The sequence below is a fragment of the Streptomyces sp. NPDC020884 genome, assembly GCF_044333935.1.
In the GTDB taxonomy this organism is placed as follows: domain Bacteria; phylum Actinomycetota; class Actinomycetes; order Streptomycetales; family Streptomycetaceae; genus Streptomyces.
In genome coordinates, this window is record NZ_JBIRRY010000007.1 from 55,852 (window position 1) to 113,522 (window position 57,671).

The 57,671-nt window shown below is 71.8% G+C and carries 46 protein-coding genes and 1 pseudogene (2 of these 47 only partly in view); 29 read left to right on the forward strand and 18 right to left on the reverse strand.

What is annotated here, in order from left to right; translation table 11 throughout:
• Together ACH4UK_RS21840 and ACH4UK_RS21845 are read left to right on the forward strand one after the other, a co-directional pair.
• Positions 1-845: the 3' portion of an acyltransferase domain-containing protein gene (locus tag ACH4UK_RS21840; RefSeq protein ID WP_398358628.1), read on the forward strand. 172 nt of this gene lie to the left of the window's left edge; only the last 845 of its 1,017 coding nucleotides appear in the window; the start codon falls outside the window, past its left edge; its stop codon occupies positions 843-845.
• A gap of 128 nt (positions 846-973) precedes the next feature.
• Positions 974-1,756, forward strand: a complete 783-nt coding sequence (locus ACH4UK_RS21845) for an SAM-dependent methyltransferase (RefSeq protein ID WP_398358630.1) — start codon at positions 974-976, stop codon at positions 1,754-1,756.
• A 74-nt stretch (positions 1,757-1,830) separates the two neighbouring features.
• Here ACH4UK_RS21845 and ACH4UK_RS21850 read toward each other — a convergent pair whose 3' ends face one another.
• From ACH4UK_RS21850 to ACH4UK_RS21860, 3 genes are all read right to left on the reverse strand, one after another.
• Complete coding sequence (locus ACH4UK_RS21850; RefSeq protein WP_398358632.1) at positions 1,831-3,300, reverse strand: SulP family inorganic anion transporter; 1,470 nt, start codon at positions 3,298-3,300, stop codon at positions 1,831-1,833.
• Between the two features lie 72 nt (positions 3,301-3,372).
• Entirely contained in the window at positions 3,373-3,969 is a 597-nt protein-coding gene (locus ACH4UK_RS21855) for a carbonic anhydrase (RefSeq protein WP_398358633.1), read from the reverse strand.
• A 318-nt stretch (positions 3,970-4,287) separates the two neighbouring features.
• A complete protein-coding gene (locus ACH4UK_RS21860) occupies positions 4,288-4,983 on the reverse strand; it encodes a class I SAM-dependent methyltransferase (protein ID WP_398358635.1) in 696 nt (231 codons plus the stop codon).
• A 151-nt stretch (positions 4,984-5,134) separates the two neighbouring features.
• Here ACH4UK_RS21860 and ACH4UK_RS21865 point away from each other — a divergent pair, with 151 nt between their 5' ends.
• The gene (locus ACH4UK_RS21865; RefSeq protein WP_398358637.1) at positions 5,135-5,404 is read left to right on the forward strand and encodes a hypothetical protein; all 270 of its coding nucleotides are present in this window, start codon (positions 5,135-5,137) and stop codon (positions 5,402-5,404) included.
• A 53-nt stretch (positions 5,405-5,457) separates the two neighbouring features.
• Here ACH4UK_RS21865 and ACH4UK_RS21870 read toward each other — a convergent pair whose 3' ends face one another.
• A complete protein-coding gene (locus ACH4UK_RS21870) occupies positions 5,458-7,356 on the reverse strand; it encodes an ABC transporter ATP-binding protein (RefSeq protein ID WP_398358639.1) in 1,899 nt (632 codons plus the stop codon).
• Between the two features lie 210 nt (positions 7,357-7,566).
• Here ACH4UK_RS21870 and ACH4UK_RS21875 point away from each other — a divergent pair, with 210 nt between their 5' ends.
• Positions 7,567-8,361 (forward strand): SDR family NAD(P)-dependent oxidoreductase, encoded by a 795-nt coding sequence (locus ACH4UK_RS21875; protein WP_398358641.1) that lies wholly within the window; start codon positions 7,567-7,569, stop codon positions 8,359-8,361.
• A gap of 65 nt (positions 8,362-8,426) precedes the next feature.
• On the forward strand, positions 8,427-9,140 hold the full coding sequence (locus tag ACH4UK_RS21880) for a ribonuclease H (protein WP_398358642.1): 714 nt from the start codon (positions 8,427-8,429) through the stop codon (positions 9,138-9,140).
• Positions 9,141-9,255: 115 nt separating this feature from the next.
• On the opposite strand, the gene ACH4UK_RS21885 is transcribed toward ACH4UK_RS21880, so the two are convergent.
• Positions 9,256-9,666, reverse strand: coding sequence for an ATP-binding protein (locus ACH4UK_RS21885; RefSeq protein ID WP_398358644.1), 411 nt, complete (start codon positions 9,664-9,666; stop codon positions 9,256-9,258).
• A 176-nt stretch (positions 9,667-9,842) separates the two neighbouring features.
• Between ACH4UK_RS21885 and ACH4UK_RS21890 the strand changes: the two genes are divergently transcribed.
• The 4 genes from ACH4UK_RS21890 (at position 9,843) to ACH4UK_RS21905 (ending at position 12,670) form a co-directional block, all read left to right on the forward strand.
• Complete coding sequence (locus ACH4UK_RS21890; protein WP_398358646.1) at positions 9,843-10,676, forward strand: Scr1 family TA system antitoxin-like transcriptional regulator; 834 nt, start codon at positions 9,843-9,845, stop codon at positions 10,674-10,676.
• Positions 10,677-10,746: 70 nt separating this feature from the next.
• Positions 10,747-11,850, forward strand: a complete 1,104-nt coding sequence (locus ACH4UK_RS21895; protein ID WP_398358648.1) for a PP2C family protein-serine/threonine phosphatase — start codon at positions 10,747-10,749, stop codon at positions 11,848-11,850.
• A gap of 139 nt (positions 11,851-11,989) precedes the next feature.
• On the forward strand, positions 11,990-12,256 hold the full coding sequence (locus ACH4UK_RS21900; RefSeq protein ID WP_398358650.1) for a WhiB family transcriptional regulator: 267 nt from the start codon (positions 11,990-11,992) through the stop codon (positions 12,254-12,256).
• Positions 12,257-12,343: 87 nt separating this feature from the next.
• On the forward strand, positions 12,344-12,670 hold the full coding sequence (locus ACH4UK_RS21905; RefSeq protein ID WP_398358652.1) for a YkvA family protein: 327 nt from the start codon (positions 12,344-12,346) through the stop codon (positions 12,668-12,670).
• Positions 12,671-12,692: 22 nt separating this feature from the next.
• On the opposite strand, the gene ACH4UK_RS21910 is transcribed toward ACH4UK_RS21905, so the two are convergent.
• Entirely contained in the window at positions 12,693-14,087 is a 1,395-nt protein-coding gene (locus ACH4UK_RS21910) for a DUF6777 domain-containing protein (protein WP_398358654.1), read from the reverse strand.
• Positions 14,088-14,278: 191 nt separating this feature from the next.
• Here ACH4UK_RS21910 and ACH4UK_RS21915 point away from each other — a divergent pair, with 191 nt between their 5' ends.
• On the forward strand, positions 14,279-15,565 hold the full coding sequence (locus ACH4UK_RS21915; RefSeq protein WP_398358656.1) for a streptophobe family protein: 1,287 nt from the start codon (positions 14,279-14,281) through the stop codon (positions 15,563-15,565).
• Positions 15,566-15,587: 22 nt separating this feature from the next.
• Here ACH4UK_RS21915 and ACH4UK_RS21920 read toward each other — a convergent pair whose 3' ends face one another.
• The 5 genes from ACH4UK_RS21920 to ACH4UK_RS21940 all read right to left on the reverse strand — a co-directional run bounded on the left by ACH4UK_RS21920 (position 15,588) and on the right by ACH4UK_RS21940 (position 21,262).
• Complete coding sequence (locus ACH4UK_RS21920) at positions 15,588-16,604, reverse strand: serine/threonine-protein kinase (RefSeq protein ID WP_398358658.1); 1,017 nt, start codon at positions 16,602-16,604, stop codon at positions 15,588-15,590.
• Positions 16,605-16,610: 6 nt separating this feature from the next.
• The gene (locus ACH4UK_RS21925; protein ID WP_398358660.1) at positions 16,611-17,585 is read right to left on the reverse strand and encodes a hypothetical protein; all 975 of its coding nucleotides are present in this window, start codon (positions 17,583-17,585) and stop codon (positions 16,611-16,613) included.
• Between the two features lie 9 nt (positions 17,586-17,594).
• Positions 17,595-19,970, reverse strand: a complete 2,376-nt coding sequence (locus tag ACH4UK_RS21930) for an FHA domain-containing protein (RefSeq protein ID WP_398358662.1) — start codon at positions 19,968-19,970, stop codon at positions 17,595-17,597.
• A gap of 167 nt (positions 19,971-20,137) precedes the next feature.
• On the reverse strand, positions 20,138-20,554 hold the full coding sequence (locus ACH4UK_RS21935; RefSeq protein ID WP_398358664.1) for an ATP-binding protein: 417 nt from the start codon (positions 20,552-20,554) through the stop codon (positions 20,138-20,140).
• A gap of 105 nt (positions 20,555-20,659) precedes the next feature.
• On the reverse strand, positions 20,660-21,262 hold the full coding sequence (locus ACH4UK_RS21940) for a sigma-70 family RNA polymerase sigma factor (RefSeq protein ID WP_398358666.1): 603 nt from the start codon (positions 21,260-21,262) through the stop codon (positions 20,660-20,662).
• A 281-nt stretch (positions 21,263-21,543) separates the two neighbouring features.
• On the opposite strand from ACH4UK_RS21940, the gene ACH4UK_RS21945 reads away from it, so the two are divergent.
• Together ACH4UK_RS21945 and ACH4UK_RS21950 are read left to right on the forward strand one after the other, a co-directional pair.
• Positions 21,544-24,894: a LamG-like jellyroll fold domain-containing protein gene (locus tag ACH4UK_RS21945; RefSeq protein WP_398358667.1), complete on the forward strand. Its 3,351-nt coding sequence runs from the start codon at positions 21,544-21,546 to the stop codon at positions 24,892-24,894.
• Positions 24,895-25,122: 228 nt separating this feature from the next.
• Positions 25,123-26,748, forward strand: a complete 1,626-nt coding sequence (locus ACH4UK_RS21950; protein ID WP_398358668.1) for an alpha/beta hydrolase — start codon at positions 25,123-25,125, stop codon at positions 26,746-26,748.
• A 148-nt stretch (positions 26,749-26,896) separates the two neighbouring features.
• Here the strand turns inward: ACH4UK_RS21950 and ACH4UK_RS21955 are convergent, their stop codons facing one another.
• Both ACH4UK_RS21955 and ACH4UK_RS21960 read right to left on the reverse strand, forming a co-directional pair.
• Positions 26,897-29,248, reverse strand: a complete 2,352-nt coding sequence (locus tag ACH4UK_RS21955; protein WP_398358669.1) for an AbfB domain-containing protein — start codon at positions 29,246-29,248, stop codon at positions 26,897-26,899.
• An 89-nt stretch (positions 29,249-29,337) separates the two neighbouring features.
• Complete coding sequence (locus ACH4UK_RS21960) at positions 29,338-31,782, reverse strand: RICIN domain-containing protein (protein WP_398358671.1); 2,445 nt, start codon at positions 31,780-31,782, stop codon at positions 29,338-29,340.
• A 615-nt stretch (positions 31,783-32,397) separates the two neighbouring features.
• Here ACH4UK_RS21960 and ACH4UK_RS21965 point away from each other — a divergent pair.
• The 7 genes from ACH4UK_RS21965 (at position 32,398) to ACH4UK_RS21995 (ending at position 41,508) form a co-directional block, all read left to right on the forward strand.
• The gene (locus ACH4UK_RS21965) at positions 32,398-33,480 is read left to right on the forward strand and encodes an ABC transporter substrate-binding protein (RefSeq protein ID WP_398358673.1); all 1,083 of its coding nucleotides are present in this window, start codon (positions 32,398-32,400) and stop codon (positions 33,478-33,480) included.
• Between the two features lie 86 nt (positions 33,481-33,566).
• Positions 33,567-35,183 carry a sugar ABC transporter ATP-binding protein gene (locus tag ACH4UK_RS21970; protein WP_398358675.1) on the forward strand — a complete coding sequence of 539 codons (1,617 nt, stop codon included), beginning with the start codon at positions 33,567-33,569 and terminating at the stop codon, positions 35,181-35,183.
• The gene (locus ACH4UK_RS21975) at positions 35,180-36,154 is read left to right on the forward strand and encodes an ABC transporter permease (RefSeq protein WP_398358677.1); all 975 of its coding nucleotides are present in this window, start codon (positions 35,180-35,182) and stop codon (positions 36,152-36,154) included. Before ACH4UK_RS21970 ends, ACH4UK_RS21975 begins: the two co-directional genes overlap by 4 nt.
• Positions 36,151-37,197 carry an ABC transporter permease gene (locus ACH4UK_RS21980; protein ID WP_398358679.1) on the forward strand — a complete coding sequence of 349 codons (1,047 nt, stop codon included), beginning with the start codon at positions 36,151-36,153 and terminating at the stop codon, positions 37,195-37,197. The genes ACH4UK_RS21975 and ACH4UK_RS21980 overlap by 4 nt, the downstream gene beginning before the upstream one ends.
• A gap of 43 nt (positions 37,198-37,240) precedes the next feature.
• Entirely contained in the window at positions 37,241-38,272 is a 1,032-nt protein-coding gene (locus tag ACH4UK_RS21985) for a LacI family DNA-binding transcriptional regulator (protein WP_398358681.1), read from the forward strand.
• A gap of 31 nt (positions 38,273-38,303) precedes the next feature.
• Positions 38,304-39,398 (forward strand): aldose epimerase family protein, encoded by a 1,095-nt coding sequence (locus tag ACH4UK_RS21990; RefSeq protein WP_398358683.1) that lies wholly within the window; start codon positions 38,304-38,306, stop codon positions 39,396-39,398.
• 106 nt (positions 39,399-39,504) lie between these two features.
• Entirely contained in the window at positions 39,505-41,508 is a 2,004-nt protein-coding gene (locus ACH4UK_RS21995) for a GTP-binding protein (RefSeq protein ID WP_398358685.1), read from the forward strand.
• Positions 41,509-41,516: 8 nt separating this feature from the next.
• Here ACH4UK_RS21995 and ACH4UK_RS22000 read toward each other — a convergent pair whose 3' ends face one another.
• Positions 41,517-44,549 carry a carbohydrate binding domain-containing protein gene (locus tag ACH4UK_RS22000; RefSeq protein ID WP_398358687.1) on the reverse strand — a complete coding sequence of 1,011 codons (3,033 nt, stop codon included), beginning with the start codon at positions 44,547-44,549 and terminating at the stop codon, positions 41,517-41,519.
• A gap of 217 nt (positions 44,550-44,766) precedes the next feature.
• Here ACH4UK_RS22000 and ACH4UK_RS22005 point away from each other — a divergent pair, with 217 nt between their 5' ends.
• On the forward strand, positions 44,767-45,183 hold the full coding sequence (locus tag ACH4UK_RS22005) for an acyl-CoA thioesterase (RefSeq protein WP_398358689.1): 417 nt from the start codon (positions 44,767-44,769) through the stop codon (positions 45,181-45,183).
• A 13-nt stretch (positions 45,184-45,196) separates the two neighbouring features.
• On the opposite strand, the gene ACH4UK_RS22010 is transcribed toward ACH4UK_RS22005, so the two are convergent.
• From ACH4UK_RS22010 to ACH4UK_RS22025, 4 genes are read right to left on the reverse strand one after another with little or no spacing between them, the layout of a single operon-like run.
• Positions 45,197-46,111 (reverse strand): SAM-dependent methyltransferase, encoded by a 915-nt coding sequence (locus tag ACH4UK_RS22010; RefSeq protein ID WP_398358691.1) that lies wholly within the window; start codon positions 46,109-46,111, stop codon positions 45,197-45,199.
• Entirely contained in the window at positions 46,060-46,725 is a 666-nt protein-coding gene (locus tag ACH4UK_RS22015) for a cysteine hydrolase family protein (protein WP_398358693.1), read from the reverse strand. Before ACH4UK_RS22015 ends, ACH4UK_RS22010 begins: the two co-directional genes overlap by 52 nt.
• Positions 46,722-47,828, reverse strand: coding sequence for an isocitrate/isopropylmalate family dehydrogenase (locus ACH4UK_RS22020; protein ID WP_398358695.1), 1,107 nt, complete (start codon positions 47,826-47,828; stop codon positions 46,722-46,724). The genes ACH4UK_RS22015 and ACH4UK_RS22020 overlap by 4 nt, the downstream gene beginning before the upstream one ends.
• A 29-nt stretch (positions 47,829-47,857) precedes the next feature.
• The gene (locus ACH4UK_RS22025) at positions 47,858-48,391 is read right to left on the reverse strand and encodes an EF-hand domain-containing protein (protein WP_398358697.1); all 534 of its coding nucleotides are present in this window, start codon (positions 48,389-48,391) and stop codon (positions 47,858-47,860) included.
• 265 nt (positions 48,392-48,656) lie between these two features.
• Here ACH4UK_RS22025 and ACH4UK_RS22030 point away from each other — a divergent pair, with 265 nt between their 5' ends.
• The 9 genes and pseudogenes from ACH4UK_RS22030 to ACH4UK_RS22070 form a co-directional block, all read left to right on the forward strand.
• Positions 48,657-49,430, forward strand: coding sequence for an AraC family transcriptional regulator (locus ACH4UK_RS22030; RefSeq protein ID WP_398358699.1), 774 nt, complete (start codon positions 48,657-48,659; stop codon positions 49,428-49,430).
• 201 nt (positions 49,431-49,631) lie between these two features.
• The gene (locus tag ACH4UK_RS22035) at positions 49,632-50,666 is read left to right on the forward strand and encodes an iron-siderophore ABC transporter substrate-binding protein (RefSeq protein ID WP_398358701.1); all 1,035 of its coding nucleotides are present in this window, start codon (positions 49,632-49,634) and stop codon (positions 50,664-50,666) included.
• On the forward strand, positions 50,663-51,703 hold the full coding sequence (locus ACH4UK_RS22040; protein WP_398358703.1) for a FecCD family ABC transporter permease: 1,041 nt from the start codon (positions 50,663-50,665) through the stop codon (positions 51,701-51,703). The genes ACH4UK_RS22035 and ACH4UK_RS22040 overlap by 4 nt, the downstream gene beginning before the upstream one ends.
• Positions 51,700-52,752, forward strand: a complete 1,053-nt coding sequence (locus ACH4UK_RS22045) for a FecCD family ABC transporter permease (protein WP_398358704.1) — start codon at positions 51,700-51,702, stop codon at positions 52,750-52,752. Before ACH4UK_RS22040 ends, ACH4UK_RS22045 begins: the two co-directional genes overlap by 4 nt.
• Positions 52,749-53,588, forward strand: a complete 840-nt coding sequence (locus tag ACH4UK_RS22050; protein WP_398358706.1) for an ABC transporter ATP-binding protein — start codon at positions 52,749-52,751, stop codon at positions 53,586-53,588. The genes ACH4UK_RS22045 and ACH4UK_RS22050 overlap by 4 nt, the downstream gene beginning before the upstream one ends.
• A gap of 147 nt (positions 53,589-53,735) precedes the next feature.
• Entirely contained in the window at positions 53,736-54,956 is a 1,221-nt protein-coding gene (locus ACH4UK_RS22055) for a cytochrome P450 (RefSeq protein WP_398358708.1), read from the forward strand.
• 22 nt (positions 54,957-54,978) lie between these two features.
• Positions 54,979-56,109, forward strand: a pseudogene (locus ACH4UK_RS22060) (type III polyketide synthase); the annotation flags it as partial.
• 99 nt (positions 56,110-56,208) lie between these two features.
• Entirely contained in the window at positions 56,209-57,399 is a 1,191-nt protein-coding gene (locus tag ACH4UK_RS22065) for a S8 family peptidase (protein ID WP_398358710.1), read from the forward strand.
• Positions 57,400-57,650: 251 nt separating this feature from the next.
• Positions 57,651-57,671, forward strand: the 5' portion of a protein-coding gene (locus tag ACH4UK_RS22070) for a discoidin domain-containing protein (RefSeq protein ID WP_398358712.1). Its footprint extends 4,269 nt past the window's final position; the window shows 21 of its 4,290 coding nt (coding positions 1-21); it begins with the start codon at positions 57,651-57,653; its stop codon lies beyond the right edge, outside the window.

Genomic DNA, 57,671 nt, shown 5'->3' on the forward strand with positions numbered 1-57,671 from the left:
GGGAGCAGGTGTGCGCCGGGCTGCCGGGACCCGGGCGCGACCCCGCCGTGTGGGAGGCGCTGATCCGCTGCCACCAGCAGCTCTTCGCCGACCCCGACCCCCGTGCGATCTCCGCCCCGCCCGACTGGCCCGCAGCACCCGCCGCCCTCGGCAGCACCGGCCGGTACTTCTACGTCCACCTCTTCGTCCTGGCCCTCCCGGCCGCCCTGGAGCGGCAGCGCCTTCTCGGTGTCGGGGACGACATCGTCGCCGCCACCTTCGCCGACCTGGGAGCGAAGCTGACCTCGTACCGGCTCGCCCACGGCACCGGCGGATTCGACCGCCAGCGATGGATCGTCCGCCACTTCCGCGGGACCCTGCACCGGCTCGGCCGCCTCCAGTTCGAGCAGGGCGTCCTCGACGCCGACGCCTGCGGCGGCGACGCGGCGGCCGGCGGCGGACCCGCCCACGGGGACCCGGTTCTCCAGGTGCACATCCCCGAGGACGGCCCGCTCTCCCGCAGTGGCTGCGAGGCGTCCTTCGCCGCCGCCCGCCGGTTCTCCGCCCAGCACTTCCCGGGCGTCCGCCACCGGCACGCCACGTGCAGCTCCTGGCTCCTGGACCGGCAGCTCGCCGATCACCTCCCGGCGGATTCCAACATCCTCGCGTTCCAGCGGCGGTTCGAGACGTTCGGCGCCCGGCCGGTCTGCGACGACGACGTACTGGAGTTCGTCTTCCACGCACCGCCCGGGACGGCCGACCTCCTCCGGCTGTCGCGGGAGACGACCCTGCAACGCGGCCTCGTCCGGCACCTGCGATCGGGAGGCCACTGGCGGATGGCCCACGGGTGGACCGCCGTCCCGTGACGCCGGGGCGACCGGAGCGGCCCGTCCCCGCTGCGTGCCGCCGGGCGGCGCGGTACGGTCACCGGCAGAGGCTTGACCGGCGGGAATGCGGTCAACCTCCTTGTACGGAAAGTGAGTAGAGGAGAGACATGAGCGTCGACGATGAATTCCGCCGCAGCATCCGCTCGGACGTTCCCCACTCGGCGCGGGTCTGGAACGCGTGGCTGGGCGGCAAGGACCACTACCCGGTGGACCGGGAGCTGGCCGACGTGGTGAGCGCGGCCTATCCGCAGATGGTCGACATCGCCCGTGCCTCACGCGCGTTCCAGATCCGCGCGATCCACTACCTCGCCTCGGCGGGCGTCCGCCAGTTCCTGGACGTCGGGACCGGGCTGCCGGTGGCGAACAGCACCCATGAGGTGGCGCAGAGCATCGCGCCCGAATCGCGGATCGTGTACGTGGACAACGACCCGATCGTCCTCGCCCACGCCGAGGCGCTCCTGACCAGCGCCCCGGAGGGCCGCACGGCCTATGTGGACGCCGATCTGTCCGCGACGGACACGGTGGTGGACGAGGCACAGAAGACGCTCGACCTGTCCGAGCCCGTCGCCGTGCTCCTGCTCTCCACGCTCGGGCACCTCGCCCCGGCCGAGGGCATCGACGTCGTCCAGCGGTACATGGCCCGGATGCCGTCGGGAAGCTATCTGGTCCTCTGCGACACGGTGAAGACACCGCAGACGCTGGCGGCCCAGGAGGCGTACGCGTCGGGCGACAACCCGCCCTACCTCGTCCGGGAACCGGAGGAGATCACCGACTGCGCCGAGGGCCTGGAGCCGGTCGAGCCGGGGTTCGTCTCGATCGACCGCTGGCGCGCCGAGGAGGACGACGCGGTGCCGGTCGACCAGTGGGGGCTCGTCGCCCGCAAGCCGTAACCCGTTCGGCGGGACGTCGGGCGCTTGCGTGAAGCGCCCGGCGTCCCTTGCTGTCCGATCCCCGAAGGCCCGCGCTACCGGCGGATGGTCACCGGTTCGATCTCGGCGTTGTTGTGCCGGCGCGCCCAGTTCTCCAGGGCGACCCGGCAGGCGTGGTCGAGATGGCGCAGTCCGGTCAGGTCCAGCTCTATGGGCTGGTCCTGCGGGAGCTTCTCCAACTGCTCCAGGATGCGGGGCAGCCGCAGGAAGGTGGCGTTCCCGGTGAGGGTCACCACGACCCGGCCGCCGGTGAGCTGGTGAGTGGTGAGCTGGACGTGGGAGGTCTCCCAGGCCGACTTGACCACCGCCAGGAGCAGGCCGAGCACGACCCCCTCGAAGAGGTTGGTCACCACGATGGCGATCGCGGTGATCGCCAGCAGCACCGCCTCGCCGCGGTGCTCGCGCCACAGCGGGCCGAACTCCTTGGTGGGCACCAGCTTGCAGCCGGCGTGCACGAGGATGCCGGCGAGCGCGGCCAGCGGGATGATCCCGACGGCGGCCGGCAGCAGCGCGGCGAAGAGCAGCAGCCACAGACCGTGGGCGATCCGGGAGAGCGCGGTGGTCGCCCCGGCCTGGACGTTGGCGGCGCTGCGGACGATGACCGCGGTCATCGGCAGCGCGCCGAGCGCCCCGCAGATGGTGTTGCCGACCCCCTGGGCCACCAGCTCCTTGTCGTAGTCGGTGCGGGGTCCGTCGTGCATGCGGTCGACGGCCGCCGCGCTGAACAGGCTCTCGGCCGAGGCGATGAGGGCGAAGGCCAGGACGGTGCCGATGACCGCCACATCGGCGAGCCGGGCGAACTCCGTTCCGCCGGGCAGGTCGATGGCGTGCAGCAGCCCGTTCACGTCGGCCACGGCGGGCCGCAGGCCGGCCAGGGCGGCGACGGCGGTGGCCAGCGCGACCGCGGCGAGGGGGGCCGGGACGAGGCGTACGGTGGCGGGGAGCTTCGGCCAGAGCAGCAGCACGGCGACCGTGCCGGCGCCGAGGCCGAAGGCGGTCAGGGCCTCCTGGTTCGTGACGATCTCGACGGCGAGGCCGGGAAGCCCGGCCAGCTTCGCGAGACCGCTGCCCGGCTGTTCGGTGTCGGCCATCGCATACACCTGGCCGAGCACGATGATCAGGCCGATCCCGCCGAGCATGCCCTGCACCACGGAGACGGAGATGGCGCGGAACCAGCGGCCGAAGCGCGCCAGGCCCAGCACCACCTGGAGCAGCCCGGCCGCCAGCACGATCGGGCCGAGCGTGCTGAGGCCGAACTCCCTGACCGCCTCGTAGACGAGCACGGTGAGTCCGGCGGCGGGCCCGCTGACCTGGAGTTTGCTGCCCGGCAGAAAGCCGACGACGAGCCCGCCGACGATGCCGGTGACCAGGCCCAGCTCGGCCGGCACTCCGGAGGCGACGGCGACGCCGACGCACAGCGGCAGCGCGACCAGGAAGACGACGAGTGACGCCAGCAGGTCACGTCGTACGACGTGGGGGTTCTTGAGTTCCTTCGCGGAGATCACGGTGGGCTTCCCTTGTCGGTGCGGTCGTGCCCGGCCGGGGCCGGGCACGTGAGGGTGGGGGGAGGGAAGCCGTCAGAGGCGGGCGAACTCGGTCCCGCGCTCCGGTCGGTGCACGCTGACGGAGCCGGTGTGCACTTCGTAGTACCAGGCGTGCAGGCCGAGGGAGCCCTCGGCGAGCCGCTCGCGCACCGCCGGGTAGCCCCGCAGGGTGTCGAGCTGGGCGAGGGCGTGGGCCTGGATCGCCCCGGGAAGGTCGTCGGGGTCCGCCGCCGGATCTCTGCCGTCCGTGGCGTGCTCCAGCCAGTGGTGGACGGCGGGCATGGTGGAGAGGTCGTCGCCGCGGAACACGGCGCCCACCGCGCCGCAGTGGGAGTGCCCGCACACGATGATGTCGCGCACCTGGAGCATGCGCAGCGCGTACTCGATGGTCGCGGCCTCGCCGGTGGGCCGGTCCTGCGCGGGGTAGGGCGGCACGATGTTCCCGGCGGTGCGGAGCTCGAAGAGCTGTCCCGGGCGGGACCCGGTGAACAGTGAGGGGACGACGCGTGAATCCGAGCACGTGACGAAGAGTGCTTCGGGGGTCTGGCCGTCCGCGAGAAGGGCGAAATCCTTTGCGTTCGCGGCGACGTGCTCGGTGAATGTCCGGGCGTGGTCTACGAGGGACTGCATGGTGGCCTGCCTCCTGCATCCGGCGGTGCCGGGGAGCGGTGTGGTCGGGTCATATTGGCGAATGCGCTGTTTGTATCCGTATGAATGTTCGGAAGGGGAGAGGGTGTCTCACCTGATGGTTTGCCGGACGGCAGCCGTCGTGAGGCCCCACTCCGGTCGCTCCTCACGGATACGACTACAGCTGAGCATATAGACCAGAACTTTGCTATCGCATTACCTTCTCGTGAAGGAACGCGAATGCGCCACCCTTGTCATTCATTCGGCTTGTTCTTTGTGATAGCCAATGGGCAAGGCGTGCCCTGAGGGGAGGCTGCGCCGTTAGCTGCGGCGGCCATGCAGGAACAGGTGCGGCTCGGGTGCGGCCGTCGGGTGGTCCGGGGTGAACAGCGTGCTCAGCTCCCACTCCACCCGGACCCCCGCCCGCGCGGTCACAGCGGTGAACTCCTCGGCCCCGAAGCTGGAGACCCGGACCGGCCGGCCCATGAACACCGCGTCGACGCCCCTGACGTCCACCGGCACCGTCGCGATGACCAGCAGTCCGCCGGGCCGCAGCGACCGGGCCAGCCGCTCCAGCAGCTCGGTCTGCTCGCCGCGCTCCATCTGCAGCAGCGAGAAGTACACGCACGCCGCGTCGAACGCGCCCTCGGCCAGCGGGAGATCACGGATGTCCGCGCACCGGAACTCGGCCGCCGGCACCTGCCGGGCCGCGAGGGCGGTCATCACCGGCGACACGTCGATTCCCAGCACACGGTGCCCCGCGTCCGCCAGGGTCTGCGCCGTGGGCCGGCCCGTCCCGCTGCCCACGTCCAGCACCCGGCTCCCCGGGGCGAGGTCCGCCAGCAGCCTGTCCAGCGACTCCCGGTGAGCGGCCGAAGAGGCGAAGGCCCGTTCGTACTCCGCGCCCAGCGCGTCGAACACCGCCGCGGCCGCACTCCCGCGGTCCTCGCCCGCGTCCGGAAGCCCCCGGCCGTCGCGGGGTCGCGCGCTGTCACCGAGTCCCTGGCTGTCACCCATCGAGGCTCTTCCCTCCGTGCTCCGGCGGCGGCCGGGACCCGTGCGCCCGGCCGCTGTGAGCGTCCCCCCGCGAGGGCCTGAGTATGCAGGTCCCGCACCCCTGAGTACGGGGCCCGATGTCCCGGAACCCGGGCCGCTGTTCGATGGCCGTATGACCTCCGAAGCAAGGCGCCGCCCCCGCATCCAGCACGTCACCACCGCCGGCTCCGCCCTGGCCGTCACGCTGCTCCCGCTGGTGGTCGGCGTGCTGCTGGCCAAGACCATGGCGGCGGACCCGATGACATCGGTGAACGCGCTCGTCACCAACGGCGGGCACCGGCCGCGGGTCTCGCCGAAGGAGTGGCGCCGGTGCGGCGGCCACGCGCTGCGCCGGCTGCGTACCGCCGAGCGGCCGTCGCTCACCCGCATCGGCACGCGCTGACGCCGCCCGGCCGGTGAGGTCCGGCCGAGCGGCGTAGGGGGAGGGAGCGCGGGTCAGCGGACCGGCTGGACCGGCCGCTCCCCGTCCGACGACGGCCGCTCGAACTGGGTGCGGTACAGCTCCTCGTACCTTCCGCCGGCCGCCAGCAGCTCGGTGTGCGTGCCGTTCTCGACGACCCGGCCCGCCTCCACCACCAGGATCCGGTCGGCCGCCCGCACGGTCGAGAGCCGGTGGGCGATCACCAGGGCCGTCCGGCCCGCCAGCGCTTCGGCCAGCGCCTCCTGGACGGCCGCCTCCGAGGTGGAGTCGAGGTGCGCGGTCGCCTCGTCGAGGATCACGACCCGCTGACGGGCCAGCAGCAGCCGGGCGATGGTGAGGCGCTGGCGCTCCCCGCCGGAGAGCCGGTAGCCGCGCTCGCCCACCACCGTGTCGAGCCCGTCGGGCAGCGAGGCGATCAGACCGTCGAGCCGGGAGCGGCGCAGGGCGTCCCAGATGTCGTCCTCGGCGGCGTCGGGCCGGGCGAGCAGCAGGTTGGCCCGCACCGACTCGTGGAAGAGGTGCCCGTCCTGGGTGACCATGCCGAGCGTGTCCCGGATCGAGTCCGCGCTCAGATCGCGTACGTCGACCCCGTTCAGCCGTACGGAGCCGGAGTCCGCGTCGTACAGCCGCGGCAGCAGTTGCGCGATCGTCGACTTCCCCGCGCCGGAGGAGCCCACCAGGGCGATCATCTGGCCCGGTTCGGCGCGGAAGGAGACCTCGTGCAGGACCGGTGTGCCGCCCCGGTCGTCGAGCGTGGCGACCTCCTCCAGCGAGGCGAGGGAGACCTTCTCGGCGGAGGGGTAGCCGAAGGACACCCGGTCGAACTCCACGGAGACCGGGCCCTCCGGCACCTGGCGGGCGTCCGGCTTCTGCTCGATCAGCGGCTTCAGGTCCAGGATCTCGAAGACCCGCTCGAAGCTGACGAGCGCGCTCATCACCTCGACCCGCGCCCCGGCGAGGGCGGTGAGCGGGGCGTACAGCCGGGTCAGCAGCAGCGCCAGCGCCACGACGGCCCCCGGCTCCAGGCTGCCGCGCAGGGCGTAGAAGCCGCCGAGCCCGTAGACCAGGGCCAGCGCCAGGGCGGAGACCAGGGTGAGGGCGGTGATGAACGCCGACTGGGCCATCGCCGTACGGATGCCGATGTCGCGCACCCGGTCGGCGCGGGCGGCGAACTCGGCCGACTCGTCGGAGGGGCGCCCGAAGAGCTTGACGAGCGTCGCGCCGGGGGCCGAGAACCGCTCGGTCATCTGGGTGCCCATCGCGGCGTTGTGGTCGGCCGCCTCCCGCTGGAGCCCGGCCATCCGGGCTCCCATCCGGCGGGCCGGCACGACGAACACCGGGAGCAGCACCAGCGAGAGCAGCGTGATCTGCCAGGAGATCGTGAGCATCACCGCGAGCGTCAGCAGCAGAGTGACGAGGTTGGAGGCGACGCCGGAGAGCGTGTTGCTGAACGCCCGCTGCGCGCCGATCACATCGTTGTTGAGCCGGCTGACCAGCGCGCCGGTCCGGGTCCGGGTGAAGAAGGCCACCGGCATCTTCTGCACATGGTCGAAGACGGCGGTGCGCAGGTCCAGGATCAGGCTCTCGCCCAGCGTCGAGGAGAGCCAGCGGATGAGCAGCCCGAGACCGGCCTCGACGACGGCGATGAGCGCGATGAGCAGGGCGAGCCGGGTGACCGTCCCGGTGTCCGCACCGTTGACGATTTCGTCGACGACCCTCCCTGCCAGGACCGGGGTGGCCACCGCGAGCAGCGCCGCCAGGACGCTCAGCACCAGGAACCGGTAGATCCGCCGCCGGTGGGGCCGGGCGAAGACCATGATGCGGCGCAAGCCCGCCCGGGAGAACGGCCGGCGGTCCTGCTGGGCGTTCATCGCGCTGTGCAGCGAATGCCACGCCGTGACTTCCATGTCCATGAGGCGCTCCGAAATCTGACGGCCCCCGGATCGCCCGACGGCCTGCGGATCCCGTCGGCCGTGCGGCCCCGGGTTCATTCGGAACGCTAAGACCTCAAGCTTGGTTCGGGTCAAGCGGTCGCGGTGCGGCGGTGCGAACCTGGGAGCCGAGAGGCCCTCGGTCATGGCCCGGCAGGGGCGAGGGGCGAACAGGCGAAGGGGAGAAGCGGCGTGCGCATCGATCTGACGGGCAAGAGGGCGGTGGTGACCGGTTCCTCGCAGGGTATCGGCCTCGCCATCGCGACCGGGCTGGCCGCGGCCGGCGCCGAGGTCGTACTGACCGGACGCAACCGGGACCGGCTCGACGAGGCGGCCGGGGTACTGCGCGCGACGGCGGCGGACGCGGCCGTGGCGACGGTGGCCTGCGACCTGACCGCCGATGAAGGCGCCGAGCGGCTGTACGCCGCCGTGCCCACCGCCGACGTGCTGGTCAACAACCTCGGCATCTTCGGATCCCGGCCGCCGCTGGAGATCACCGACGCGGAGTGGCGGACGTACTTCGACACGAACGTCCTCAGCGCCGTCCGGCTGATCCGGCACTACCTGCCGGGGATGACCGGGCAGGGCTGGGGGCGGGTGCTGAACATCGCCAGCGACTCCGCCCTCGTCATCCCGGCCGAGATGATCCACTACGGCATGTCGAAGACCGCGCTGCTCGCCGTCTCCCGTGGCTTCGCCAAGGAGGCGGCCGGGAGCGGCGTGACGGTGAACTCCGTGATCGCCGGCCCCACGCACACCGGCGGAGTGGAGGACTTCGTGTACGAGTTGGTCGACAGGGAGCTCCCGTGGGACGAGGCGCAGCGTGAGTTCATGCGGCTGCACCGCCCGCAGTCCCTGATCCGGCGGCTCATCGAGCCCGAGGAGATCGCGAACCTCGTGGTCTACCTCAGCTCCGCGCAGGCCTCGGCGACGACCGGGGCGGCCGTGCGCGTCGACGGCGGTTACGTGGACTCGATCGTGCCCTGAGCGCGGCGGCCGCGACGATCGCCCGGCCGGTCGGAACGGTCATGCGGGGCTGGCATGATCGAGGGATGAACGAGAGCATCATCGCCGCGTGTGACGGGGCGTCGAAGGGAAATCCGGGACCGGCCGCCTGGGCGTGGGTCGCCGCCGACGCGCAGGGGAATCCGGTGCGCTGGGAGGCCGGTCCGCTCGGCACCGCGACGAACAACGTCGCCGAGCTGACCGCCCTGGCGGAGCTGCTGGAGTCCACCGATCCGTGCGCGCGCGTCGAGGTGCGGATGGACTCGCAGTACGCCATGAACGCCGTGACCAAGTGGCTGCCGGGCTGGAAGCGCAACGGCTGGAAGACCTCCGGCGGCAAGCCCGTCGCCAACCGTGAACTGGTCACCCGCATCGACGCCCTGCTCGCCGACCGCTCGGTGACGTTCCGCTATGTGCCCGCGCACCAGGTGAACGGGGACCCGCTCAACGCGCTCGCCGACCAGGCCGCCAGCGAGGCCGCCGTGGCCCAGCGCCCGGCGGGTACGGCGCACGGCGCCACGGCTCTGCCGGTGCCCGCGCCCACGCGCGCCACGAAGGGGCGTACGGAGCCGTCCGGGGCGTCGGACGGCACGAAGGAGCGGAGCGCCGGAGGCGCGGCCCGGGGCGGGCGGTCCAGCGGCACGATCAAGGCGCGCTTCGCGGGCCGGTGCCACTGCGGAAAGCCGTACGCGGCGCAGGAGCCGATCGCGAAGAACCCGAACGGCTGGGGCCACCCGGAGTGCCGTACCGCTCCCGCCTGATCGCACGGGACGCCGCGGGCGAGGGTCGGAGGCCGGCCCGGACGGTCACGCGTCGACGTCGCGCGGAAGCGCGGAGGTCTGCCGGGGCGATCACGCGTCCGGGTGGCGCGGAAGCTCAGACATCGGCCCAGACGAGCCGGCCCGCCAGCGCGGCGCGGGTGCCCCAGCGGGCCGCCAGCGCGTCGACGAGCAGCAGGCCCCTGCCGTCCTCGGTCAGGCAGTCGAGCCCGTCGCCGTCCTCGTGGCCGCCGGCCGCCGGGACCCGGGCGACCGGCAGGCTCGCCGGGTCGGCCGGGGACGCCGGGGCCGGGATCCGGGCCCGGCCGCGGTTCCACACGCAGATGCGCACCCCGTCCGCGGACCGCAGCAGCCGGCAGCGGATCCGCCGGGTGCTGGTGTGCTGCACGGCGTTGGTGACCAGTTCGGTCACTATCAGAGCGGCCGCCTCGATCCGCTCGGCCGGCTCGCCCCAGGCCCGCATGGCCTCCTGGACCCGGTGCCGGGCCTCCGGCACGCCCCCGGGCAATCGGGGAACCCACCAGCTGTGTGCACCTCGGCCACCGCGGACACCTCCGTCGTCGGGGGCACGTTTCGCGCAACTGACTATTTCCGACATGTATGCACTCTCGACGCAAAGCGCATACTTTGCAAGCGACAGAGTGTGTAAAGCTCCGCCCCGGGGCTCGACGAGGAGGAAGACGCATGCGAGCCCGGTCCGGTCCCACGGTGGAACACCGCGTCCTCGCGGTCCGTCTTCGCATGCTGAGGGAACGCGCGGGAATCAGCCTGCGGGTCGCGGCCGAGGCGCTCGACGCGCACCCCGCGACCGTCCGGCGCATCGAACGCGCCGAGACCGGACTCGACGCCCGGCAGGTCGGCGAACTGCTGCGCTGCTACGGCGTTCCGCCCACCGTGGCCGAGCCGATCATGGCCGGGCTCGGAGCCGCGAACCTGCCCGGCTGGTGGCACCGGTGGCGGGACGCGATGGAGAGCTGGCAGCAGGACGTCATCGGCGTGGAATCCTCGGCGAGCCTCGTACGGACCTGGCACCCGGCGCTCGTGCCCGAACTGCTGCGCACCCCCGCGTACGCCGCCGCGCTCTTTCGCGCGCAGTACCCCGACGACAGCCGCACCCGCCGGGAGCGCCGCGTCGAGCTGCTGGAGGAGCGCCGCCGCCGCATGTGCGAGCGCGGGACCGCCCTGTGGGCCCTGTTCCCGGCAGCGGCCCTGCACACGCGGGTCGGCGACCGGGAGACCATGGACGGGCAGCGGGCCGCGCTGACCGAGGCGATGAAGGAGCAGCACGTCACCGTCCAGGTGGTGCCCCTGGACCACCCGCCCCACCCCCTGACCGGCGTACCGCCCCTGCACATCCTGCGGGTGTCCGCGCCCGAGATCGGGGACCAGGCGGTGCTGGAGACCCCGGGCGTCCGGGTCGACCTGATCGACGACCCCGAGGCCGTCATGGCCCACCGCATCCGGCTGGACGCCGCGTGCGCCGCCGCGCCCGGCCCCGGGACCCCGCTGCCGGAGTAACGGCCCCGGTTCGGTGCCGCCCGGACGCCGCCGGGATGCGGCGGGCCCCCGCGCCGTACAGCGTGGGGGAGTGGTGCAGCTGCGCAGGGCCAAGTGGATCCCGTTGGGGGTCGTCGTGCTGGCCGTCGTGCTGGACCTGGTGACCCCGACGGACGTCACCTCCGCCCCCCTGCTGATGGCCGCCCCGGTCGCCGCGGCACCGCTCCTGAGCCTGCGCGGCATCATCGCGATCGGCGCTCTCGCGATGACCGTCCACGCGGTCCTCGCCTGGGTCGACGACACCTTCGGCTGGCAGCGGGGCGTCGCCAACCAGCTCACCCTTCTGGCCGTAACCGTGCTGGCCGTCCTCATCAACCGCTCCCTGGAGGGCCGGGACGCCCGGACCCGGCGCGCCCGCCACATCGCCGCCGTGGCCCAGAGCGCCGTCCTGCCCAGGCCCCCCTCGCGCCTCGGCGAACTCACGATCGCCGCCCGGTACGTGCCCGCCGAGAACGAGGCGATGATCGGCGGCGACCTCTACGTCGTCCAGGACACCCCGCACGGGGTGCGCGTGATGGTCGGGGACGTCCGGGGCAAGGGCCTGGGCGCGGTGAGCGCGGTCTGCGCGGACCTGGGGGCGTTCCGGTACGCGGCGGACGAGGCGGAGGACCTGCCCGGCCTGGTGCGGGCACTGGAGCGGGCCCTCCTGCGGGAGGGCGGCCGGCGCGGCGGCCAGGAGCAGGACGAGGGGTTCACCACGGCGCTGATCGCCGAGTTCGCCGAAGGCCTCGGCGCCCTGCGGGTCGTCAACCGGGGGCATCCGCCGCCGGTGCTGCTGGACGCCCAGGGCCGGGCCACCGTCCTGGAGCCGTCCGAGGAGGCGCCCCCGCTCGGCATGAGCGCCCTGGGCACCTGGTCGTCCCCGGTCGACACGTTCCCCTTCCCGCCCGGCGCCACCCTCATCTGCTACACGGACGGGGTCACCGAGGCCCGCGACGAGTCCGGGGTCTTCTACGACGCGGCCGTCCGGCTGCCCCTCCTCGTCCACCACCGCGCACTGATCGGCTACCCGGCCACACCGGCGCAGATCCTGCACCTGCTGATCGAGGACGTCGGGCACCACACCGGCGGCCGGATCCAGGACGATCAGGCGCTGCTCGCCCTGCACCGCCCCCGGATTCCCCCGCACGCGTAGCGGTCGCTACGCGTTCCGATGGCGGACGGGCCCGCCCGATACGTGTTTGAGACGCCGATCGTCGGTCATTCGCACGGGAGACACGTACGGCAAGCGACGGACGACGTACCGACATCGGGAGTGAGCAGAGTTGAACAGCATGGAGAACTGGCGCCTGCACGCAGCCTGCCGGGAGGAGGACCCGGACCTGTTCTTCCCCATCGGGAGCACGGGCCCCGCCGTCGTGCAGACCGAGGAGGCCAAGGCCGTCTGCCGGGCCTGCCCCGTACAGGCCGCCTGCCTGGAGTGGGCCCTGGAGAACAGGCAGGACTCCGGCATCTGGGGCGGCCTGTCCGAGAACGAGCGACGCGCCCTGAAGCGCCGCACCCGCAGGCGGGCGGAGGCCCGGGGACGCGGTACGGCCTGACGCGCACCGCGGCCTTCCCCGGCCCCGGAGCGCCGACACCGCCGCCGCACGTTCGTCATCCGCGGACGAGTGGGTACACGATGAGCCATGGACACCACCGCTTGGCTCGTTCTCGGCGCCGTGGCCGCGCTGATCACCCTGGCCCTGGCCGGCGTGCTGCTGGTGCGCGTCTTCAAGGCCAGGAAGCTGCTGGCCGACGCCGGGATCCCGCTGCACAACAAGGCGCTCGTCTGGGCGGCCGTCATCTACACCGTCTCGCCGGTCGACCTGCTGCCCGACCCCGTCTACCTCGACGACATCGGCTTCCTGCTGGTCGCCCTGCGCTCCCTGCACTCGGCCGCCTCGGCCGCCGGAATGCGTACGGGAACGCGGGCGAAGCCTGCCGTGGAGAGCCGCCCCGACGCCGTGGGCTGAGGCGGCGCGGACTCCCCTCCGGTCAGCCGAACGCGGGCGCGCCCTGCGGGGCGGCCGACCCCGGCCCGGGATCCTGCGGCTCCGGTGAGTCCGGGGCGGGCGGCTGCGGGGCCGACTGCGAGTCCGGCGACCCCGGCGGGTCCTCCGGAGCGGGCTCGGTCCCCGGGTCGTCGGGCGGCGGTTCTTGGGTCGCCGGGTCGTCCGGCGGGGCCTCGGAGGTCGCCGGGTCGTCACCGGGCCGCGACGCCGGGTCCTCGGGCGAGGACTCCTCGGGCGAGGCCCCGGACGACGAGGGGCAGGGACGGCCGCCGTCGTTTCCCGGCGGGCAGGGGGACTCGGAGGCGTCCTTCGGCGGATCCGTCTTCTTGTCGCCGTCGCCCGTGTCGCCGGTCGGCCGCTTGAACCAGTCGCCGTTCTCCGGATCGACCATCACGAACTCCTTCACCGGCTTCGCCGACGGCTCCACCACGACCACGTCGGACGCCCGGTAGCCCGGCCAGGCCTTGCCCGTCTGTCGCGGAGCGTCCTTCTGGGCCACGGGCGGCAGCAGCGGGTTCCCGCAGGCACACCGGACCCTGGGCACGCCCCGGTCGTCGACGAGGACCGCCGTGCCCGCCTGGAGCACGGCCTGATAGGCGTTCGCCCCGCCGTCCCGGTAGCCGTGGTTGGTGACGCGGGTGTCCATGCGCAGGGTCACCGGAGTGAGGCCCCGCAGATAGCCGGGGACGGCGGACGGCTCGATGTCCTGGACCGAGGCGAACGCCCGGTTCTTGTCCGGGGCCGCCCCCAACACCTTGATCTGCTGCTCCACATCGCAGCTGGCGACCTTGCGGGTGCCGCCGTACAGGCCCGGGGCCGCGCCGTCCACGCCCCGCGTCACCCGCTCGCCGGTCTTCGAAGCGCTCGGCTCGACGGAGGGACTCGCGGTCCCGGGCTCGGGGGCGCTGTCGTCGGCCGTGGACCGGGTGAACGGATCCGGCCCGGAGCTGCCCGCCGCCTGGAGGAACACCTCGCCGCCCGCTTCCGACCCGCCGTCGGGCCGGGTCAGGACGACGACCAGCACCACCGCCGCGACCAGAGCCGTGGCGATCGCCGCGATCCGGGGCACCGAACGCCACCAGGGGCGGCCCGGCCCGGGACCGGAGGCGGCGCCGGAGCCGCTTCCGCCGCCTCCGGGGCCGCCCGGACCACCGCCGGACCCCCCTGCCCCGCCCGAACCGCTTCCGTCGCCGGAGCCGCCGGAGCCGCCGGAGCCGCCGGAGCCGTGCGGTCCGCCGTGGTCACCGCCGCTGGGCGGGCCGGGCGGCGGGCCGGAGACCGTGGGGGGCGGCGGTGGGGGGCCGGACTCCGAGGGGCCCGACAGCGGGCCGGACGGCGGTCCTGTGGGGCGGCCGGATGGCGGCGGTTGGACACTCACGGGCTCTGCTCCCCGACGTCGGTACCCGCCCCGGACGACCCTGCCCGGTCCCGTTTCCGTACCAGGACCACCAGCCGACATGCGGGGCATTTCGCACCATTGTCTGTCCCGTCCCGGCGGTCCCCGCAAGCGGAGGGACTGACCGGTTTCCCGGGGAGCGGAGCGTACGGTCCCTGCTTAGCGTGGCAAGCGTGAACGTCCGGGCGAACGAAGACGAGACCAGCGCACGCACCCCGCACGGCTGGCGCGACGCGCTCCTGGCGGTCCTCACCGGTGTGCTGGCCATGGTGGTGACCGCGGCCCTGGGCCTGTGGGCCGCCGGGGCCGCCGGGCTGCCCGGCGGAGCGTTCCCGGCCGTCGTCGCCGCGGTGGTGGTGATGGCGGCGGGCGGCTCGGTCGGGCTCTCCGGGGACGCCGGTTCCCTCGTGGGGACGCAGGCCGACCTCTCGGTCCTGCCGCTCTCGGTGTCCCTGATGGGCGCACTCCTGATCGCCCGGGGATTCCTGCGCCCCCTGCGCCACCGGGCCGTCGCCGGAGGCCGCGAACTGGCCGGCTGGGCGGGCCGCGTCGCCGCCCTGTGGATCGTCGCGCTGATCGTGCTCGCGCTGGTGGCCCGGCACACCTTCACCCTCTCGGCCGAGGACCTCACCGGCAGCGGAGCCGGGGACCTTCTCGGCGACGACCCGAAGGTCGGATTCCGGGCGGAGATCCCCCTCACCCTGGTCTTCGGGCTGCTGTGGCTGGCCGGGGTCCTGGTGCTCGCCCTGCTCGTCTCGCGCCGGGCACCGCTCCCGGCCCGGCTGGTGCGCTTCCAGGAAGCGGTGCGCCCGGCCGCGTTCGCCATGGTGGCGCTGCTGCTCGCCTCCGTCGCGCTCGGCGTCCTCGCCGGTCTCGTCGTGATGATCACGCGCGGGCACCCCGCCGAAACCGCCGCGGTGCTCCTTCTCGGGCTGCCCAACCTGGTCTGGCTCGCGCTCACCCTCGGCCTGGGCGCGTCCTGGGAGGGCAAGGTCGAGGGCCCCTTCGGCCTGCCCATGCCCCAGGTGCTCGACTCCGTCCTGCGCACCCCGGACCTCTCCACCCTCGATCTGGGCACCCTCGTCGAACAGGACGGGCGGGTCCGCTGGCTCGTGGTCGTCGTCGCGGTGCTGGTGCTCGCGGCCGCCTTCCTCATGGCGGTCCGCTCGCCCGCCCGGACGCGGCTGTGGCAGCACGCGGTCCACATGGCGGTGGCGCTCGCCCTGACCGTGCTGTTCATCTGCCTCACCGCCCGGATCTCCGCCCACTACGGACTGTCCCTCCTGGGCCTCGGAGACCTCGGCGGCGGTCTCGGCGGGGAGGTGTCGCTGCGCCCGAAGCTGTGGACGGCGCTCGGGTTCGCGGTGCTGTGGGGCCTGGTCGCCGGCTTCCTCGGCGGCCTCGCGGCCAGCCGGGTGCACCGGCGCGGCGAGGTCCCGGGCGCGGGGCCCGACGCCTGACCCGGCCTTACCCGCCGTCGGTTCAGCCGACGCCCGGGAACACCGGGGCGGCCCAGCGCGGCGGCGGGGGCGGCGGTTCGGGGGCCGCCGACCAGGAACCGGCCGGTGCGTCCACCCGGGTCGGCGCGTGCTCGCCGGGCCCGATGCCCGCCGCCGCGGCCCGCAGCGCGGCGACGAACCGCAGGCAGGTCTCGTAACGGTCCTCCGGAGACTTGGCGAGCGCCTTGGCCAGTACGCCGTCGACGGCGGCGGGAAGTCCGGGCCGCAGTCCGCTCGCAGGGGCCGGCGGGTCGTACTGGTGGGCCCACAGCAGCGCCATGTCGTCGTCCCGCTGGAAGGGCGGCGCACCGGTCAGGGTCTCCTGGACGACGCAGGCGAGGCTGTACACGTCGCACCGCCCGTCCACGGGCCGCCCCGAGATCTGTTCCGGCGCCACGTAGTCGAGGGTGCCGACGAACTGGCCGACCGTGGTGAACCCGGTCAGCGACAGCGACTTCTTCGTCAGCCCGAAGTCCGTCAGATACACGTGCTCCGGATGGTCGCTGTCGGTGCCCGCCGCCACCAGGATGTTGCCCGGCTTCACGTCCCGGTGCACCAGGTCGTGGTCATGGGCCGCGTCGAGCGCGGACGCGACCTGCGCGGCGATCCGGACCCCGGCCGTCAGGTCGAGCGGCCCGCGCCGGTCGATCAGGACCCGCAGATCGGCGCCCGCGACGAAGCGCATGGCGATGTAGAGCAGCCCCTCCGTCTCGCCCGCCTCGAACACCGGCACGATGTGGGGGTGGTCGATCGCGGCCGCCACGCGCGACTCGTGCGTGAACCGCTGCCGGAAGGTGTCGTTGCGGGCCAGCTCGGGCGCGAGCAGCTTCAGCGCGACGATCCGGTCCAGCCGCAGGTCCTTGGCGCGGTAGACGACCGCCATGCCGCCCCGGCCGATCTCGGCCTCCACCAGGTAGCTCGCGATCCGCTTGCCGACGAGCTCGTCGTCCCGCCCGGTGGGGAGCCCGGCGTCGTGCGACGGGGGAGGCGGCGGCGCCATCGGCCGTCACCGCCCGGCATCCCCCGACGCCCCGCCGCCGGGCGGTTCGTCGGGCCCGGCGACGGTGATCGCCCGGGTGGGTTCCGGTGGGTCGGCGGGGACGACGCGGGTCGGCTCGGGCGGGTCAGGGGTGACGACGCGGGTCGGCTCGGGGCCGGCGGGCGGACCGACGGGCGGGGGATCCGCATTGTCCGGGGGCACGACGCGGGTGGGTTCGGGGCCGTCCGGGGTGACCACGCGGGTGGGTTCCGGTGGGTCGGCGGGGACGACGCGGGTCGGCTCGGGCGGGTCTGCGGTGACGACGCGGGTCGGCTCGGGGCCGGCGGGCGGACCGACGGGCGGGGGATCCGCATCGTCCGGGGGCACGACGCGGGTCGGCTCCGGGCCGTCCGGGGGCACCACGCGGGTCGGCTCCGGCTCCTCGCCGGTGGTCCTCCGCGGGGGCTCGGGGGACGGGGTCGCCACGCCCGCCTCCCCGGATGCCGGGCCCGCCGCTCCCGGGCCCGCCTGGGCCGCGTACGTGCTCAGGTGGGTCCCGTCGCAGAAGACCCACCGCTCGTGCTCGGCGTCGTACAGCCACACCGACTCCCCGTCCACCACCATCCCCACCCGCAGCCCGCGCGTCTTCTGCCTGAAGCCCTCCCCGTCGCTGCGGCCCTCGGCCAGGTCCTGGGCCGCGCGGCGGTACCGGCTGAGTGACTCCTCGGCCCTGGCCAGCAGCGGTCGGGGGTCCGCGGTGCGGGCGAGCGGCGCCCCGGCGGCCGGAGGCGTCCCCGGTACGGAGACGAGGAGCCGCCCGTCGACCCAGGCCGACCAGCCGTTGGAGCAGGCCACATACGCCCAGTCCCCGCGCCGGTCCTGCAACTGCACCGGGAGCAGGGGGTCCAGCGGGTCGGTGGGCCGGGCGACGTCGGGGGACTCCCAGGCCGGCAGCCCGTCCGGCGGGACGACGTGCGTGGGACGGAATTCCGGGGTCGCCATGGAACCGCCTCACTTCCGCATGACCGCGGGCTCGTGCCGTCTCAGCAGTTTCACGACCACGTATCCGAAGACGAGCGAGAGGACGGCCATCATGCCCATGTTGAGCAGCCAGACCCCCGCCGAGTGCCCGAAGAGCGGATCGGAGGTCAGCTCGCCCGGCACGATCCGCGCCAGATCGATCGTCCCGGCCATTGCCCCGAGCGCCCACCGCGACGGCACCAGCCACGACAACTGCTCCACCCCGGGGATGCCGTTCAGCTTGAGCAGGGCGCCGCAGAAGACGACCTGGACGATGGCGAGGAGGACGAGCAACGGCATCGTCACCTCCTCCTTGCGCACCAGCGCGGAGACCAGGAGGCCGAGCATCATCGCGGTGAAGGACAACAGGGCCACGGCCAGCGTGATCTCCACGAGTGGTGGCAGGAACACCCCTTCGCCGCCGGGCGCGTTGAGATCCACGCCCACCAGACCGACCAGGGTCAGCACCACGGCCTGGAGGACGGTGACGGTCCCGAGCACCACGATCTTCGACATCAGGTACGCGGATCTGGAGAGCCCGACGGCCCGTTCCCGCTGGTAGATCACCCGTTCCTTGACCAACTCCCGTACCGCGTTGGCCGCTCCGGTCAGCACTCCGCCCACGCACAGGATCAGCAGGGCGTTCATCGCCGTCTCCTGGGTGAGCCGGCTGCCCGCCAGCGCGCGGGCCATGGCCCCCATGACGAAGGGCAGGGCGATCATGATGATGAGGAACGTCCGGTCCGCGCTCAGCGCGGAGGCGTACCGGCGCACGAGGGTGTGCAGCTGCGCACCCCAGTTGCGGGTCTTCGGCGGCGGCGCGACGAGCGCTCCGGGCGCGGCCGCCGGCAGGCGGGGCTGGGCGGAGGCGTTGACGATGTACTGCCGGTGGAAGGGCGAGTCGGCGTAGGTGGCCGCCCAGTCGCGGTTGCGGTCGTTCTCGAAGGCCTCGAACGCCTCCGGCCACTCCGCGAAGCCGAAGAAGGCGAGGGCGTCCTCCGGGGGGCCGTAGTAGGCGATCCGGCCGCCGGGCGCGAGGACGAGCAGCCGGTCGCAGACTTCCAGGCTCAGCACACTGTGGGTGACCACGATGACGGTGCGGCCGTCGTCGGCCAGCCCGCGCAGCATGTGCATGACCGAGCGGTCCATACCGGGGTCGAGCCCCGACGTCGGTTCGTCCAGGAAGAGCAGCGAGGGCTTGGTCAGCAGCTCCAGGGCCACGCTCACGCGCTTGCGCTGGCCGCCGGAGAGCGAGTGGATCGGCTGGTCGGCCCGCTGTTCGAGGCCGAGTTCCTGGATCACCTCGGCGACCCGCGCCTGCCGCTCGGCCTTTGCGGTGTCCTGCGGAAAGCGGAGCTCCGCGGCGTAACCGAGGGCCTTACGCACGGTCAGCTGGGAGTGCAGGATGTCGTCCTGCGGGACGAGGCCGATGCGCTGGCGCAGCTCGGCGAAGTCGCGGTAGAGGTCACGGCCGTCGTAGAGCACCGTGCCGCTGTCGGCCGGGCGCTGTCCGGTGAGGGCGTTGAGCAGCGTGGACTTCCCCGCGCCGCTGGGCCCCACCACGCCGAGCAGGCACTTCTCGCCGACCGGGAAGGAGACCCGGTCCAGCAGGGTCTTGCCGCCCTTTCCGGCCCGGCCGACCGTCACTTCCAGATCCTGGACGTCCAGCGACACCTCACCGGTGTCCACGAACTCCTGGAGGGCGTCGCCGACCAGGCAGAACGCCGAGTGGCCGATGCCGACGATGTCACCGGCGCCGACCGGCCCGCGGGCGACCGGCTGACCGTTGAGGAAGGTCCCGTTGTGGCTGCCGAGGTCGACGATCTCGTACGTGCCGTCGGCGAGCGCCCGCAGTTCGGCATGGCGGCGGGAGACCGCCAGGTCGTCGATGACGAGGTCGTTGCCGGTGTCGCGGCCGATGCGCACGGTTTTGGAGGGCAGCGGACGTACGGTCGTCGGCTGCCGGAACGTGCCGGTCGCCGCGGGCATCGACACGGCCGAGGGGCGGTCCGCGGCGGGGGCGGGTGAGGGAGTGGGGGCGGGCGGTTCCCGGCCCAGCAGGACGGCGCGCGGCCCGTCGCTCGGATTGCCGAAACGGATCTCGCTGCCCGCGCCGACGTCCGAGGCGTGGATGCGCCGGCCACCGGTGTAGGTGCCGTTGGTGCTGTCCTCGTCCTCGATGGTCCAGTGACCGGCCTCGGGATGCAGGACCGCGTGGTGCCAGGAGACCCGGATGTCATCGATGACGACATCGCTGTCGGGGTCGCGCCCGACGTGATAGTCCCGGCTCGGACTCATCACCGTGGAGCCCAGATCGGTCTCCAGTACGAGTTCGGGCGCAGTCGGCGTCGCGGGCCGCTCTCCCATGCCTGAATTCTACCGAGACGCACCGATCGGCGCCCGCCGTCGGGTGCGGTCACCCCCGCCGCAGGGGCGTGGAGGCGCTTCGAGGCGCTCGTCCTCGGCGCGCACGGTCGCCAGGTCTCAGCTCGCCGCACGGTCGCGAGGCTTCAGCGCGGCACGGTCGCCAGGCTTCAGCGCGGCACGGTCGCGAGGATGACCTTCCCGCCGCCCGCCGCCTGGTGGACCCGTACGTCCTGGGCCAGCCGCTGGACCATCGGCCAGCCGAATCCGCCGGTCAGGCCGGTCAGGTCGGGCGTCCGGTCCTGCGGGTGCGCCGGGCTCGGGTCCGTGACCCGGACATGGACGCCCCGGCGGTCCGCGGTCAGCCACAGCGCGGTGACGGCCCCCGCGTGCCGGACGGCGTTGGCGACCAGCTCCGACACGAGGAGCAGGAGGTTCTGGACGGTGTGCGAGGTCGGTGCGGGGTACAGCCGCGCGACAAAGGTACTGACCGCGTCCCGCGCGTCGGCGGCCTTCTCCGGCCGGCAGACGAAATCGGTACGGGTCTCGCCGTCCGGTGAAAACGTCATCAGAATACGGTCGTTCATAGCGTCCACCCCGTCATGTGAGCTTTCTGACTGGAGTCCGGGTACCCCCGAAACGGGATTTCATGGAAATCGGCGGGGGAAAGTGCGCAGGGTCCGTCGAACGGCTCAGTCCCCGCCCCCGAGCAGGTCCCGCTGGATCCGGTGCGCCAGGGTGCGCCGCACCGTGGCCGAGCCGGTGACGGCCGTCCGCGCGGGAACGTCGAGCCCCCGGCTGATCGTGTCGTACGCGCTCCGATGACTGCCGGGCAGTTCCGCCCGGCGCTCCGTCAGGTCCTCCTCGACGAGCCGGCGCAGCGCGTCGACGTTCTGCGGCGTGAACCGCTTCCCGCCCCGGCCGAGGGTGTCGGCGAGGCGTGTGCAGCGGGCGGTTCCGTGGAGGGCCTCGGAGATCTCCTCCGCCAGGCCCCACAGCCGCCCCTCGAGCCAGGGGGTGTCGTGCTGGTCGAGGGTGACCGCGGGCAGGAGGGCCGGCTCGCCCGGCCGGGCTTTCGCCACCTGCTTGGACACGGCGGGCTGGCTCAGGCCGGTGAGCCGGGCGATCCTGTCCTGGGTCCAGCCGAGGCCGGCGAACAGGGTGATCATTTCGCTGCGCAGTCGCCGGGCCTCCTCGCCCGCGCGAATCACCTCGTTCATACCGGCGAACATTCTGGAGGCCTGTTCCTCGGTCAGGAACGTGGGGCGGTGACGCGCATCCTCTTCGGCTGTCATAGCTCGGTTGTACCCGAAATCGGTGATTTCCATAACCCAGTTGTACAACCTGGTGATGACGATCGGGGGAGTTGTCGCCATGGTGTTGATTTCTGTCGCCGGGAGGGCCCGGACCGTCCGTCGCGCGGCCGGGGCGGGCCGCCCGTCGGGTGCTCCCCGCCGATCGGCGGCTCCGGCCGGTCCGTCCGGGCCGCGGTGGCCGCCCCGGCGCGAGGAAGTGCTTTCTATCGTTGAAAATTCTGTGTGCACGACCGTTGTGCAGTGTTTGGTGTTGTGGCTCAATGTTCGACTATGTGCAGTGCCTCTCAGGTTCGAGGCACCCCCGGCTCTTCGACGAGGACGACGCCTTGAGACGACAACATCCGCGCCCCCGTGCCCTGTTCAGGGCCCTGACCTGCGCTGCGGCGCTGCTCATACCGGTCGGTGCCACCCTGGTCCCGACGGCGGCCGCCGCACCCGCCGTACCCGCCGGAGCCCCCGCGAAGGCCTTCACGGCCGACGACCCGGTCACCGATGTCCACGGGCTGAAGGGCGAGTACTTCAGCATGTCCGCCCCGGGGGCCCGTGACTTCGCCGAACTCGGCGCCACGTCCCTGGACCCCGAGATCAACTTCCCCGGGCTCACCGGGACGTTCGAGTCGGCGACCGGCAAGACCGAGCACACGACGGCCCGCTGGACGGGGCAGCTCGAAGCCCCCGAGACCGGGGACTACACGTTCTCCGCCATCGGCGACAACGGCTTCCGGCTCTACCTCGACGGAAACGTTGTCATCGACCACTGGGAGCCGGACTGGGACAAGGAGCAGAACAGCGCTCCGATCTCTCTGAAGGCCGGGGAGAAGCACGACTTCAAGCTGGAGATGTTCCAGGACATCGGCGGCGCCAGCATGTTCCTGCGCTGGGGGACCGACACCCTCAAGAAGCAGATCGTGCCCGAGTCCGCGTTCACCCCGCCGGCCGACTTCGAGGTCTATCCGGTCGCCCTGAGCGTCGCGAAGAACGGCAAGCGCCTCCAGGCCACCTTCCGCGACCGGGTCTCGGACTACCGGAAGGTGAAGGAGCACCTCAAGATCGAGGTCGACACCTCGCCGATGCCGGTGAAGTCGGTGAACCGGGCCTCGGACAACCCCCGGGCGCTGATCATCGACCTCGCCGCGCCCGTCCAGAAGGACCAGCGCGTCAAGGTCGTCTACGACGGCCAGGGCGGCCTCAAGTCGGGGACCGAGACCGTCCCGGAGATCGGCCGCACCGCCAAGAACCTCTCCACGCACCGCCTCACCACCACCTGGGGCGACAAGCTGGACGTGAACAACCCGCTGCCCGAGTACCCCCGGCCGCAGCAGGTTCGCGACCAGTGGAAGAACCTCAACGGCCCCTGGGAGTTCGCCGGGGCCACCGAGGGCGAGAAGCCGGTCTTCGGCAAGAAGCTCGACGAGCGGATCATCGTGCCGTTCCCGGTCGAGTCCCAGCTCTCCGGCCTGGAGCGCGACGAGGACCACATGTTCTACCGCAAGCTCGTCACCGTGCCGAAGAACTGGTCGGTCGGGCGGGGCGCGTCCGGCAAGGACAAGCGGCTGAAGCTCAACTTCGACGCCGTCGACTACCGGTCCACCGTCTGGGTCAACGGCACCAAGGTCGCCGAACACACCGGCGGCTACACCGGGTTCACCGCCGACATCACCGACGCGCTCAAGGGCGGCGGTCCCCAGGAGATCGTCGTCGCGGTCACCGACAAGACCGGTCCGAACCAGCCCAAGGGCAAGCAGTCCACCAACCCCGGCGGCATCGTCTACACCCCGACCTCCGGTATCTGGCAGACCGTGTGGATGGAGCCGGTCGCCCCCGCAGCCATCGACTCGCTGACCACCACCCCGGACATCGACACCGGCCGCCTCGCGGTCACCGTCAACTCCGCGAAGGCCTCCGCCGACGCCCGGATCACCGCCGTGGCCCGCGACCGCAAGGGCAAGGTCGTCGGCACGGTCACCGGACCGGCCAACCGTGAGCTCAGCCTGACCGTCAAGAACCAGCGCCTCTGGTCCCCGGACGACCCCTACCTGTACGACCTCGACGTCTCCCTGGCCGACGGCCGCTCCAAGGACAGCGTCGAGAGCTACTTCGGGATGCGCCAGCTGAAGATCGACAAGGTGGGCGGCTACCAGAAGCTCGTCCTCAACGGGAAGCCGTTCTTCTCCCTCGCCATGCTCGACCAGGGCTTCTGGCCCGACGGCCTGTACACCCAGCCCAGCGACGCCGCCCTCACCTTCGACCTGAAGGCGCAGAAGGACCTCGGCTTCAACGCCGTACGCAAGCACATCAAGGTGGAGTCGCCGCGCTGGTACTACCACGCCGACCGGCTCGGACTGCTGGTGTGGCAGGACTTCGTCAACGCCGACATCGACAACGACGCCGGCAAGAACGCCTTCCTCACCCAGGGCAAGGAGTTGATGAAGCAGTTCCACAACTACCCCTCGATCAGCGGCTGGATCGTCTTCAACGAGGGCTGGGGCGAGTGGGACCGGACGGAGACGGGAAAGATCGCCGAGGACGTCAAGGCGCTGGACCCGTCCCGTGTGGTCAACGCGCACAGTGGAGTCAACTGCTGTGCGTCCAAGGGTGATTCCGGCAAGGGCGAGATCATCGACCACCACGACTACGTGAACAACGACGCGCCGTTCCCGGACCACCGTGCCGCGATGGACGGCGAGCACGGCGGCTTCACGCTGCGGACCCCCGGGCACATGTGGCCGGGCGCCCCCGCCAACATCTACAGCGGGGTCGCGGACAAGGCCGCCCTCACCGCCAAGTACGTCGACAACACCCGTACGTACTATCTCGCCGCCGCCGGGGCCGAGTTGTCCGGCTCTGTCTACACCCAGGTCAGCGACCTGGAGAACGAGCTCAACGGGCTCTGGACGTACGACCGCCGCGACATCAAGGTCGACCCGAAGAAGGTCCGGGAGATCAACCGTCAGGTCATCGCCGCCGGAGCCAACGCCGGTGAGCGCGACGAGCTGAAGGGCGGCGGCTCCTGGTCGCTCGACGAGAACAAGGGCGCGACCGCCCGCGACAGCGGCCCCAACAAGGCGCACCTCGCCCTGGAGGGCGGCGCCTCCTGGGCCCCGGGCGCACAGGGCTCGGCGCTGAAGTTCGACGGCGAGGGGCAGTACGCGCAGAGCGCCGGTCCGGTCGTGGACACCACGAAGGACTACACGGTCTCCGCGTGGGCCTCGCTGGACGCCGTGCCGGGCAACTTCGCCACCGTCGTCAGCCAGGACGGCCGGCGCACCGAGAACCCCTTCTACCTCCAGTACGGACAGGGCGGGTTCGCCTTCTCCACCCCGGGCGGCAAGCGCGCCCGCCTGGAGATCACCCCGGAGACCGGTCAGTGGTACCACCTCGTCGGGGTCCGCAAGGGTGACGAGATCACGCTGTACGTCGACGGGAAGCCCGTCGCCACCACCGCGGCCGGGCCGGCCGATGTGAGCACCGGCCCGCTCTCCGTCGGGCGGGCCCAGTACGACGGCGCCAAGGGCGACTTCTGGAACGGTTCCGTCGATCAGGTCGGGGTGTACGACAAGGCCCTGACCGCCGAGGAGGTGTCCGCGCTCCACGGCCGTCAGAAGCCGTGACGGGCTGAGCGAAGCCGTAACGAAAGGACCGGGGTCCGCTTCCGGCGCCGCAGGACCGGCGCCGGGAGCGGGCCCTTTCCGCTGCCCCGCCTACAACTCGCGGACCATGGAGCCCTGTTGCGTCATCCCCGGGGTGGAGGCAGGAGCGGCCCGGCGGGGGATTCGCACGCCTGACCGTTTCCTGAATGATCTTTCCTGTCCGAACCTGTGACCGGAAGGATCGATATCGTGCGCAGACGACGTCTCGTGCCCCTGCTGGCGGTAAGCATCACGGCAACGCTGGCCCCCGCGCTCGCCACCTCGACGGCCACCGCCGCTCCGGCGGCCGCCCCGTCGACCGCCGGCACGAACGTGCTGGACCGGTACGCGAAGCAGAAGCCGCAGTGGAAGAGGTGCGAAGCCGACGCCCCGGCGGAGTTGCGGTGCGCCACGATCCAGGTCCCGCTGGACTACCGGAAGCCCGGCGGCAAGCGGATCGACCTGGCCATATCCCGGATCAAGGCCACCACGCCCGGCAAGCGGCACGGTGTTCTGCTCTCCAACCCCGGCGGCCCGGGGGGAGAGGGGCTGTACATGCCGCTGGGGATGGCCCAGTCGCTCCCCGCGTCCGCGCGGCAGAAGTACGACCTCATCGGCTTCGACCCGCGCGGGGTGGGGCGCAGCACCCCGGTCTCCTGCGATCTGGAGCCCGAGGAGGAGAACTGGCTGCGACCGTACAAGGAGGAGACGTTCGACGACGACGTCGCCTGGGCGCGGGCGTTCGCGGACAAGTGCCGGGAGAAGGCGGGCGCCACCCTCCCGCACATCACCACGCGCAACACCGCGCGCGACATGGACCTGCTCCGGGCGGTCCTCGGTGAGAAGAAGATCAGTTACGTGGGCTACTCGTACGGCACCTACCTGGGCGCCGTCTACACCCAGCTCTTCCCGAAGCGCGCCGACCGGTTCGTGCTGGACAGCGCGGTCGACCCGGAACGCGCCTGGCGGGGGATGATCCAGTGGTGGGCGGAGGGCGCCGAGCCCGCGTTCGACCGGTGGACCGGATGGGCCGCCGAGCGTTCGGCGAAGTACGGCCTCGGCGACACCCCGAAGAAGGTCGAGGCGACCTTCTGGGACCTGGTCGCGCGGGCCGGGGAGAAGCCGATCGAGCTGGACGGGCAGCTGGTCACCGGCGACGACATCCGCAGCGGTATGCGGGGGGCCGTCTTCAGCCCGCAGTCCGCCACCGAGGCGTTCGTGGAGCTGAAGAAGGCGGCGGACGGCAAGCCCGTCGCGCCGGAGAAGCTCGGGGCGTTCACCCGGCCCGAAGGGCGCGGGGCGGCGGGCGCGGCCGTCGGGACGCCCGCCGACAACGGCTCGGCGAGCTTCTGGGCCGTGGTGTGCGGCGACAACTCCGCCGCGTGGTCCCGCGACCCGGAGAGCTACCGGCGGGACGCCATCGCGGACCGGGGCCGCTATCCGGTCTTCGGTGACTTCGCGTCCAGCATCAAGCCCTGCGCGTTCTGGGGCGATTCCGCGGAACCGGCGACCGAGGTGAACAACAAGGTCGGGTCCCTGGTCGTGCAGAACGAGTGGGACTCGCAGACGCCCCTGCCCAGCGGCCAGGCCCTGCACGCCCAGCTGAGGGGCTCGAAGATGGTCACCGTCCGCGGCGGCGAGGGCCACGGCGTCTACCCCAGCGGCAACGCCTGCACGGACGGTGCGGTCAACCGCTATCTGCTCACCGGCAAGCTGCCCGCGAAGGACGTGACCTGCAAGGCGACGGCCGAGTCGAACGCGGAGGCACGGCAGAACCGGAAGCGGGACGTGCTCCCCGGGTCCCCGCTCCCGGAGCGCGCCCCGGACCGCTTCTGATCCCGGGGTCGCACGGCTCGCCGCGGACGGACCGCGCGGGGGCCCCGGGCGGGCTCTGAGCCCCCACGGAGCCGGCCCGGCGGTGACGGAGGAACCCTTCTCCGTCGCCGCCGGGCCGGCCGGTCACCGGTTCACCTGCCCCCGGGGATCACGGGGCCCAGGGCGCGTCCACCGCCCAGGTGGTGTCCTCGGCGAACAGGGCCGGGTCGTCGAAGGCCCTGCCGCCCCCCGGAGTGGCCAGCCACACCTCGGAGTCGATGTGGCGCAGATAGCTGCCGGGCAGATTGGCGCTGGTGAACCGCACCCCGCCGTTCCCCGCGACCGCGCACCAGGTGGCATCCACCTTGAACAGCGCGGAGTTGTCGTTCGCGTCGCGGCGCACCCGGAACTCCCGGTGGCGGAGGAACTCGCCGGGGTAGTTCCGGGACTCGAAGGAGTAGCAGTTGCCGTTGGCGAGGCCGGTGACGATCTTCCAGGTGGCGTCCGCCTTCAGCACGTCCGGACTCCCGCTGTCGACCACCTCGGTGGAGGCCAGCGCGTCGTGGTGGCGCAGGTGCTTGGTGGTGTGTCCCGGCGTCGTGACCCGCAGCGACCGGTACTGCCCGGTGGGGAGGTCCACCGGGGGAGCGGGGTCGCGGGAGGCCTGGATCAGGGCCTGGTTGGCGGCCTTCACCCGGGCGGTGTCGACCTTCATCACCTGGCGGTCGTAGGTCAGCAGCCCGTTCGCCTCGTTCTCGACGTCCGTGATCTCCGTGTAGACCGAGGCGGAGAGCCCGGCCGGGAGCTGGCCGACCCGGATGCTGTCGAGGAGGCCGACGAAGCGGTTGTCGAGAGCCGCGATGCTCGGCTGGTCCTCGTAGCTGAAGCCGCCGCCCGGATACCACTCGTGCCCCGGCACCTTGTAGCCGAGCCCGCCGAACTCGCCCAGCACGGCGGCCCGGGTGGCGCTCGGCGCGGTGTTCCCGGGGCCGACGTAGATGTGGTTGTCCACCACGTCGCCGTTGCCGCCGTCGACCGAGCCGCAGCAGTTGACCCCGCTCATGTTGTTGACCAGCCGCGAGGGGTCCTGGGCCTTGACCTCGTCGGCGATCCGGGCCTGGTCGTACTGCCCCCAGCCCTCGTTCTGGTTGACCCACATGACCACCGACGGCGAGCTGCGGTGCTGGTCGATGATGGTGCGGTACTCCGTCTCCCACTGGGTGCGCGCGGGCCCGTCCGGCACCTTGCCGGTGTCCATCGACGGCATGTCCTGCCACACCAGCAGACCCAGCTTGTCCGCCCAGTAGAACCACCGCTGCGGCTCCACCTTGATGTGTTTGCGGACCATGTTGAAGCCGAGGTCCTTGTGCGCCTGGAGGTCGAACTTCAGCGCCTCGTCGCTCGGCGCGGTGTAGATGCCGTCCGGCCAGTACCCCTGGTCCAGGGTGCCGCTCTGGAAGACGAACTCCCCGTTGAGCACCGGCCGCAGGATGTTGTCGACCTTCGCGATCCCCACGGACCGCATGCCGGTGTAGCTGCCCACGGTGTCGGTGACGGCCGACCCGTCGAGCAGGTCCGCCCGCACGTCGTACAGGAAGGGATCCTCGGGGGTCCACAGCCGCGGATCCGGTACGGGTACGGAGATCTCCCCGTCCACCGCGCCGGTCGCCGTGCCCACCACCGTACCGCCGTCGGAGACGGTGATCCGGGCGTTCCTGCCCGCCGCGCCCGCCGTTTGGACCTTCACCCGCAGGGTGCTGTTCCCGAGGTCCGGCGTCATGTCGAGGCGGGTGATGTGGGCGGCGGCCACCGGTTCCAGCCAGACGGTCTGCCAGATGCCGGAGGCCGCGGTGTAGAAGATCCCGCCGCCCGGATGCGGCTTCACGTCGTTGATGCGCTGCTTGCCGACGGCCTGGCCGCCGGTCTGGCTCGGGTCGTACACGGAGACCACGACGGTGTTCGTACCCCCGTTGAGCTGCGGGGTGATGTCGTACGCGAACGAGTCGAAGCCGCCCTTGTGCGCGCCGACCTCGGTGCCGTTGACCCAGACCGTGGTCTGCCAGTCGGAGGCCCCGAAGTGCAGTGTGACCCGGCGGTCGTCCCAGTCCGCGGGGACGGTGAAGGTCCGCTTGTACCAGAGCTTGTCGTTCTCGGTGATCCGGCGCTGGATGCCCGAGAGCGCGGACTCGGCGACGAACGGGACCCGGATCTGCTCCGGGAAGGAGGCCGGCTGCCCGGCGTCACGGCCGGTGACCGCGAAGTCCCAGATGCCGTTGAGGTTGGTCCAGTCGGGGCGGGTCAGCTGCGGGCGCGGGTACTCCGGCAGCGGCTTGTCCACCGGGACCTGGTCGGTCCACGGCGTCGTCATGGGCGCCGGCTTCGGCTCCCAGGCGGCGGGCGCGGCGACGGCCGGGGACATACCGGTCCCCACGAGCGCGGTGGCCACCAGGGCGAGCAGGCCGGTGGCGGCCGTTAATCTCCGCCACCAGGTGCGTCGGCGCGGTGCGGGTGCTGGTCGCATGGTTGAACATCCCTTTCATGGTTGTACGGGGAGTAGCGGGCGGTAGGTGTACGGGAAGGGGGGAAGGGGGGCGGAACGTCAGGGGGTTCTCACAGCAGCCGCCACAGATGGTCGGCCGTCCCGTTGTCGTCGTACTGGACGACGTGCGCGCTGTCGGCCGTGGACATCCCGTCCACGCCGAGCACCTTGTCCGAGTTCCGGTTGCGGATCCGGTACCAGCCGTCTCCGTCCGGGACGAGCTGCCAGAGGTGGTCGGCGGTGTCGTTGTCGTCGAACTGCACGACGTGCGCGCTGTTCGCGGTGGACATCAGGTCGACGCCCAGCACCTTGCCGGAGTGCTGGTTGCGGATCCGGTACCAGCCGTCCCCGTTGGCCACCAGCCGCCAGAGGTGGTCCGCCGTCCCCGTGTCCCCGAACTGGACCACATGCGCGCTGTTGCCGGTCGACATGTCGTCGATGCCCAGCACCTTGCCCGAGTGCCGGTTCGCGATCCGGTACCAGCGGTCCGCCCGCCACGGTTCGCCGTCCGGGGCGGCCGTCGGGAAGGACGTGATCCGCAGCCGGGCCGCGCCCATGGGGACGAGGGTGACCTCCTCGACGGGCTCGGTCGAGCGCGCCGGGCTCGGCCGGAGGGGTGCGACCACCTGCTCGTCGTCCGCCGACCACTCCGGGATCCGGCGGGCGCGGGCGGTCATGGTGAGCGGAGTGCCCTCCAGCGTGAACGGGTTGTCGCCGGGGGCCCGGCCCGTGGAGCGGTGGCGCAGCGAGGCGGCGGGCCGGGCGGCGTCCAGGACGAGGCCGTAGTTCCACGGGCTCGTCGCGTGGACCGCGTACTCCGGGAAGCTGTCGCTGCCGCCGATCCGCTCGTACCGCTCCCCGATGCGCAGGGAGTACGTGAGCGGCCCGTGGTCCACGCTGACGGAGTCGTGGTTGTCCGCCCAGGTGCGTACGGCCGTCCGCTGCGGCAGCCGCAGGGTGACCCTGTCGCCGCTGGACCAGGTCCGCTCGATCCGGGTGAAGGCCGGTCCGGCGGGCGCGGCGACCCGCTGCCCGTTGACCTGGACCTCGGGGTCCGCGCACCAGGCCGGGACCCGCAGGACCAGCGGGAAGGCCAGCGGCTTCGGCGAGGTGAGGGTGAGCTCGACCGTGTCCGTGAAGGGGTAGCCGGTCTCCTCGGTGAACGTCACCTCCGTGCCGTCCGCGACCTTCGCCGTCACCTCGCTCGGCGCGTACATCGCCGCCGCCAGCCCGCCGTCGGGGGTGGCGAGCCAGAGCTCCTCGGTGAAGTACGGCCAGCCCATCCCGTAGTTGTGCGGGCAGCAGCGGTACTGGTCGACGCCCGGCAGATACGCCAGCATCGCGAAGGGGTTCTGGAACTGCCGGTCCCGCTTGGGCGCGTTGTCCAGATCGACGCTGTTGGCGCAGGTGATGTAGTGCACCGCCTTGCCCGACGGGTCGAGCGAGGCCGGGAGCGAGTTGAACGCCAGCTCCTCGCAGCGGTCCGCCCACAGCGGGTCCCCGGTGATCCGGGTGAGCAGCTGGTGGCTCGCCATGAACTCGACGATGCCGCAGGTCTCGAAGCCCTGCCGGGGGTCGCCGTGGCCGGGCCGGGCGTTCTCGTCCCCGGCGAAGCCTCCGCCGGGGAACTGGCCGTAGGCGTCCATGGCCTTCGCGTACGTGCCGTAGGTGTTGCGGGTGTCGGTGGCCGAGCCGCTGCGCAGCGCGAACTGGGCCGGTTCGCGGAAGCCCTGGGCGATGTTGACGTTGTGCGGATTGACCAGGTTGTCGCCCCAGTCGGCGCCGTACCGGTGGATCTTGTCGACGAGGTCGAGGAGGAAGGCGTCGCCGGTGCGGTTGTAGAGCCACATGACGCTGTCCAGGCCGTCGCCCCAGCGCAGCGCGATCCAGCTGGTGTCGAACGCGCCGGGCCCCTGGGCGTTCATGTAGCGGAAGAACCTGCTGAGGAACGGGATGATCCGGTTGTCCTCGCTGTACTCCTGCCAGGAGCGCAGGGCCTGGATCAGGGGGAGGAACGGCCAGAAGTCGGGCCCGCCGTTGAGCGAGGTCCGCAGCGCCTGCGGGCCGAAGAAGCCGTCGGACTGCCCGGTGGCGAGGATCGCGTCCATCCAGCGGCGGGTGGCGGCCAGCGCGCTCGGGTCACCGGTGACGATCGCGAGATCGGCGTACCCGCGCAGCCAGTACGGGACCTCCTCCCAGCCGCCCCGGTCCGGGCGGACCCAGCCGGTGGCCGTGAAGTCGAGGAAGTGCGAGAAGTCCTCGTACCGGCCGCACAGGCCCTCCAGCTGGAGCCGGAGCTGTCCGGCGAGCCAGCCGCGCGCCGTCACTCTGCCCGGGGGCAGCTTCAGGAACGCGGTGGGATGCAGAGGCGCGGCGTTGGGGGAGTAGTGGCCGCCCCGGGCGGCCGGCGCGTGGTGGCGGTCGGGCGTCGCGGCGGTCGCCCACCGGCTCGTCGCGCCCGTGGCGACGGCGGTGGCCACCGCCGTGGTGATGAGCTGCCTGCGGTTCAGGGGCATCGGTGCGGCTCCTGCTCTCGGCCCCGGCCGCCTGTGCCGCGGCCGGGCTCGGTGGGGGTCGCTGCGCGGCACCGTGGCCGTGCAGGGCGGGGCTGCTGGGCGGTGCTGGGCGGTGCTGACCTGTGGCGGAGCGTGAAACGGGGCGCTGCCGGGCAGAGGGCGGCCCGGCCGGAGCGGGGAGCGGCGGGCGACGGTCGCACGCACGCCGAAAACCGCCGTCGCGCGGCGGGGCGGCCGGACGAGGGCCAGTCTTGCAACGTTGAAAATTTGGCGTCCGGCGGTATGACAGCACGGTGTCGAGCGGGTGTCCACCCTTTGCGCAGGGCCCGTTGCCGTGGGGAGGGCCGTCGGTCGCGGTCGGGCCCCGACCTTCGGCCGACACATTTTGGAAACGCATCCGCAGCGCCCTTGCCGCCTGTGCCGCACCGCATATATAACGTTGTAAACCGAGCCGCCGACAGGCCGCGCAGGCTCTCACGACCGCTGTTCCCGCAGTACGGAGCAGGGGTCCGAGGAATGCAGCGGCACCAGCCGCAGAGCGGCCCCTGCCTCGTCCCGCATGCCCGACCGCACGCCGATCGGCGTGCCGTCAACCCGCCAAGGAGCGTTCCGCGCATGATGATCCAGCGTCGATCCCGTACCCTCGCCGTGGCCTGCGTCCTCGCCGCCACCACGCTGGCCGCCGCCGGCTGCGCCAAGTCGGAGACCTCCAACAACGCGGGCGGCGACAGCAGTCAGGGAGCGCAGGAGGCCAAGACCCCCGATTCCTCGTCCGGTGCGGGGTGCAAGCTCGAGACCTACGGCGCGCCCAAGCTGGACCTCAAGGACGCCGTGGTCGGCTTCTCCCAGTCGGAGAAGGAGGCCAACCCGTTCCGGATCGCCGAGACCCAGTCCATCAAGGACGAGGCGAAGAAGGTCGGCGTCAAGAAGCTCCTCACCACCAACGCCCAGTCCCAGCTGTCCAAGCAGATCAGCGACATCCAGGACATGCTGTCCCAGGGCGCGCAGTTCCTCATCGTCGCCCCGCTCAACTCCGACGGTCTGGAGCCCGCGCTGAAGGCGGCGGCCGCCAAGAAGGTCCCCGTCCTCACCATCGACCGCAAGGTCAACTCCACCGCCTGCAAGGACTACGTGGCCTTCCTCGGCTCCGACTTCGTCGAGCAGGGCAAGCGCGCCGCCGACGCGATGATCAAGGTCACCGGCGGCAAGGGCAAGGTCGCCATCCTGCTCGGGGCGTCCGGCAACAACGTCACCACCGACCGCACCAAGGGCTTCGTCGACCAGGTCAAGGCCGAGGCCCCCGGCCTGGAGATCGTCGCCCAGCAGACCGGCGAGTTCGCCCGCGACAAGGGGCAGCAGGTGATGGAGCAGCTCATCCAGTCCAAGCCCGACATCACCGCCGTCTACGCCGAGAACGACGAGATGGGCCTCGGCGCCGTCACCGCGCTGAAGGCCGCCGGGAAGAAGCCCGGCAAGGACGTCAAGATCGTCTCCGTCGACGGCACCCGCAACGCCGTACAGGCCCTGGTCAACGGCGAGTACAACGCCGTCATCGAGTCCAACCCGCGCTTCGGCCCGCTCGCCTTCGCCACCGCGCAGAAGTTCTACGCCGGTGAGGCGATCCCCGAGAACGTGATCATCACCGACCGCGAGTACGACGAGGCCAACGCCAAGGAATCGCTCGGCGGAGCGTTCTGACCCCACCGGACGGCCGGCCGCCGCGACGCCCCCCGGGGCGCCCGGCGGCCCGGCCCCATTCCTGTACCACCGGAAGGCCAGGATTCATGGCACCAACCCAAGCGACACCCCAGCACCCGGAGACCGCCGGTCCCGGTGCCGCCGTCGCGGACCCCGTTCTCGAGGCCCGCTCGGTGAGCAAGCGGTTCCCGGGCGTCGTCGCCCTGGACGGCGTCTCCTTCTCGCTGCGCGCGGGCGAGGTCCACGCGCTCGTCGGCGAGAACGGGGCCGGCAAGTCCACCCTCATCAAGGTGCTCACCGGCGTCTACCAGAGCGACGAGGGCGAGGTGCGCGTGACCGGCGAACCGGTCCGCTTCGCCCGCCCGTTCGAGGCGCAGCAGGCCGGGATCTCCACCATCTACCAGGAGGTGAACCTCGTCCCGCTGATGAGCGTGGCGCGCAACATCTTCCTGGGCCGGGAGCCGAAGAATCGTTTCGGGCTCATCGACTTCGCCCGGATGAACCGCGAGACCACCGAACTCCTCGACGGCTTCGGCGTCCGCGTCGACCCCAAGCGGCCCCTGCACACCCTGGGCATCGGTACCCAGCAGATGGTCGCCCTCGCCCGCGCCGTCTCCGTACAGGCCCAGGTCGTCATCATGGACGAGCCCACCTCGTCGCTGGAGCCCCGCGAGGTCGAGACCCTCTTCCGGGTCATCGAGAACCTGCGCGGCCAGGGCATCGCCGTCCTCTACGTCAGCCACCGCATGGACGAGCTCTACCGGATCTGCGACCGGGTCACCGTCCTGCGCGACGGCCGCCACATCCACACCGGCGAACTGGCCCCGCTGGAACGCATGCAGCTGGTGTCGATGATGCTCGGCCGCGACATGGCCGAGGTCCGCCGCGACGGCCTCACCGGCTTCGCCGCCGAAGGACACGACGCCGCCCGCACCCCCGTCCTCACCGCCACCGGCCTCGACCGCCGCCACCAACTGCACGACATATCCGTCGAGCTGTACGCCGGTGAGGTGCTGGGACTCGGCGGGCTGCTGGGCTCCGGGCGCAGCGAGACCGCGAAGGCGCTGACCGGCGCGCTGCCCCTGGACGGCGGACAGATCACCGTCGACGGCAAGCGCATCGGCCGCCCCACCCCGGCCGCCGCCATCCGCGCGGGCATCAGCATGCTCCCCGAGGACCGCAAGGCCGAAGGCATCGTCCCCGGCCTCTCCGTCCGCGAGAACATCGTGCTCGCCGCCATGCCCCGGCTCTCCAAGGGCGGCATCGTCTCGCGCGCGAAGCAGGACCGCATCGTCGACATCTTCATGAAGCGGCTGCGGATCAAGGCCTCCAGCCCCGAGCAGAAGGTCGGCGAACTCTCCGGCGGCAACCAGCAGAAGGTGCTGCTCGCCCGCTGGCTCTGCCTGGAGCCCAAGGTGCTGCTGCTCGACGAGCCCACCCGGGGCATCGACGTCGGCGCCAAGGCCGAGGTGCAGAGCCTCATCGACGAACTCGCCCGCGAGGGACTCGCCGTGCTGCTGATCTCCTCCGACATCGAGGAGCTGATCGAGGGCGCCGACCGCATCGTCGTCCTGCGCGGCGGCGCGGTCGCCGGTGAACTCGCCGGCGACGAGGTGGACGAGAGCCGCCTCCTCGAAGTGCTCGCCGACCACACGCCCGAATCCGGTGGGAAGGTCCCGGCCGGCCAGGAGGACCCCCGATGACCACCCAGGCCACCCTGCCACGCCCCGTGAAGCCACTGGCCCGGCTGCGCGACCCCGCCTGGTACCAGGAGTACGGCGTGTACGCGGCCGTCGCCGTCGTCCTGCTGTTCAACGCGGTGTTCACCGAGCACTTCATGACGGCCGACAACCTGCGCACCCAGCTCGTCCAGGTCGCGCCCATCGTGATCGTCGCGCTCGGCATGGCCCTGGTCATCGGCACCGAGGGCATCGACCTCTCCGTCGGCTCCACCATGGCGCTCGCCGCGGCCCTGCTGCCGCTCTACCTCGGCTACGGACTGGTGCCCGCGCTCCTGATCTCGCTGCTCGCCGGAGCGGTGGTCGGCGCGATCAACGGGACGCTCGTCTCGCTCGTCGGGCTGCAACCCATCGTGGCGACCCTCGCCCTGTTCGTCGGCGGCCGGGGCCTGGCCCTCGTCATGGCGGACGGCCAGCTCAAGCAGATCGTCAACCCGGACATCCTCGCGCTCGGCACCGGCTCCTTCCTCGGCATCCCCCTGGTCGTCCTCATCGCGGGCGTCCTCGCGCTGGCCGTCGCGTTCCTGGTGCAGCGCACCACCTTCGGCCGCCAGATCGTCGCCATCGGCGGCAACCGCTCGGCCGCCGCGCTGTCCGGACTGCCCGTCAAGCGCGTCCTGATCGGCGTCTACATCCTGTGCGGGGTGATGGCCGCCCTCGCCGGCATCCTCGCCACCGCCCGGCTCACCGCCAGCGACCCGTCCTCGCTCGGCACCCTCATGGAGCTCTCCGCCATCACGGCGGTCGTCGTCGGCGGCACCCCGCTGAACGGCGGCTCCATCCGGGTGCTCGGCACCGTCGCCGGAGCCCTGTTGATGCAGCTGCTGCGCGCCACCCTCGTCAAGCACGACCTGCCCGACTCCACCGCACAGATCGCCCAGGCGGCCATCATCATCGCCGCCGTCTACGTCGCCCGGGAGCGTCGGTCCCGATGAAGAACACCACACCAGCCGCCCCGGCCCCCCAGGCGCCGGCGCCGCTCAAGAACGCCCCCTCGCGCACCGAACCCCGACCCGAGCGCTCCACCGGCTCCCGTATCGGCGAACTCCTCCAGCGCCAGGGCGTCCTCGCGGTCCTGCTGACCGTGATCCTCATCGCCTCGTTCGTCTACCCCACGTTCGCCAGCGTCGACAACGCCCGGGGCGTCACCGTCCAGGCCTCCTTCCTCGCGATCGTCGCCCTCGGCATGACGCTCGTCATCATCACCGGGGGCATCGACCTCTCCGTCGGCTCCGTCTTCGCCCTCGGCGGCGTCCTCGCCGCCTGGGCCTCCCAATGGGGCTTCCTCGCCGCCCTGTTGGTGCCCCTGGTGGTCTGCGGCGCGATCGGGCTGGTCAACGGCCTGCTCATCGCCCGCGGGAACATGGCCCCCTTCATCGTCACGCTCGCCACCCTCCTCGCGGCGCGCGGCATGCTGCTCGCCTTCACCGACGAGGGCGCCACCACCTACCTGGTGCCCAAGGACTCCGCCTTCGCCGAGCTCGGCCAGGGCAGCATCTGGGGCTTCGGATATCCGATCCTCGTCGCGCTGGCCCTCTTCGGGGCGGGCGGACTGCTGCTCCAGCGCACCTCGTTCGGGCAGACGCTGTTCGCCGTCGGCGGCAGCAGCGACGCCGCCACCCTCATGGGCCTGCCCGTCGCCCGGACGAAGATCCTCGTCTACACCCTCAGCGGACTGCTCGCCGGACTCGCCGGCGCGCTCAACGCCGCCCGCCTCTCCTCCGGCGTCACCATCGTCGGCGTCGGCATGGAACTCGACGCGATCTCCGCCGTCGTCATCGGCGGCACCCTCCTCATCGGCGGCGCGGGCTCGATCAGCGGCACCCTCTGGGGCGTCCTGCTGCTCGCCGTGATCCAGAACCTCATCAACCAGATCGGCTCGCTCAACTCCTCGTACCAGTCGGTGGTCAGCGGCGGCTTCCTTATCGTTGTCGTGGTGGCGCAGCGTTACCTGGCGCGCAGCCGGAGATCCACCTGAACCGCGCGGATCAGGCCGAGTCGAACCGAGTTCAAGGAGTGTCGTGGGCGTCAGCCTCAAGGACGTAGCTCAACGGGCGGGCGTGTCCATCAAGACCGTGTCGAACGTGGTCAACAACTATCAGCACGTCACCCCGAAGATGCGGGCCAAGGTCCAGCAGGCGATCGACGAGCTCGGCTACCGGCCGAACCTCACCGCCCGTCATCTGCGCAAGGGCCGCACCGGCATCATCGCGCTCGCCGTGCCCGAATTCGGCAACCCGTACTTCGCGGAGCTGGCCGGCGAGGTCGTCGACGCGGCGGCCCGGCACGACTACACCGTCCTGGTCGACCACACGGCGGGCCTCCGCGAGAAGGAGCTGCTGGTCTGCCAGGGCTTCCGGTCCCATGTCATCGACGGCCTCATCCTCAGCCCCATCCATCTGGAGACCGAGGACCTGATGGCCCGGACGGAGACCGCCCCGCTGGTACTGCTGGGCGAGCGCGAGTACGCGGCCCCCTACGACCACATCGCCATCGACAACGTGGCCGCCTCGCGCGAAGCCGTCGCCCACCTCATCGCCCTCGGCCACCGCCGGATCGCCTTCCTCGGCTCCCGCACCGGCCGGGAACGCCAGCCCGCCCACCTGCGACTGCGCGGCTGGCGCGAGGAGTTGGCCGCCTCCGGCATCGAACCCGACGAGTCGCTGGTCGTCGTCACCGACGGCTACGGCCGCGAGGACGGCGCGGCGGCGATGGCCTCGCTCCTGGACCGGGGCGAGCGGCCCGACGCCGTGTTCGCGTACAACGACATGATCGCGACCGGGGCCATGCGCACCATCACCGAACGCGGCCTCTCCATCCCGGACGACATCGCCCTCGTCGGCTTCGACGACATCGAGGAGAGCCGGTTCGGGGCCACCACCCTCACCACCATCGCGCCGGACAAGGCGGCCATCGCCCGGCTCGCCGTCGACAGCCTCGTCGAACGCCTCGCCGGCACCCCGGTCGCCGAACCCCGGCGGCCCCGCCCCGGCTACCGCCTCGTCGTCCGCGAATCCACCACGCCCCGCGAGGCCTCCGGGCCGACCCGCTAGAGGCCCTTCCGCACCCCCCAAGGAACTCCTCATGCCCACCGTGCACCGCAAACCGTTCGGCCGCGCCCACGGGCAGAGCGAGATCGACCTCTGGACCCTCGACTCCGGCACCGGCGTACGGGCCGAGATCCTCACCTACGGCGGTGTCCTGCACAGCCTCACGGTGCCGGACACCGCCCGGGTCCCCGGCCCGGTCGTCCGCTCGCTGCCCGCGCTCGACGACTACACCGACAAGAACCCGTACTTCGGGGCGGTCGTCGGCCGGTACGCCAATCGCATCGCCCACGGCCGCTTCACCCTCGACGGGGCCACCCACCACATCCCCGCCAACGACCGGGGCCACGCCCTGCACGGCGGCCCCGACGGCTTCCACGCCAAGGTCTGGGAAGCCACCGGCGAGCGCACCGACACCGCCGCCGTCCTCCGGCTCACCCTGCACAGCCCCGACGGCGACATGGGCTTCCCCGGAGCGCTCGACGTGAGCGCCACCTACACCCTGGACACCACCGGGACCCTCGCCGTCGACTACACGGCCGTCACCGACCGGCCCACCGTTGTCAACCTCACCAACCACTCCTACCTCAACCTCGGCGACGACGACATCCTCGGCCACACCCTCCAGGTCGACGCCGACGCCTACCTCCCCATCGATCCCGACTCCATCCCCGAGGGACCGCCCGCCCCGGTGACCGGCACCCCCTTCGACCTCACCGCCCCGCAGCGCATCGGCGAACGCCTCGACCGTCCGGACGCCCAACTGGAGCGGGCCGGCGGCTTCGACCACTGCTGGGTCCTGCGCCCCGCCGCCCCCGGTTCCCTGCGCCGGGCCGCCCGCCTGACCGCCCCCGGCGACCGGCGGACCCTGGAGCTCTGGACCACCGAACCGGGCCTGCAGGTCTACACCGCCAATCAGCTCGACGGCGCGTTCACCGACGGCTCCGGCCGCCGCCACGAACGCCACGGCTCCCTCTGCCTGGAGACCCAGCACCTGCCCGACTCGCCCAACCGCCCCGGCCACCCGAGCACGGTGCTGCGCCCCGGCGACATCCTGCGCAGCCGCACCGAATGGCGCTTTCCGCATCTGCGCGCCGAAGAAATGCGGTTGCGGCTCTCAGCGGCCTCCTGATCTACTCCCCGCAAGCCATCAGCACAACCCAGGAGTTCGATTATGCGCGGAGCTTTCGTGTCCATCCCGACAGAAACTGACCTTTCTCTCAAGGACATGAAGCTCCGTGCACACAGTGAATCTGGGAATTCTGGCGCATGTCGACGCCGGTAAGACGAGCCTGACCGAGCGGCTGCTGCACACCGCCGGAGTCATCGACACCGTCGGCAGCGTCGACGACGGCAGCACACGGACCGACTCGCTCGCTCTGGAGCGCCGCCGCGGCATCACCATCAAATCCGCCGTGGTCTCCTTCACCGTCGGCGACACCACGGTCAACCTCATCGACACCCCCGGCCACCCGGACTTCATCGCCGAGGTGGAGCGGGCCCTCGGCGTGCTCGACGGAGCCGTCCTGGTCGTCTCCGCGGTCGAGGGCGTGCAGGCCCAGACCCGCGTCCTGATGCGCACCCTGCGCCGGCTGCGCATCCCGACGCTGCTCTTCGTCAACAAGATCGACCGGGCCGGAGCGCGCTACGGCTCGCTGCTCACCAGCATCGCGGACCGGCTCTCCCGGGACGTCGTCGCGATGAGCTCCACCGACCGCCTCGGCACCCGAGAGGCGACCGGCACCGCGTTCGCCGACGCCGACCCGGCCTTCACCGGCGCGCTCGCCGAACGGCTCACCGTCCACGACGACGCACTGCTCACCGCGTACGTCGACGACCCGGCGGCCCTGACCGCCGCCCGGCTGCGGACCGCACTGGCCGACCAGACCGCCCGCTGCCTCGTCCACCCGGTCTTCTTCGGCTCCGCGGCGACCGGAGCGGGCGTCGACGACCTGATCGGCGGCATCACCGGGCTCCTGCCCGCCGCACGCGGCGACGCCGAAGGCCCGGTGCTCGGCACGGTGTTCAAGGTCGACCGCGGCGCGGGCGGCGAGCGGAACGCATACGTCCGCATGGTCGAAGGGACCGTGCGCACCCGGGACGTGCTGCCTTTCCGGAGCGCGGACGGCGCGGAGGGCGAGGGCAAGGTCTCCGCGATCGAGGTGTTCCAGGACGGTACGGAGAGGATCGCCGCCTCGGTCGGCGCGGGCCGCATCGGCAGGCTGCGGGGCCTGGCGGGCATCCGCGTCGGCGACACCGTCGGCACGGTCCCGGCGGTGGCCGGAGCCCGGCACTTCGCACCGCCGACGCTGGAGACGATCGTCGTGCCCGCCCGCCCGGAGGACCGCGGCGCACTCCACCTCGCGCTCGGCAGGCTCGCCGAACAGGACCCGCTGATCGGCGTCCGGCACGACGACGTCCGCCAGGAGGTGTCCCTCTCGCTGTACGGGGAGGTGCAGAAGGAAGTCGTCCAGCAGACCCTGGCCGAGGAATTCGGCGTGGAGATCGCCTTCCGGGAAACCACGACCATCTGCCGGGAACATCCCGTCGGCACCGGGTCCGCCGTCGAATTCATCGACAAGGACCCCAATCCCTTCCTCGCCACCGTCGGACTGCGCGTGGAGCCGGCCCCGTACGGCAGCGGCGTGGAATTCCGCCGCGAGGTCGAACTGGGCTCGATGCCCTTTTCGCTGATGCGGGCGGTGGAGGACTCCGTGCACGCCACGCTGAGTCAGGGAATGCACGGCTGGCAGGTCACCGACTGCGTCGTCGTCCAGACCCATGCCGGATACTGGCCCCGCCAGAGCCATTCCCACGGCACTTTCGACAAGAGCATGTCGAGCACGGCCGGAGACTTCCGGAGTCTGACGCCGCTGGTCCTGATGGACGCGCTGCGGCAGGCGGGAACCCGGGTGTACGAGCCGATGCACCGCTTCCGGCTGGAGCTGCCCGCCGACGCGTACGGCCCGCTCGCCCCGGTCCTCGCCCGGCTCCGCGCGGTCCCCGGGCCGCCGGTGACGAGCGGCGGACTCTGCACGCTGGAGGGCGAGATCCCGGCGGCCCGGGTGCACGAGCTCCAACAGCTGCTGCCGGGACTGACCCGTGGCGAAGGGGTGCTGGAGTCGGCCTTCGCCGACTACCGCCCGGTCACCGGACCGGCCCCGGAACGCCCGCGCACCGACCACGACCCGCTGCACCGCAAGGAGTACCTGCTGCGGACGGTGCGGCGGGTCGCCGGCTGAGTGCTCCGCTACTTGAGGAAGGGGCCCGCCGTGCCGATCTTCCCGGGCGCGGCGTTCTTCCCGCCGAGGTCCAGGACGTACACGCGCAGGTTCCCCTTGCCGGGCGCCGGGACGGCGAGCGTGCCGCCGGTGACGACCTGGGTGTCACCGGTGACGGCGTCCTTGTACGTGCCGTTCGGGATGCCGGTGTACGTGGCGCTCCCGGAGACCGTGACGAGGGCGAAGCTGTCGGTGCCGCTCACCGCGTCGGTGTAGCGCCGCTTGTACGCCATGGAGCCGCTGATGCCCTCCGTGGAGTACTGCCCCATCTGCAGCGCCGGCACCGTGCGCCGGATCTCGTTCAGCCGCTGGAGGTGTTGGGCCAGGGGGGTGGCCAGGGTGTCGGCGACCTTCCCGGTGGCGGCGGACACCTTGCCGAAGTCCGATGCCGTCACCTCACCGGCCAGGTGGTCCCCGAAGTAGGCCCGCCCGGTCGAGGCGAGCGGACACGTCGGCCCGCAGTCGATCTTCTTCCCCTTCTGGAACTCGATCTCGGAGCCGTAGTAGAGCGTCGGGATGCCGCGGAAGGTCCACATCAGCGACATGTTCTCGGCCCAGGCGTCCGTTCCGCCCGCATACCGTTCGCTGCTCTTGTTGGGCCCGTAGTCGTGGCTGTCGACGTAGACCACGTTGTAGGTGGCGTCGTTGTAGCTGTCGTCGGAGTCCTTCCCGTTGTGGAAGGCGTTGTTCGCGTCGCCGAAGTTCATGTGCATCCGCATGTCGATGACGTTCATCCCGGAGAACAGACTGCGGTCCGGTGCGTGGTAGGCGTTGCCCTTGAGGAAGGCGTTGTCGGAGACGGGCTGTGATCCGGTGCCCTGCTGCTGCTCGTAGTCGTACATCTCCAGGGCGGCCTTCTCGTCGTCCGCGCTGTACTCCTTGCGCTCCTTCCAGGTGAAGAACTGCGCCGAGTGGTTGACCGAGCCGCGGTTCCACTTGTCGTTGACGAAGGCGGCGACCTCGCCGAAGACGAAGAAGTTCTCCGCCGCCTCGGCGCCGAACTGCTGGGTCACCCGCTCCTGGATGGCGGGCAGGAAACGACGGTTCCAGGTGGTGCGCGGAATGTGCACCGCCGTGTCGAGCCGGAAGCCGTCCACGCCCATGTCGATGTACTTGTTGTACGCGCCGATCAGATAGTTCTGCACCTGCGCGCTCTCGGTGTTGAAGTCGGCCAGGTCATCGTGCAGCCAGCAGGAACGCGAGTCCTCGCCCTCCCAGTTGCCGATCCAGCAGTTGTGGTAGATCGCTTTCGGGAACATGCCCGAAGTGGGGTTCGGCCACTGGCAGTTGTAGAGGCGATAGCCCTCCGGTGAGGTCTGCCCGGTGGGTGTGCCCCAGTTCAGACAGGTGTTGCCGGACGGTTCGGCCGTGGACCACAGGTCGCCGTTGTAGTACGACTTCCCCGACTTGGGCTCGACGGTGAGGCCGTCGTAGGTGAAGCCGTCGTCCTTCTCGTCGTAGTACCAGCTCCACTGGGAGTCGCGCACCCCGTAGGCCTTCGGGGTGAACAGGCCCTTGGCGCCCCAGCGCGAGGAGTGGTTGTGCACGACGTCCTGGTAGATCTTCATGCCCTTGGCGTGCGCCGCGTTGATGAGGTCCTGGTACGAGGCTCCGGCGGACTCCAGGCGCGGGTCGACCCGGTAGAAGTCGTAGCCGTGGTAGCCGTGGTAGTCGTAGTCCGAGCGGTTGAGGACGACGGGCGTGATCCAGATCGCGGAGAAGCCGAGGCCCTTGACGTAGTCGAGCTTCTGCACCAGACCCTTGAAGTCCCCCCGGAACATGGGGTCGTCGTTGGCCGCGTTGCCGGACTTCTCGTGCTGGCTCCCGCCCCGGTTGTTCGTGGAGTCGCCGTCGTTGAAGCGGGCGGTGAGCACGAAGTAGATCGGGTCCTTGCGGGGGTCGGTGCCGAGCGGGGTGCCCGCCGCGGGGGCGGTGGGCTTCTCGCCGGTGGTGGCGGAGGCCGGCGCGGACGCGGCCGAGAGGTTCCCCGCCGCGTCGACGGCGCGGACGGTGTAGCGGTAGGCGGTCCTCGCCTCGAGACCGGTGTCCGAGAACACGGTGGAGGTGGTGTCGGTGACCACCGTGCCCGTCGTCCCCCCGGAGCGGCTGACCTGATACTTCGTCACACCCCGGTCGTCCGTGGCGGGTTCCCAGGTGACCACGACCGACACTCCGTCGGCGGCGGCCTCGACCTCCGTGGGGGCGGACGGTGCTTCGGTGTCCGGCTCCTGCGCCGCGCACGGGTCCTTCGCCGAGGCGGTCACCGTGCGGTCCTTCACCGTGGTGAGCCCGGTCGTGAGCGTGTAGTCGTTGCCGTTGTTGTTGTCCCAGACGCCGTTGCCGTCGTTGAACGTCGCCTGGAGACCGGTGGCGCCGCCGAGGTCCACCGTCCGCTTCACCCAGCCGGTGCAGGCCGCCTCCATGCCGATGCCGGGAGGCGTCGTCCAGGCTCCGCCGTGCGGCCGGTAGTGGAGATTGACGGTGGACCAGCCGACGGTCGACGTCGCGTAGTAGACCGACGCGGAGTTCGGCCCTTCGGGATCCGGGTCCTCGGGGTCCGGGCCGGGTGTCGCGCACGGGTCGCTGTGCGCCACGACGCCGTCCTTGACGGTGATGCTCCCGGTGCCGAGGTCGTAGTTCCTGCCCGCGTTGTTGTCCCAGGTGCCCGAGCCGTCGGTGAAGGTCGCCTTGAGCCCGGCCGCACCGCCGAGCGGGACCGTCAGCTTGACCCAGTCGGCGCAGGCCGCCTGCATCCGGGTGCCGGGCGCGGTGGTCCAGGAACCGCCGTCGGGGGAGTAATGCAGGTGGTACGCCGACCAGTTCCGGGTTTTCGTGGAGTAGAAGACGGTGGCCGTGGCCTCGGCGGCGGCCGGGGCGGCGACGGGTCCGGTCGCCGGGGCGGGGACGGCCTGCGGTGCGGCGGTGAGGAGTCCCAGCAGCCCGGCTGTCGCGACGGCCGCGGCGAGCGGGCGTCCCAGCAGCCGGTGAGGGGTGCGTCTCATGCGTGTCTCCAGGGGAGGGGAGAACCCTGACGCGCCTCGGGGTTCGGCGAGTGAACACGACCCGGCAGCAAGTCCTGCCGGAATGTTGCTGCAATCTCTTGCGAGGTGGAAGTTACCGGTGCATGACAGGTGCGTAAAGAGGTCCGACGGAACCCGGCCGCTCTCCCCGCGGAACGCCGCGCGGAATGCCGCGTCGCGCGGGAGCGTTCGCACGGTCATGACCTTCTCCGTTGATGTGACCGTGCGCGGCTATGAGCTCGACACCCAGGGGCACCTGAACCAGGCCGTCTATCTCCAGTACGCGGAGCACTCCCGCTGGGAGCTGCTGCGGGCGGCCGGACTGCCCCAGGAGAAGCTGCTGGCCGACGGGATCGGCCCGGTCCAGCTGGAGGTGACGGTCAAGTACCGCCGCGAGCTGCGCGGTGGCGAGCGGGTACGGATCACCTGCCGGTTCGACTACGGCACGGGCAGGACGTTCACCGTGGAGCAGCGGATCCTCAAGGAGGACGGCACCGTGGCCGCGGAGATCACCGGAGTGGCCGGCCTCCTCGATCTGACCGAACGCCGGCTCGTCGCGGACCCCCGGGGCCGGCTTGCCGCGCTGGCCGGCGACCCCGACCGGCTGACCGGCTGACCGTCAGCCGGTCTCAGCGCGCGGGCCGGTGCGCGAACACCCACCGGTTGGCCGCCAGCGCGTCGGGGCTCTCCGGCCGGGGCCCGCGACCGTGCCGGCGGGTGAAGTGGAACGGGGTGCGCACCGCCGTGGACCAGCCCCGGCCGGCCAGGTCGCCGGCCGAGTCCGGCCTCGGCTCGCCGTCGAACAGGGCGAGCAGATCGACGCCGATCCGCTGCTTCGCCGCCGCGTAGACCGGGCTGTCGCGGACGGCCGCCGACTCCACCCCGAGCTTCGCCTCGTAACCCAGCGAGCTGCCCGCCGCGCTGAGCCGGTCCACCGTGTCGATCAGTCGCCTTTCGGCGGCCCCGGGGAGGTAGAGCAGCAGCCCCTCGGCCAGCCAGGCGGTCGGCGCGGCCGGGTCGAATCCCGCGCGCACGAGCACCGCGCCCCAGTCCAGGCGCAGATCGGCGGCGATGGCGACGCGCACCGCCTGCGCCCCGGTCGACAGCCCGCCGCCGGTGGCCGGCGAGTCCAGGACACCGGCCTTGAACGCGAGCACCTCCTCCTGGTCGATCTCGAAGACCGTGCAGCCGGGCGGCCACTCCAGGCGCAGCGCCCTGGTGTCCAGTCCGGCCCCGAGCAGGACCACTTGACGGACCCCGGCGGAGGCCTGCCGGAGCAGGAAGTCGTCCAGCACCCGGGTCCGCAGTCCGAAGTAGCGGCCCAGCCGGCCCCACAGCGGATCGGCCTCCCCGCCCGGAACCTGGTCCGGGCGCACCGGCCAGGAAGCGGACGCCCGCGCGGCGCGCACGAAGTGCTCCGCGTAGACGTCCCGGGCCAGCGCGTCCGGCCGGTACGTCTCCACGGCGCGCGCGGCCGCCACCATGAGGGCGGTCAGGCCGACGCCCCCGGTGACGCCGCCGCCCTGCCGGACGGTGTCGGGCATGTCTCCTCCTCTCCGGGGAGGCGGGACCATGCCTCGTCGCGGTCGGCGGTCGTGATCCGGGCCCCGTACAGCCGGCCCATGAAGCTGAGGATCTGCGCGTCCGGGAGGTGGAGCCCGGCGGTGCAGTCCCGCAGCACCGTCACCCGGAAGCCCTTCTGGAAGGCCGTCCGCGCGGTCGAGTCCACGCAGACGTCCGCGAAGAGCCCGGCGAACACGAGATGCCCGATGCCCCGGCCCACGAGGTGCCGCTCGAAGCCCTCGCCGAGGAACGCGTCGAAGCACGCCCGCTTGGTGAACACCGCCTCGCCGGGCTCCGGTTCCACTCCGGCGGCGAACTCCGCGCCCCAGGTCCCCTCCAGACACTTGGGCGGCTTTGCGAGCGCCGCGTCCCGCCGCCGCCAGCTCTCGCCCTGATAGCGGATGTCCCCGAGGAAACGGACGAAGACGACCTCGGTGCCCCGGGCCCGTGCCGCGCGGACGGCGCGGGCGGTGTTCGCCGTGACCCTCTCCAGCCGGGCGGGATCGCCCGGATAGCGGGAGGCGGCGAGCGGGCCCGCGCAGAAGTCGTTCTGCAGATCGACGACCACCAGCGCGGTCCCGCCCGGCGCGCTCACGAGGCTTCGGCCCGCACGGCCGCGGCCGGTGGTGGTGCCGGCTCGAAGGCCGTGGCCCCTCCCTTCTCCAGGGCCCCGAGCAAGGCGTCCACCACCTCGGTGGTCGAGTGGCGTCCACCCAGGTCCGGCGTGCGGACCCGCTGCCCGTCGACGGTGAGCAGCGCCTCCTCGACCGCCCCCACCGCCCCCGCACAGCCGCCGTGCCGCTCGGCGATCGCCGCGGCGGCCCGTACGGTCGCCACCGGATTGACCCGGTCCAGCCCCTCCAGGTCGTCGGCGGACCCGTGCACGGTCTGGTACTCGACCAGCCCGCGCACATCGGGATGCAGATGCACGTTCTCCGTGCAGCGGTTCTCCTGCCGGTCGGAACCGAAGCGGTCCAGCAGGACGACGTGCATGATGTCGGCCCACTCGTTGCCCGCCACGACGACGGTGCGCTCCGGGAACCCGTGCGTGATCAGATTGCGGTTCACCGTGTCGGGCTGGAACAGGCCGACCGGCACGTCGTACCGGGCGGCGAGATCCGTCACCCAGGCGTCGAGCGCGCCGTCCAGCAGATGGAACTTGTACGCCATGACGATCCGCGCCGGACCGGCGCCGGGCCACTGCCGCCAGGCCCGCTCCACCGCGTAGGAGAGCACCTTCTCGGTGAGGTCGCGGCTGAACTCCATGGTGCGCCGGACCACCCCGTCCAGATGCTCGTTCTCCCCGGTGTAGAAGCCCTGGGCCTGGTCCCGGACCAGCAGCAGCGCCCCGCCGTCCCCGATCGGCAGGGCGTCCACCTTGACGGCCTGGAGCCGTTGCCGCACCAGATACAGGGACTGCGCGTTGATCGCCGTACGGAAGATCGCCGGGGTGCCCAGCGCCGACTGCGTACGGCAGAAGTCCTCGTAGTGTCCGGCGTCCACCGCCGTGAGCCCGCGGACCGCTTCCACGCCTCCTTCCGCCTTGAGCGACGCATACGAGTGGTACGTCCGGGGAGAGCGCCGCACGCCGATCTCCGTTCCGTGGAGCCGGGCCAGTGTGCCCAGCACCCGTTCGAAGACGGCGGCCACTTCCGTGCCCGTCCCGCGGCCGACCGCGAGCCCGATGACCGGTTTCAACCGTGCTCCTTCGTCCTCGGTGGTGGAGGTCAGACGGCGGTGCCGACGACCAGGTGGTCGCCGGGGATGCCGGCCTTGTCGGGGGCGTAGTAGTCCTTGATCCCGGCGACCCAGGTCTCCACCCGGATCCGGTCCCCGTCCGTGGGCTCGAAGGCGTCGAAGAGCGCGTCGATGTTCGTGGGCTCGAACCCGATGGCCGTCATCAGCGCGACGAACAGAGGGCGCTCGATCAGACCGTCGCCGTCCGGGTCCCCCAGCGCGGCGAGCGCCTCGGCGAACACGCCGATGGTGGCGTCGAACCGCTCCGGCGACAGCACGCAGGCGGTGTACTCCTCGAAACTGATCTCGCCGTTCCCGTCGGCGTCGAGCTCGGTGCGCAAGGTCGTCCAGTACCGCCGGAACGCCGCGCGCATCGCGTCCTTCGCCGCCTGGTCCGAGGTGTGCGCCTCCCGGACGACGCGGTCGCCCATGAGGTCGAAGTCGTCCGCCTCCAGGACGCCGTTGGCGTTGGCGTCGAGCAGGGAGAAGACGAGCGCGACCCGCTTGGTGGCCTCAGTGCTCATGAATCCGTCACCTTTCTCCGCACGTCACGTTCCCGCCGACCGCGGCCCGGTGCCCGGTCGGCCCGTCCACTCTCCGGCCGGGCGGCGGCCCGCACGGCGAAAGCGGCCGTGCCTTCACCTGAAGGACGTAACCGACCCCGCGTAAACGTCGAGTTGAGGCAGTGGGCGGGGCCCGGCGCCGCCGCACGCCCCCGACCTTCTAGGCTGGGCGGATGCGCGTCACATCCGCCGCGAGCGCCTTCCGCAGGACCGAGGTCCGCATCCCGTGACCAGGGAGACCCGGACGCTGCCCGCGCACACACCCGGTGCGGTGGACACCCCCTTCGTCATCAAGGGCTACGACGAGGTCGTCCTCCACGACACCCTCTGGGACGCGCACTCCCACCCGTTCCACGAGCTGCTCTGGAACGAACGGGGAGCCTCCACCGCGGTGGTCGGGAGACGGACCTGGACCATCACCCCCGCCCTGGGCCTGTGGATGCCCGCGGGCACCCTGCACGGAGGATCGGCGACCGCCGGGACCTGGTTCCGGGCGAGCTTCTTCGGCTTCCGCACCACCGCGTCGATCTCCGACACCCCGGTGGCCGTCCAGATCACCCCGCTGCTGCGCCTCCTGCTCGAGCGGCTCGGCGAACCCGGCCTCGCGGCCGCCTCGCGGGCCGCGACCGAGGCGCTGGTGCTCGACGTCCTCGCCCCGTCGCCCCGCGAACTGCTCGTCCGGATCCCGGCCTCGGACCTGCTGCGTCCGATCGCCGACGCGGTGCGCGAGGATCCGGCCGACCAGCGGACGCTGGCGGACTGGGCGGCGGCCCTCGGCGTCAGCACCCGCACGGTCGCGCGCGCGTTCACCGCCGAGACGGGGACGAGCTTCGTGCGCTGGGTGGCGGCGGTCCGCGCCCAGCACGCGATCGGCCTGCTGGCCCGGGGATGGGACGTGGAGACCGTGGCCGAACAGGTGGGCTATCGCTCGGCGAGCGCGTTCGGCGTCGCCTTCCGGCGTACGACGGGACTGACCCCGGGGACCTTCCGGCCGGCCTGACCGCCGACCGGGGTGTCCGTATCGCTACAGGGCATGTCTCAAACGGTTGATTGCGACAGCCGGGTCGCTTCTCATAAAGTACGAAGGCAAGCCTTACCTAAGCCGTTGACGCATGCACCGCGCAGCGCCCCACGACGGCGACCCACGCCCGGACGTGCGGGAAGCGGCACCCCCGACATCCGGAAAGCCGGGTACACACCCATGTCTTCACACCGCCTCCGCCTGCTCGTCGTGGCGGCCGCCCTCGTCTCCGTCTCCGCCTGCGGCGGGACCACCGACGCCGGGACCAAGGACGACGAGAGCCGCTCCGGCGGCGGGTTCCCCCTGACCATCGAGCACGCCCTGGGCAAGACCACCATCCCGGCCAAGCCGCAGCGCGTCGCGACGGTCAACTGGGCCAACCACGAAGTGCCGCTCGCCCTCGGCGTCGTGCCCGTGGGCATGGCCGCGGCCAACTTCGGCGACGACAACGACGACGGCGTGCTGCCCTGGGTCGAGGAGAAGCTCGACGACCTGAAGGCGAAGACGCCGGTGCTCTTCGACGAGACCGACGGCATCGACTTCGAGGCCGTCGCGGACACGAAGCCGGACGTCATCCTCGCCGCCTACTCGGGCCTGACCAAGAAGGACTACGAGACCCTCAGCGAGATCGCCCCCGTGGTCGCCTACCCGGACGCCGCCTGGGCGACCCCGTGGCGCGAGATCATCCGGACGAACAGCAAGGCGATCGGGCTGGCCGACGAGGGCGAGAAGCTGATCACGAAGCTCGACGGCGACATAGCGAAGACCGCCGCCAAGTACCCGCAGCTCAAGGGCAAGTCGGCGATGTTCATGACCCACGTCGACCCCAACGACGTCAGCCAGGTCGGCTTCTACACCGCCCACGACACCCGCACGCAGTTCTTCGAGGACCTCGGGATGAAGATCCCCGGATCCATCGCCAAGGCGTCCGAGGGCACGAAGAAGTTCGCCCTCACCAAGAGCGCCGAGCAGATCGACGCGTTCGACGACGTCGACATCATCACCGGCTACGGCGACGACACCGGTGAGCTGCTCAAGACGATCACCAAGGACCCGCTGCTCTCGAAGATCCCCGCCGTCGAGCGCGGCTCCGTCCACCTGCTGCCCGGCACCAGCCCGCTGGCCACCGCGGCGAACCCGACGCCCCTGTCGATCGGCTATGTGCTGGACGACTACGCCGCCGCCCTCGCCGAGGCCGCGGACAAGGTCAAGTGACCACGCTCGACACCCGCACCCCGCCGGACGCCGCCACCGGGCGTCCGGCGGGCGTGCGCCTGCTGTGGCTCCTGCTCTCCGTGCTCGCCCTCGCCGCGGTCATGGTCGCGTCCGTCGCGTTCGGCTCCCGTGACGTGCCCTGGTCCGACGTCGTCGCCGCGCTCGGCGGCGCGGAGGACACCCTGGGACAGGCGGCGGCGACCAAGCGCATCCCCCGTACGGTCCTCGCCGTCGTCGTCGGCGCGGCCCTCGGCCTCGCCGGCGGCGTGATGCAGGGCGTGACCCGCAACCCGCTGGCCGACCCCGGCATCCTCGGCGTCAACATGGGCGCCTCGCTCGCCGTCGTCACGGCCGTCGCGTTCTTCGGACTCACCTCGCCCACCGGCTACATCTGGGTCGCCGTCGTGGGCGCCGCCCTCTCCGCCCTCTTCGTCTACACCGTCGGCACACTCGGCAGGGGAGGGGCCACGCCGCTGAAGCTGGCGCTCGCCGGGGCCGCCACCTCCGCCGCCTTCGCCTCGCTCGTCAGCGCGGTCATCCTGCCGCGCAACGACATCGCCGGAAGCTTCAAGCTCTGGCAGATCGGCGGCGTCGGCGGCGCGTCCTTCGAACGCATCGGCCAGGTGCTGCCGTTCCTCGCGGTCGGCTTCGCGGTCTGCCTGCTCTCGGCCCGCGCCCTGAACTCCCTCGCGCTGGGCGACGAGCTCGCCGCGGGACTCGGTGAACGCGTCGCCGTGGCACGGGCCGTGGCCGCGCTCGGAGCCGTACTGCTGTGCGGAGCGGCCACCGCCGTCGCCGGCCCGATCGGCTTCGTCGGCCTCGTCGTCCCGCACACCTGCCGGCTGCTCGTCGGCGTCGACCACCGCTGGCTCCTGCCGCTCTCCACGGTGCTCGGCGCGGTCCTGCTCACCGCCGCCGACATCGTCGGCCGGATCGTGGCCCGCCCCTCCGAGATCGACGTCGGCATCGTCACGGCCCTGATCGGGGCCCCCTTCTTCATCTACATCGTCCGCCGACAGAAGGTACGTGCCCTGTGAGCGCCCCTGTCCTCACCCGGCCGGCGTCCGTCGAGGCCGCCACCCGCCGACGCGTCCGGGGCGCGGCGCGCCGCCGCCTCGTCGTCCTGGTGCTGGCGGTCCTCGTCGTCGCCGCGTTCGCCGTGACCCTCATGGCGGGCCGGACGTTCTACCCGCCCGGGGACGTGTTCCGGGTGATCCTCGGCGAGCAGGTGCCGGGGGCGTCGTTCACGGTGGGCCGGCTGCGGCTGCCCCGCGCGGTCCTCGCCCTGGTCGCCGGATTCAGCTTCGGCCTGGCCGGCGTGACCTTCCAGACGATGCTCCGCAACCCGCTGGCCAGCCCCGACATCATCGGCATCAGTTCCGGGGCGAGCGCCGCCGCCGCCATCGCGATCGTGACCCTGTCCCTCGGCGAGGTGCAGGTCTCCGTCCTGGCCATCGCCGCCGGTCTCGCGGTCGCCCTGCTCGTCTACTCCCTGGCGTTCCGGGACGGCGTCGTCGGCACCCGGCTCATCCTCATCGGCATCGGGATCTCCGCGATGCTCGACAGCGTCACCTCCTACGTCCTGTCCCGGGCCGCCGAATGGGACCTCCAGGAGGCGATGCGGTGGCTGACCGGCAGCCTGAACGGAGCCACCTGGGACCAGGTCTTCCCCGCGCTCGCCGCGGCGGCCGTCCTCACTCCGCTGCTGCTGGCCCAGGCCCGCAACCTCTCCGCCCTGCAACTCGGCGACGACACCGCCTCGGCCCTCGGCGTCCGCGTCGAACGCACCCGGATCACCGTGATCGTCGCCGCCGTCGGGCTGATCGCCTTCGCGACGGCGGCCGCCGGCCCCATCGCGTTCGTGGCGTTCCTCTCCGGCCCCATCGCGGCCCGGATCGTCGGGGCGGGCGGCTCCCTGCTGGTACCCGCGGGACTCGTCGGCGCGCTGCTGGTCCTCGTCGCCGACTTCTGCGGCCAGTTCGCCTTCGGCGGGCGCTATCCCGTCGGCGTCGTCACCGGCGTCCTCGGAGCCCCCTATCTCGTCTACCTGATCATCCGTACCAACCGGGCGGGAGGCTCGCTATGACCCTGAACCACCGACTGACCGCCGAAGGACTCACCCTCGGCTACGGCGACCGCACCGTCGTCGACTCCCTCGACCTGGCCGTACCGCCCGGCCGGATCACCGTGATCGTCGGCGCCAACGCCTGCGGCAAGTCGACGCTGCTGCGCTCGATGTCCCGGCTGCTCGCGCCCCGGGCCGGCCGGGTCGTCCTGGACGGCAATGAGGTGCACCGCCTGCCCGCCAAGGAGCTGGCCCGCACCCTCGGCCTGCTGCCGCAGTCACCGCTCGCGCCCGAGGGCATCACCGTCTTCGACCTCGTCGGCCGCGGCCGCCACCCGCACCAGGGCATCTTCTCCCGCTGGAACGAGAAGGACGACGCCGCCGTGGCCGCCGCACTCGAGGCCACACACACCGAACCGCTCGCCGAACGCGCGGTGGACGAGCTCTCCGGCGGCCAGCGCCAGCGCGTGTGGATCGCGATGGCCCTGGCCCAGCAGACCGATCTGCTGCTGCTCGACGAGCCGACCACCTTCCTCGACGCCAGCCACCAGATCGAGGTCCTCGACCTCCTGACCGACCTCAACCGCTCACGCGGTACCACGATCGTGATGGTCCTGCACGACCTCAACCTCGCCGCCCGGTACGCGGACCACCTGATCGCGCTGGCCGACGGCGGGCTCCACGCGTCCGGCACCCCGGCCGAGGTCCTGACGGAGGCGACCGTACGAGCGGTGTTCGACCTCGACAGCCGCATCATCGAGGACCCCGTGTCGGGCCGGCCCCTGATGCTCCCGATCGGCCGGCACCACGTCCTGGACCGGGCCGGGGCCCTGCCCGCCGGGGAGACGGCCGGCTGAGCGCCGGTGCGCGCGCCCCCTCTGATCGGCTGACTGCGGAGCGTCACTGCATGTTTCGGAGGGTGATGGGGGACACAGGGGAGGTCTGGTGCCGGGGCCCGCTCCGGCACGCCCCCATTCCTCGAAACGGTCATTGGGAGAACCTCGGTGGAGAACACCTCGGTGCAGAACAAGGAAACCGTACGCAGCTGCCCGTTCGACTACGCGCAGCAGTTGGAGTTCGACCCCCAGCTCAGGCAATTGCTGACCGAGGAGCCGGTGTCCCGCATCCGTATGGCGTACGGAGAGGGCGAGGCCTGGCTGGTCACCCGCTACGAGGACGTCCGGACGGTCACCACCGACCGGCGGTTCAGCCGCAGCGCCGTCCTCGGTCGTGACTTCCCCCGGATGACCCCGGAGCCGATCGTCCAGGCCGAGTCCATCAACCTCATGGACCCGCCCGTCAGCAGCCGGCTCCGCAGCCTGGTCGCCAAGAGCTTCACCCCGCGCCGCGTCGAGCAGATGCGCGACGGCACCCAGCGCATCGTGGACCGGCTGCTGGACGAGATGGAGGACGAGGGCTCACCGGCCGACTTCGTCGCCCGGGTCTCCTCGCCGCTGCCGCTGATCACCATCTGCGAGGCGCTCGGCATCCCCGAGGCCGACCGCCCCTGGCTCCGGGCCCACGCCATGACGATGATGAACGTCGGGGCCGCGGGCAAGGAGGACGCCGTACGCGCCAAGGCGGAACTGCGCGGCTACTTCCAGGAACTGACCGCCGACCGGCGCCGCACCCCGGGCCAGGACCTCATCAGCACCCTGGCCACCGCACGGGACGGCGCCGAACTGCTCGACGACGACGAACTGGCCGTGATGGCGATGGTCCTGCTCATCACCGGCCAGGACACCACCACCTACCAGCTCGGCAACATCGCCTACACCCTGCTCACCCGACCCGACCTGTTGAACACCCTCCGGGCCGAACCGGGGCGGCTGCCCCACACCCTGGAGGAGCTGCTGCGCCACATCCCCTTCCGCAAGGGCGTCGGCATCCCGCGCATCGCCACCGAGGACGTGGAGCTCGGCGGCGTCCTCATCAGCGCCGGTGACGTGGTGCACGTGTCCTATCTGACGGCCAACCGGGACGCCGCCAAGTTCGAAAGCCCCGACGAGCTGGATCCCGACCGGCCGTCCATCCCCCACATGACGTTCGGCTGGGGCGCCCACCACTGCCTGGGCGCGCCGCTGGCCATCATGGAACTGGAGGTGGCCTTCTCCACGCTGCTGACCCGCTTCCCGGCCCTGCGTCTGGACGTGCCGCCCACGGACGTCTCGTGGAACACGACGTCCATCTGGCGTTACCCGCTCGCCCTGCCCGTCACATGGTGACGAGAGCCTCCGCTCCAGAGAACGAGGAGAACCCATGGCGACCCTGTGCCGACCGGCCATCGCTGTGCCCGAGCACGTCATCACGATGCAGCAGACCCTGGACCTCGCCCGGGAGACCCACGCCGGGCACCCGCAGCGCGACCTCGTCCTGCGGCTCATCCGGAACACCGGAGTCCAGACCCGGCACCTCGTGCAGCCCATCGAGGAGACCCTCAAGCACCCCGGATTCGAACGTCGCAACCAGGTGTACGAGGCCGAGGCCAAACGCAGGGTCCCCGAAGTCGTCCGGCAGGCCCTCGCCAACGCCGAGACCGACCCGGCCGACATCGACCTGATCGTCTACGTCTCCTGCACGGGCTTCATGATGCCCTCGCTGACCGCGTGGATCATCAACACCATGGGCTTCAGGCCCGAGACCCGCCAGCTCCCCATCGCCCAGCTCGGCTGCGCGGCGGGCGGCGCGGCGATCAACCGCGCGCACGACTTCTGCCTGGCCTACCCCGAGGCGAACGTCCTCATCGTCTCCTGCGAGTTCTGCTCCCTGTGCTACCAGCCCACCGACATCGGCGTCGGCTCCCTGCTCTCCAACGGGCTCTTCGGGGACGCCCTCTCCGCGGCCGTCGTCCGGGGCCAGGGCGGCACCGGCATGCGCCTGGAACGCAACGGCTCGCACCTGGTGCCCGACACCGAGGACTGGATCTCCTACGCGGTCCGCGACACCGGGTTCCACTTCCTGCTCGACAAGCGGGTCCCCGGCACCATGGAGATGCTCGCCCCGGTCCTCCAGGATCTGGTCGACCTGCACGGCTGGTCCGTCCCGAACATGGACTTCTTCATCGTCCACGCGGGCGGGCCGCGCATCCTGGACGACCTCTGCCACTTCCTGAAGCTGCCGCCCGAGATGTTCCGCTACAGCCGGGCCACCCTCACCGAACGCGGCAACATCGCCAGCTCCGTCGTCTTCGACGCGCTGGCGAGGCTCTTCGACGACGGCGGCGCCGACGAGTCCGCCCAGGGGCTCATCGCCGGCTTCGGACCCGGCATCACCGCCGAAACGGCCGTCGGCAGTTGGACCAACCGGGACCCCCGGGCGGTCACCGACCGCGACCTGGACGAGTTGGAGCTGACCACCGGCGTTGCGCTGTCCGGCTGAACCCGCTAAGGCGTCCGACGGACGGGGACGAAGGAACGGGTGTTCGTGCTTCGCGGACGCACTCGCTCCGTGAACGGATCCCCACCCCGAGGAGAACGCATGCGCCTGCCCGCCCGCTGGGCCACGGCCGCCCTGCTGCTGATCGCCCCGCTGATCGGCGCACCCGCCCCGGCCTCGGCCGACACCGGACCCGAAGGGGTCCCGGTGGAGCGGTCCACCCGGGCCGTACCCGGGCAGTACATCGTCACCCTGGAGCCCGAACTCTCGCCGGACACCGTCCTGCGGGAGTTCGGGCTCGACCCGTTGTTCACGTACGGAAACGCTCTGCACGGCTTCGCCGCCACGTTCACCGCCACCGAACTCCAAGCGGTCCGGGCCGTTCCCGGCGTCCTCGCCGTCGAGGAGAACGCCGAGGTGACCGTCCCCGCGCCCACCGCCGCGAACCTGCTGCGGGCCCCCGCGGCCGGCTGGGGCACCGACCGCATCGACCAGCGCGCCCTGCCGCTGGACGACACCTTCACCACCACGGCCACCGGCAAGGGAGTGAAGGCGTACGTCGTCGACACCGGGATCGACGCCGCGCACAGCGAATTCGGCGGCCGGGTCGTGAACGGGTACGACGCCGTCGGGGACGGCCGCGCCGGCATGGACTGCAACGGGCACGGCACCCACGTGGCGGGCACGGTCGGCGGCGCGACCTCCGGCGTGGCCGAGAACGCCTCGCTGGTGAACGTACGGGTCCTGAACTGCGAGGGCCGGGGCACCTGGGCCGGGATCCTCGCCGGGTTCGACTGGGTCGCCAAGGACGCCGAGCGCAGCGGTGTCCCCGCCGTGCTGAACGCCTCGCTCGGCGGCGACCGCTCCACGGCGGTCGACGCCGCGGTCGAGGCGGTCGCCGACGCGGGCGTGCTGCCCGTCGTGGCCGCGGGCAACGACGACCGGGACGCCTGTGACGTCTCCCCGGCCGCCGCGGACGGCGTGTTCACCGTCGGGGCGAGCGACCGGCAGGACCGGGAGACCTCCTTCAGCAACTGGGGCTCCTGCCTCTCGCTCTACGCCCCCGGCGCCGACATCGTCTCCGCCCGTCTCGGCGGCGGCACCGTCTCGCTGAACGGCACCTCCATGGCCAGCCCGCACGTCGCCGGCGTCGCGGCGCTCTACAAGGAGGAGAACCCCTCGGCCTCTCCCGCCGCCGTCGCGCAGTGGCTGACGGACACGGCCACCCCGGACGCGCTCTCCGCTCTCGGCCAGGGCTCGCCCGACCTGCTGCTGTACACCGGCGGCCTCTGACGATCCGTCGGACGGCCGGACCGACGGCCCGTCCGCGGGGCCGGGGAGCGGTGACCGCGCGGCGGGAACCGCTCCCCGGCCCCGTCGCCCGGCTGTTGCCGGAACGGTGGACGGTCTCTCATTTCTCTGCAACTCTCTGACATCACAACGCAAAACAGGCCGCAGCTGACGCAGAATTCCGTGTTCCCTGGCTGCGGTCACAGAGCCGCGCTCTCGACGCGCCCTGCGCCGAGGCCGAAGATCGGGGAGCTATGAGAGCCCAACGCTGGAGA

Bases quoted from the DNA above. Each gene is read 5' to 3' on its own strand.
- ACH4UK_RS21960 (WP_398358671.1), bottom strand. From the start codon at position 31,782: ATGCCCCTGAACCGCAGGCAGCTCATCACCACGGCGGTGGCCACCGCC.
- ACH4UK_RS21870 (WP_398358639.1), bottom strand. From the start codon at position 7,356: ATGGACATGGAAGTCACGGCGTGGCATTCGCTGCACAGCGCGATGAAC.
- ACH4UK_RS22010 (WP_398358691.1), bottom strand. From the start codon at position 46,111: ATGCCCGACACCGTCCGGCAGGGCGGCGGCGTCACCGGGGGCGTCGGC.
- ACH4UK_RS21855 (WP_398358633.1), bottom strand. From the start codon at position 3,969: ATGCAGTCCCTCGTAGACCACGCCCGGACATTCACCGAGCACGTCGCC.
- ACH4UK_RS21905 (WP_398358652.1), top strand. From the start codon at position 12,344: ATGGACACCACCGCTTGGCTCGTTCTCGGCGCCGTGGCCGCGCTGATC.
- ACH4UK_RS22000 (WP_398358687.1), bottom strand. From the start codon at position 44,549: ATGAGACGCACCCCTCACCGGCTGCTGGGACGCCCGCTCGCCGCGGCC.
- ACH4UK_RS21955 (WP_398358669.1), bottom strand. From the start codon at position 29,248: ATGCGACCAGCACCCGCACCGCGCCGACGCACCTGGTGGCGGAGATTA.
- ACH4UK_RS22025 (WP_398358697.1), bottom strand. From the start codon at position 48,391: ATGAGCACTGAGGCCACCAAGCGGGTCGCGCTCGTCTTCTCCCTGCTC.
- ACH4UK_RS21935 (WP_398358664.1), bottom strand. From the start codon at position 20,554: ATGAACGACCGTATTCTGATGACGTTTTCACCGGACGGCGAGACCCGT.
- ACH4UK_RS22065 (WP_398358710.1), top strand. From the start codon at position 56,209: ATGCGCCTGCCCGCCCGCTGGGCCACGGCCGCCCTGCTGCTGATCGCC.
- ACH4UK_RS22050 (WP_398358706.1), top strand. From the start codon at position 52,749: ATGACCCTGAACCACCGACTGACCGCCGAAGGACTCACCCTCGGCTAC.
- ACH4UK_RS21900 (WP_398358650.1), top strand. From the start codon at position 11,990: ATGGAGAACTGGCGCCTGCACGCAGCCTGCCGGGAGGAGGACCCGGAC.
- ACH4UK_RS21865 (WP_398358637.1), top strand. From the start codon at position 5,135: ATGACCTCCGAAGCAAGGCGCCGCCCCCGCATCCAGCACGTCACCACC.
- ACH4UK_RS22005 (WP_398358689.1), top strand. From the start codon at position 44,767: ATGACCTTCTCCGTTGATGTGACCGTGCGCGGCTATGAGCTCGACACC.
- ACH4UK_RS21975 (WP_398358677.1), top strand. From the start codon at position 35,180: ATGACCACCCAGGCCACCCTGCCACGCCCCGTGAAGCCACTGGCCCGG.
- ACH4UK_RS21940 (WP_398358666.1), bottom strand. From the start codon at position 21,262: ATGACAGCCGAAGAGGATGCGCGTCACCGCCCCACGTTCCTGACCGAG.
- ACH4UK_RS21965 (WP_398358673.1), top strand. From the start codon at position 32,398: ATGATGATCCAGCGTCGATCCCGTACCCTCGCCGTGGCCTGCGTCCTC.
- ACH4UK_RS21925 (WP_398358660.1), bottom strand. From the start codon at position 17,585: ATGGCGACCCCGGAATTCCGTCCCACGCACGTCGTCCCGCCGGACGGG.
- ACH4UK_RS21970 (WP_398358675.1), top strand. From the start codon at position 33,567: ATGGCACCAACCCAAGCGACACCCCAGCACCCGGAGACCGCCGGTCCC.
- ACH4UK_RS21860 (WP_398358635.1), bottom strand. From the start codon at position 4,983: ATGGGTGACAGCCAGGGACTCGGTGACAGCGCGCGACCCCGCGACGGC.
- ACH4UK_RS21920 (WP_398358658.1), bottom strand. From the start codon at position 16,604: ATGGCGCCGCCGCCTCCCCCGTCGCACGACGCCGGGCTCCCCACCGGG.
- ACH4UK_RS21845 (WP_398358630.1), top strand. From the start codon at position 974: ATGAGCGTCGACGATGAATTCCGCCGCAGCATCCGCTCGGACGTTCCC.
- ACH4UK_RS21980 (WP_398358679.1), top strand. From the start codon at position 36,151: ATGAAGAACACCACACCAGCCGCCCCGGCCCCCCAGGCGCCGGCGCCG.
- ACH4UK_RS21990 (WP_398358683.1), top strand. From the start codon at position 38,304: ATGCCCACCGTGCACCGCAAACCGTTCGGCCGCGCCCACGGGCAGAGC.
- ACH4UK_RS21930 (WP_398358662.1), bottom strand. From the start codon at position 19,970: ATGGGAGAGCGGCCCGCGACGCCGACTGCGCCCGAACTCGTACTGGAG.
- ACH4UK_RS21880 (WP_398358642.1), top strand. From the start codon at position 8,427: ATGAACGAGAGCATCATCGCCGCGTGTGACGGGGCGTCGAAGGGAAAT.
- ACH4UK_RS21890 (WP_398358646.1), top strand. From the start codon at position 9,843: ATGCGAGCCCGGTCCGGTCCCACGGTGGAACACCGCGTCCTCGCGGTC.
- ACH4UK_RS22035 (WP_398358701.1), top strand. From the start codon at position 49,632: ATGTCTTCACACCGCCTCCGCCTGCTCGTCGTGGCGGCCGCCCTCGTC.
- ACH4UK_RS21945 (WP_398358667.1), top strand. From the start codon at position 21,544: ATGTTCGACTATGTGCAGTGCCTCTCAGGTTCGAGGCACCCCCGGCTC.